The following is a 56136-nucleotide window of genomic DNA, read 5'->3' as shown; positions in this document are numbered from 1 at the left end:
CGACCGGGATGGCACCCCGCTGGAACGTCAACTGGACATGTCGGGCGGGCTGCGCTGGCGGTTCGAGGACCGCATCCCCTACGAACGGCGACGCATCGACCGCATCGGCCTGTTCAAGACCCGCAAAGGGTTGACGCTTCTGCCAGACCACAGCTTCAACGAGCCCGAGTACAACACCTATGCCTGCCCCTGGCACCACAACCTGACCGCGGCCATCTGTTCGTTCCGCGCGGCCAAGGCGCTGTGCAGCACGGCCGGGCCGGGCGGCCCGATCACCAGCTTTCGCTGGCCCAACTCGGTTCCGTTCCAGTGGAATTCCAACCAACTGCTCGAACTGGGCCTGATCGAGCCGGGCCAGTGGTTCTGAAGCCGCGCCTTCAGCGCCTCAGCAGTATCGGAAACCAGTCCTCGCGCAGACGCTGACCCGGCCGCATGTCATGGCCCGGAAAAGGCGGCGAGGTCCGCCCCGGACGCTCGACATAGCGCGCGTCGTCACCCACCAGACGCACCGAAAACGCCCGCCGACGCCGGTCCGAGCGGTTGCCCCGGGCGCCGTGCAGGGTGCGGAAATGAAAGGCGACCGCGTCGCCCGGCTCCATCTCGAATTCGACGATCCGCATCCCTTCGGCCTCGGGGTCGGGCACCGGGATGTACTGGCCTTCGTTGGGAAAGAACCCCTCCTCCGAGACCCAGCGCGTCGGCAGAACCTCTTTTTCCCACAGATGCGAGCCGGCGACGCACCGCAGCGTGGCCTCGCGCACCGGATCCAGCGGCGACCAGAAACTGATCGTCTGCCGCCCCTCGACGAAATAGTAGGGCCCATCCTGATGCCACGGCGTGGCCATCGAGGTGCCCGGCTCTTTTACCAGCACATGGTCGTGGAACATCTGCACGGTTTCGGACTGCATCAGGTCGGCGGCGACCTCGGCCAGAGGCGAAGACTGGATGACCTCCTGAAACTGCGGAATGCGCGACCAGTTGCAGTAATCGTCGAAGAACCGGCCCGTCTCGCCCTTTTTCCTGTTTTCCGAGGCATAGGGGCCGGGCTGTTCAATGTTCAGGGCCACCCCGTCACGCAGGGATTGAACGTGGTCGGCGAACAGGCCTTTGACAAGAACCACGCCGTCCTTCTGAAAGGCATCGATCATCTGTGGAGTGACAAGGGGGTGTGGCATGATGAACTCCGACTGACGTGCCCGGAGATCTGTGCACGATCGACGACTAAGTTCAACCGGAAGTTCCGACGTGAAATGCCGCAGACACCAAGGGGGAAAAGGCCGCGCCTGTCAGGCCTTCTTGCGCAGGCGGATGACCACATCGACGGATGCGATCTCGACCCCGTCGGGCGCCTGGGGCAGACGCTGGATCACCAGCTGATCCGAAGGCGCATCACTCAGCCGGCCCTCGTCTTCCCAGAAGAAATGGGGGTGGTCATGGGTGTTGGTGTCGAAATAGCTTCTGGACCCGTCCACCGTGATCTCTTGCAGTACACCCGCATCGCAAAAGGCGCGCAGCGTGTTGTAGACGGTGGCCAGCGAAACGGCATCACCTCTCTTTTTGGCCGACTCGAACAGGCTTTCGGCGGTGACATGGCGGTGCCGCCCGTCTCCGACAAGCAGTTCGGCCAAGGCAACCCGTTGACGCGTCGGGCGCAGCCCGGCGTGCACCAACCAGTTCGTCGCAATGTCCCGTCTTTGATCCGTCATGAATTCGCAATCCGATTGTCTGATCCAATATATAAGTGCCGTCCGCCGGCAATTTCAATTGAAATTCATTCGCAATCCGATCGGCCCCATCCGCCCGATGTGTTCGGCTGCTCTTGCAGGACCTTGCAAACGGGTGCTAGACGAGGCCAGATTGAACCAACAGACCCCAGGCAGGAGACGCGGCAGAATGGCCCAATTCCCTAGCAGCTTTGACAAGGACGATCTGCTGAAATGCGCCCGCGGCGAATTGTTCGGCCCCGGCAACGCCCAGCTGCCCGCGCCGCCGATGCTGATGATGGACCGGATCACCGAGATCTCGGCCGACGGGGGCGCGCACGGCAAGGGCCATGTGGTTGCCGAGTTCGACATCACCCCGGACTTGTGGTTCTTTGAATGCCACTTCCCCGGCAATCCGATCATGCCCGGCTGCCTGGGCCTGGATGGCCTGTGGCAGCTGACCGGGTTCAACCTGGGCTGGCGGGGCTGGCAGGGTCGTGGCTATGCGCTGGGTGTGGGCGAAGTCAAGCTGACCGGCATGGTGCGCCCCGACCGCAAGATGCTGACCTATTACGTCGATTTCACCAAGGCCGTGCAAACCCGCCGTCTGACCATGGGAGTGGCAGATGGCCGGGTCGAGGCGGATGGCGAAGTCATCTATCAGGTCAAGGACATGAAGGTTGCATTGTCAGAAAGCTGACCTCAGCTGATCGGCAACAAGCACAGAACGGAATACAGGAGTACGCTTATGCGTCGCGTCGTCGTAACCGGATTGGGGGTCGTTTCCTCCATTGGGAACAATGCCGAAGAGGTTCTGGCCTCGCTCAAGGCAGGTAAATCCGGCATCGAGGCCAACGAACAGATGGTCGAACACGGCTTTCGCAGCCAGGTGGCCGGTTCACTCAAGATCGACGTGGCCGAGCACGTGGACAAACGCGCACTGCGGTTCATGGGCCCCGGCGCCGCCTATGCGCATATCGCGATGAGCCAGGCGATCGCCGATGCCGGCCTGACCGAAGATCAGGTCGTGAACCCGCGCACCGGCCTGGTGGCGGGTTCGGGCGGGCCGTCGACCAGCGCCATGCTGACGGCGCATCAGACCGTTCTGAAAACCGGCGCGACCAAGCGGATCGGCCCGTTTGCCGTTCCGAAGTGCATGTGCTCGACCATTTCGGCCAACCTGGCCACCGCCTTCAAGATCAAGGGCATCAACTATTCGATCACCTCGGCCTGCTCGACCTCGCTGCACTGCATCGGCAATGCGGCCGAGCAAATCATGATGGGCAAGCAGGACGTGATGTTCGCCGGCGGCGGCGAGGAACTGGACTGGACCCTATCGTGCCTGTTCGACGCGATGGGCGCGATGTCGTCCAAGTACAACGACGCGCCCGAGAAAGCCTCGCGCGCGTTCGATCAGGATCGTGACGGCTTTGTCATTTCCGGCGGCGGGGGCATCGTCGTGCTGGAAGATCTGGACCACGCGCTGGCGCGGGGCGCCAAGATTTATGCCGAGGTGACCGGCTTTGCCGCGACGTCCGACGGCCATGACATGGTCGCCCCGTCGGGCGAAGGTGGCGAGCGGGCCATGCGCCTGGCGCTGCAGACCCTCCCCGAGGGCCGGAAGGTCTCTTATATCAACGCGCACGGTACCTCGACCCCGGTCGGAGACGTGGGCGAAGTCGAGGCTGTGCGCCGCATTTTCGGCGAGGGCAGCGTGCCGCCGATTTCTTCGACCAAGTCGATGACCGGCCATGCGCAGGGCGCAGCGGGCGCGCTCGAGGCGATCTTCTGCCTGCTCATGCTCGAACATGATTTCATTGCACCGTCGATCAACGTCGACACATTGGCCGAAGGCATTCAGCCCGGCGAAATTGCCACGCAAGTGGTTGAAAACGCAGGCTTGGATAGTGTCATGACCAACAGCTTCGGCTTTGGCGGCACGAATGGCTCCATGGTTCTGTCCAAGTATAACGGGTGATCGAGATGTCAAACTGTCTGAAGGGAAAACGCGGTCTGATCATGGGCGTAGCCAATGACCGCTCGATCGCCTGGGGCATCGCCAAGGCCATGCACGAGGCCGGGGCCGAGCTGGCCTTCACCTATCAGGGCGAGGCCTTCGGCAAGCGGCTCGAGCCGCTGGCGCAAAGCTTGGGCAGCGACTTCATGGTCGATGCCGACGTGACCGACGACGCCTCGCTGGACCGGGCCTTTGGCGAATTGTCCGCGCGCTGGCCGACGATCGACTTTCTGGTCCACGCAATCGCATATTCAGACAAGACCGAACTGACCGGCCGGTTCTTGAACACGACGCGGGCCAACTTCAAGCACTCGCTGGATGTGTCGGCCTATTCCTTCATCGAAGTCGCGCGTCGCGCCTATCCGATGATGAAGGACAATGGCGGCACCCTGCTGACCCTGACCTATCAGGGGTCGAACCGCGTGGTTCCGAACTACAACGTGATGGGCGTGGCCAAGGCGGCGCTGGAATCGGCGACCCGCTATCTGGCCAACGACCTGGGGCCCGACGGCATCCGGGTCAACGCGATTTCGCCGGGCCCGATGAAGACGCTGGCAGGTGCGGCCATCGGCGGTGCGCGCAAGACATACAAGTTCTGCGACCAGAACGCGCCGCTGCGCGCGAACGCAACGCTCGAAGCGGTGGGCGGCACCGCCGTTTATCTGGCTTCGGATGCCGGCGCCTGCACCAGCGGTGAAATCATCCGGGTCGATGGCGGGTTCCACGTTCTGGGCATGCCTCAGCCCGATTTCATGTGACTCGATCTTTCCCTGTCGCCGCCAAGATTTGACCAATTTTCGGCGGCAGGTTGCGGCACATGAGCAAACTTGACCGAATAATCGCCAGCAGCCCGCGCGCGCAACAGGCCCGTCGAAAGGAAAGGTTCCTCAGCGAGCGTGCGCGCAAACTGCTGCTGACCCTCACGACACTGTTGATCTTGTGGGTGTTCTATACCCAACCGCAGCTGCGGTCCGCGGTTGGGTCGTTGTTGGATCTGGTGCCCGGGCTATAGGCCCGGACCGGTCAGTTGACCGAAACGACCTCGATATCAAAGGTCAGATCCTGCCCGGCCAGCGGATGGTTGGCATCCAGCGTAACAGTGGTGTCGGTGGCCTCGACCACGGTGACCGGCAAGGCTTGCCCGTCCGGGGTCTGCATCTGCAACTGGGTGCCGGGGTCCAGCGGAATGTCGGCCGGAATGCCTTCGCGCGGGATGTCCTGACGCATCGCAGGATTCACCGGGCCATAGGCGTCTTCGCACGCCACTTCGACCCGTTTCTTGTCGCCGACTTCCATCCCCGGCAGGGCCGAATCCAGCCCTGGAATGATCTGGCCGGATCCGACCGCGAATTCCAGCGGCTCGCGCCCTTCCGAGCTGTCGAAGACTTTGCCGTCCTGCAAAGTGCCGGTGTAGTGAATGCGAACGGTGTCGCCTTGTTTGATTGCGGTCATGGTGGCCTCCGGCCTTGAAGTAGAAAGAGCCGCCCAACCTAGAGCCTGCCGCGCCGTTGTAAACCCTTTTGCGCTTTTCCCACTGGGGCAGTTGTGCAAACCTGCGCGCAATCACGGCGGAGGATCACATGGCAATCACGACCTGCGTTTTCGACGCATATGGCACCCTGTTCGACGTGACCGCCGCGGCGCGGCAGGCGGCAGCCCAGCCCGGCTTTGAAGCGTTGCAGGCAAAATGGCCCGAGCTTGCCAATCACTGGCGCCTGAAGCAGTTGCAATACACATGGCTGCGCGCCGTGGCCGACGCACATGCCGATTTCTGGGACGTTACGCAGGACGGGCTTGACTGGGCGCTCGACGCGACCGGCCTTCAGGGCGACCCAAACCTGCGCCAGCGTCTGCTGGATCTGTATTGGGAGCTTCAGGCCTATCCCGAAGTACCCGCGATGCTGAAGGCCTTGAAATCCGGCGGTCTGCAGACCGCGATCCTGTCGAACGGCTCGCCACCGATGCTTGACGCCGCCGTCAGGTCGGCGGGCATCGGCGCGTTGCTGGACGATGTACTGTCGGTCGAAAGCGTCGGCGTGTTCAAACCCCATGCCAAGGTCTATGATCTTGTTCCCGCCCGGTTCGGTTGCGACCGGTCCGAAGTGCTGTTCGTCAGCTCGAACGGCTGGGACGCGGCCGGCGCCAGCGGATACGGCTTCGTCACGACCTGGGTGAACCGAGCGGGTGAGCCGATGGACCGGCTGCCTTGGACACCCGCCCATGTGCTGTCCGACCTGACGCGCATCCCCGAACTGGCGGGCCTGTGATGCCGCGTTTCACGACCACCGATGGACTGAACCTTTACTACGCGGACACCGGCAAGGGGCAGCCGCTTCTGTGCCTGGCCGGGCTGACCCGCAACAGTCTCGATTTCTCGTTCCTGGCACCGCATGTCGCCGATCTGCGCATGATCGCGCTGGATTATCGCGGCCGGGGGCAATCGGCCCACGACCCCGACTACCGCAACTATACCGTCGCGCACGAGGCGCAGGACGTAATCGCGTTGATGGACCATCTGGCCCTGGACCGGGCCAGCATCCTGGGTACCTCGCGCGGCGGGCTGATCGCCATGACGCTGGCAACCACCCATCCCGACCGTCTGGCCGCCGTGATTCTCAACGATGTCGGCCCGGTGATCGAGCCGCAGGGCATCGCCCGGATCATCGACTATGTGGGCCGCAAACCGGTGTCGAAAACGCTTGATCAGGCGGCTGCGATCTTGAAACAGATGATGGAGCCGCAATTCCCCGGCGTTCCGCTTGCGGTCTGGCGCAAACAGGCCGCGTTCCAGTACGAGGAAACGGCCGATGGTTTGGCCCTGCGCTATGACCCGGCCCTGCGCACCGCCTTGCTGGAACAGATCGAAGCCGGCGAAACCCCGGACCTGTGGCCCCTGTTCGATGCCTTGCGCGCCGTGCCAACAGGCGTGATCCGCGGCGCCAACTCGGACCTTCTGAGCCGCGACACGGTCGATGCCATGCGCGCGCGCCATCCCGGCCTGATCACGGGCGACGTGCCCGATCGCGGCCATGTCCCGTTTTTGGACGAGCCACAATCCCTCGACATCATCCGCAAGACATTGGAACTGGCATGAGCACCATTGACCTGATCGAAGCCGCCGCCGACCGTCTGGCTGACCATGTGCGCAAAACGCCGCTGCTGACCTCGCCCTTTCTGGACCAGATCGCGGGGCGCCGGGTGCTGGTGAAACCAGAATGCCTGCAGCACACTGGCAGCTTCAAGTTCCGCGGGGCCTGGTCGGCCATTTCCGCGCTGGACGACGCGGCCCGCAAACGCGGGGTTATTGCCTATTCCTCGGGTAATCATGCGCAAGGGGTAGCCCATGCCGCAACTCTGCATGGCACCAGGTCGGTCATCGTGATGCCCTCGGACGCGCCCCGGCTGAAGATCGAGAACACCCGCGCTCTGGGGGCCGAGGTCGTGCTGTATGACCGCGCCTCCGAAAGCCGCGAGGATATCGGCGAGGCGCTGGCGGCCGAGCGCGGCCTGACCCTGATCCGCCCCTATGACGAACCGCAGGTGATCGCCGGGCAAGGTACCGTCGGCCTGGAACTGGCGCAGCAAGCCCGCGATCTGGGCGTCGAGACCGCCGATGTGCTGGTGTGCTGCGGCGGCGGAGGGCTGACGGCCGGCGTCGCCCTGGCGCTGGACCGCCACGCGCCCGGCCTGCGCGCCCGCCCCTGCGAGCCCGAGGGGTTCGACGATGTGAGACGCTCGCTGGCCGCAGGCAGCATCCAGGCGAATGCGGCTACCTCCGGCAATATCTGCGACGCGATCCTGACTCCGCAACCCGGAGAGATCACCTTTCCCATCCTCAACCGCCTGTGCGGGCCCGGTCTGGCGGTCTCCGAGGCCGAGGCGCTGCAGGCGATGGCCCAGGCCTTTCTGCGCCTGAAGATCGTGCTGGAACCCGGCGGTGCGGTTTCGCTGGCGGCGGCGCTGTTCCGAAAGGACGAGATCGCGGGCGATGCGGTGATCGTCGTGGCCTCGGGCGGGAATGTCGATCCGCAGGTCTTTGCCGGGGCATTGGAATTCCTGACCTGACAAGCGGTCGGGCTAGGTGCCATAAGGTGCGGCAAACGCTGCAGAAACCCAATAAAAGAAAAAGGTCGCCCAGATGCACATCGCGGATTTCGGAGAAGTCAAGCTGCACTATCGTGAGGACGGAACCCCTGACGGGGCACCCGTCGTCTTTGCAAACTCGCTGGGGACCGATATGCGCCTGTGGGACCCGATCCTGCCGTTGCTGCCCGACGGTCTGCGCATCATCCGCTATGACAAGCGCGGGCATGGATTGTCTTCGCAGCCGCCCGGCCCCTATTCGATGGGCGCTTTGGTGCGCGATGCCGAGCGATTGCTGGATCACCTTCAGGTCCGCGACTGTGTCTTTGTCGGACTGTCCATCGGTGGTATGATTGCACAGGGTCTGGCCGTGAAACGACTGGACCAGATCAGGGCGATGGTGCTGTCGAACACGGCAGCCAAGATCGGCACTCCGGCGATATGGGCCGACCGGATCGCGGCTGCGCGCAAAGGCGGGATCGAAGCCCTGGCCGACGCGACGATGGAGCGATGGTTTTCCAAGGCGTTCCGGTCCTCGCCGGACGTCCACCTGTGGCGCAACATGATGGTGCGGCAGCCGTTGGAAGGGTACCTGGGCTGCAGCGCCGCGATATCGGGAACCGATTTCTTCACGCCGACCAGCGGATTGCGCCTGCCGACGCTGGGCATCGCCGGGTCCGAGGATGGATCAACACCCCCGGACCTTGTGCGCGAAACGGTCGATCTGATCCCCGGCTCGCGGTTCGAGTTGATCCGCAAGGCCGGACACCTGCCCTGCGTCGAACGGCCCGGCGACTACGCGGCGCTGCTGTCGGATTTTCTGGCCGAAACCGGGCACGTCTGAGAAGGAGGAACCGGTGGCGAAGTTTCTGTTGATCCACGGGTCGTGCCATGGCGCCTGGTGCTGGCGCGACCTGATCCCCGAACTCAGATCGCTGGGGCACAGCGCGCGCGCCATCGACCTGCCCAGCCACGGCGCGGACCCGACGCCGGTGTCGGCCGTCACCCTTGACGATTGCCGTGACGCGATACTTGCGGCGTCCACACCCGACACCATCCTGGTCGGGCATTCCTGGGGCGGCTATCCGATCAGTGCCGCGGCCGACCATGCGCCCGACCGGATGCGGGCGCTGATATACCTTTGTGCCTACGTGCCCCGGCCCGGCCTTTCGATGATCGACATGCGCCGGCAGTCTCCGCGACAACTCATTGCGGATGCCGTTGAAAAATCGGCCGACGGCCTGTCCTACACTGTCCTGCCGGAACGGGTGGAGGGCCTATTCTATCATGACTGCGCGCCTGAAACGGTGCGCTATGCCCTTGCGCGGTTGTGCCCCCAGGCCATCCGCCCCCAGGACACGCCTTTGGACCTGAGCGGCGGTTTTGCCCGCGTTCCCAAGGCCTATATCCGCGCCACAGACGATCGGACCATTCCCCCGGAATACCAAGAGGACATGAGCCAGATCGCACCACCGGATCTGCGCCTATCCATCGACAGTTCGCACTCACCCTTCTTTTCGCAACCCGGACATCTTGCACAGCAACTGAGCGGATTGGCCGCCCGGCTCTAGCGGTTGGGAAGTGACCGCACGTCACAAGCCGTTTGCCGCCGCAAACCACCCCGAGCGGGTTCATAGACCGGCATAGCCTCGCTAGGCTCGGCCCGAAAAATAACAGTTGGCACAGGCATGCGGCTTCCTTTTATTTTTGCGTTCGGAACCGTGATGATCGATGCAATGGGCATCGGTTTGATCATGCCGATCATGCCGCAGCTGATCGTCGAGGTGCAGGGCGGGTCTCTGGCCTCGGCCGCTATCTGGGGCGGCATTCTCAGCACCGCCTTCGCGGCCATGCAATTCCTGTTCGGGCCGGTTCTGGGAAATCTGTCCGATGCCTATGGGCGCCGGGTCGTTCTGCTGGTGTCGCTGCTGATGATGGCGCTGGACTATGTCGTGATGGCGATTGCGGGCAGCATTTGGCTGCTGCTGGCCGGGCGCCTTCTGGGCGGCATCACGGCGGCCACGCATTCCACCGCCGCGGCTTTTATCGCCGACGTGTCGAAACCCCATGACAAGGCAGCCAATTTCGGGCTTTTGGGCGCGGCATTCGGGGTCGGATTCGTGCTGGGGCCGTTGATGGGCGGGCTGCTGGGCGAATATGGCACACGCGCGCCGTTCTGGGCCGCCGCGGGGCTGTCGGTGCTGAATTTCTGCCTTGGGTTGCTGGTCATGCCGGAAACGGTGACCGACAGAAACCGCCGCCCGTTCCAGTGGCGGCGCGCCCGGCCCGACAGCGCCCTGCGCGCAATCGCCGGCCTGCCCGGTATCCGGCCGCTGCTGTGGGTCTATTTCCTGTATTCGGTGTCGATCTATGTCTACCCGGCCATCTGGTCCTATTTCACGGTCGAGCGGTTCGGATGGTCGACCCAGATGATCGGGCTGTCTCTGGCCGTTTACGGGCTGGGCATGGCTGCCGTTCAGGGCGGGCTGATCCGCCCGGCCACCCGGCATCTGGGCGAGCGCAGAACGATCCTGCTGGGCATGGTGTTCGAGATCGTCAGCTTTCTGCTGTTGGGCTTTCTGACCAATGGCACCATCGCCCTGATGCTGATCCCGATCACCGCCTTGGGCGCGATGGTCACCCCGGCGCTGCAGGCGCAGATGTCGCGCGCCACGCCGGATTCGCAGCAGGGCGAGCTGCAAGGTGTGCTGGCCGCCCTGCACGCCTTGTCCATGATCCTTTCCCCACTGGTCATGACGGCAGTGTTTGCGCAGTTCGCCCGGCCCGATGCCGCGATCTATCTGCCGGGGGCGCCTTTCCTGCTGGCGATGGGCCTGATGCTGGCGGGCTTCGCGTTGTTTTTACGGGTCCGGGCTTCCGATATGTAACAACGACATGGGAATGACGTTTTCCGTCTTGCAGCCCAAGGTTTCAAACGCCACCGTGACCCAAACCAAAAGAGGGATCCATGCAGACCATCAAAGCCGCCGTATGCCGCGCCTTCAACCAACCGCTTGTCATCGAAGACATCCAGATCGCGCCGCCCGGCATGGGCGAGGTCGAGGTCACGCTGGATGCGGTGGCGATCTGCCACTCCGACATCACCTATGCCAGCGGCGCGTGGGGCGGGTTTCTGCCCGCCGTCTACGGGCACGAGGCCGCAGGTGTGGTCTCGGCCGTCGGAGAAGCCAGCGGCGGATTCAAGGTTGGCGATTCGGTCGTGGTGACCCTGATCCGCGCTTGCGGGTCCTGCCCGTCCTGCACCAGCGGCAAGCCGGTGATCTGCGAAACGCCCTATGACACGGTCAACGGGCCGCTGCGCACGGCGAACGGTGGGGCGCTGGAACAGGCGATGGCCTGTGGTGCCTTTGCCGAAAAAGTCGTGGTCAGCCATCGCCAGATCGTAAAGATCCCCGACGCGATGCCCAAGGACGTGGCCAGCCTGCTGTCCTGCGGGGTGATCACCGGCGTGGGGGCGGCGGTCAACGCCGCGCAGTTGCGCCCGGGTCAGGATGTCGTGGTCATCGGCGCGGGCGGGGTGGGCCTGAATGCCATCCAGGGCGCGCGGCTGGCCGGGGCCCGGCGGATCGTGGCCGTCGACATGACCGAAGAAAAGCTCGAGATCGCCAAGGAGTTCGGCGCCACGCACGGGGTTCTGGCCACGCTGAAAGAACCGTGGAAAGCGGCGTACAAGGCCCTGGGCGGTCGGGGGGCCGATGCGGTTCTGATCACCGTTGGGGCCATCCCCGCCTATGATCAGGCGCCCCGCTATTTGGGTCGTGGTGGCAAGGCGGTGATGATCGGCATGCCGCATTCCGGCGCGCAATCCAGCTATGAGCCGGTCATTCTGGCAGCACTGGGTCAGGGCATGGTCGGGTCGAAGATGGGCGACGTGGTGATCCAACGAGACATTCCGTGGATGATCGATCTGTATGAACAGGGGCGGCTGAAGCTGGACGAGCTGATCTCGGGTCGCTGGACGCTGGAACAGATCAACGAGGCCATCGAGGACACCAAGACCGGGTCGGCCAAGCGCAACGTCATCGTATTTGACCGGGGCTGACGGCCCCGGACCACCGGCGGGAGGAGACCGGATGAAACTACAGGATCTCGACATCATCGTGACCGCTCCGCCCGCGCCGGGCTGGGGCGGGCGCTATTGGATTCTGGTGAAGGTCACCACCGACACCGGCATCACGGGCTGGGGAGAATGTTATGCCTCCTCGGTCGGCCCCGAGGCGATGAAACACGTCATCCGTGACGTGTTCGACCGCCACATGGCCGGCGAAAACCCCGAGAATATCGAGCTGATGTTCCGCCGCGCCTATTCCAGCGGCTTCACCCAGCGCCCCGACCTGACTGTGATGGGGGCATTCTCGGGGCTGGAAATCGCGTGTTGGGACATTCTGGGCAAGGACCGGGACCGCCCGGTATACGCTCTGATCGGCGGCCGGATGAACGATCGCATCCGCGCCTACACCTATCTGTACCCGCTGCCGCAGCACAATCTGACCGATTTCTGGACCTCGCCCGAACAGGCCGGGGAAAGCGCCGCCGAAATGGTCCGGCGCGGCTTCACCGCGGTCAAGTTCGACCCGGCCGGTCCGTACACGATGCGCGGCGGGCATATGCCGGCCATGTCCGACATCTCGATGTCGGTGGCCTTCTGCAAGGCGATCCGCCAGGCCGTGGGCGACAAGGCCGACCTGCTGTTCGGCACCCATGGCCAGTTCAACACCGCGGGCGCCATCCGCCTTGGGCAGGCAATCGAACCTTACTCGCCGCTGTGGTTCGAAGAGCCCACCCCCCCGGACATGATCGAGGACATGGCCCGCGTCGCGCGCAATGTCCGCATTCCCGTGGCCACAGGCGAGCGGATGACCACCAAGGCCGAATTTGGCGCGGTCCTGCGCTCCGGTGCGGCCGAGATCCTGCAACCCGCTTTGGGGCGGGCTGGTGGCATCTGGGAGATGAAGAAGGTCGCCGCCATGGCCGAGGTCTTCAACGCGCAGATGGCGCCGCATCTCTATGCCGGGCCGGTGGAATGGGCCGCAAACATCCATCTCGCGGCCTCGATCCCGAACCTGCTGCTGTTGGAGACCATCGAAACGCCGTTTCATGACCGGCTGATCAAGGGCTCGATCCGGGTCGAGAACGGCTTTGTCGAACCGCCTTCGGCCCCTGGTCTGGGTATTGAGGTCGATGAGGATCTGGCCCGCGCCCATCCCTATTCCGGCGACGGTCTGCACCTGCAGATGCAGGAAGACCCCTGCGATTATGTCAACGGCAATGCCTTCCAAGGCGGCGCCCCTGCCACCGAGGGGTGACAAGGCCGGGCGGCTTGGTGCATACAGGCCCGGCCCGATCTTCAGCTCTGCAAGGTGTATCTTGACCCGTCCAGACACTGACCGAACATTTCAGCCCGCCAAACCAACGTTGGACATGGCCGCAAGCGCGACCCAAGCCGCCGCGTTCCTCAAGACCCTCGCCCATGAAGGGCGGCTGATGATCCTGTGCCACCTGAGCGCCGGCGAAAAGTCGGTGAGAGAGCTGGAGAAACTGCTGAATCTGCGCCAGGCCGCAGTCAGCCAGATGTTGGCGCGGCTGCGGGCTGAAGGGCTGGTTTCGACCAGACGCGAGGGCAAGGCGGTCTTTTATTCGCTTGCGGACGGGAACACGGCGCAGGTCATCGATCTGCTGTATTCGCTGTACTGCAAGCCGCAAAGCTGACCCGGATCAGCGCGAGACATACCCCGCGATCACCTGCATCAACTTGAACGCCGTCGCCGCGTCGTTTTCGACTACGGCCAGGAACTCTTCTTCGCCGATGCGCAGACAGGTCAAATCGGTTTCGGCCACCATGCTCAGCGCGCGGGGCTCCTTGCGGATCAGCCCCAATTCGCCGACCAGGGTGCCCGGCCCGACGCGGGTCACCAATTGGTCGGGGCCGCTCTCTTGCGGCAGGTACAATCCCGCCTCGCCCTCGATGATCATATAGGCGCCGTCGGTGGGCTGATCGTCTTTCAGGAAAACGACCTCTCCGGCGCTGGCGCGATACCATTGCGCCCCGAAGGCCAGCAGGCGCAACTGCCGCCGGTCCAACCCCGAAAACAACGGCGTCTGTTCAAGTGCGCGCAGTTTGCGGACCAGATCCGCCGAGGCTGCGCCTTCGCCTTCGGATTCGGATGCGATTTGATCTGACACGACCCGACCTTGCCGGATTTCGACATACATGTCGAACACGCCCGGAGTCTGGAACTGATCGTTCAGATAGATGATCGTGGTGTCGGGCAGCAGCGCCCGCAGGTTCCGGAACACCGCGATCTGGGTTTCCATGCCATAGCTGGCAAGCGCGTTTTCCAGGATCAGAATGTCGGGCTTCTTGATCGTGGCGCGGGTGAAGGCCAGCGGCTCGGACAGGGCCGCCGGCAGGTTCTGCCCGCCCAGCGCGACCGGGATGTCGTAGATCAGTTCGATCACCATCGGGCGCGCGCCGTTCTCGGCCAGCACATCGGCGACCAGTTTGCGCACCTCGTCCGAGCGGGCGCCGCCGATCTGGCTGACCTTGCCGAACAGCGCGTTCTCCAACACCGTCAGGCCCGGGGCGAATTGGTTGGGATCCAGCGGCGCGAATACGTCGTTCAGCCGCTCCATCAGCTTGTGCGAATGGCTGTGGCGCAATTCCAGAATGCGGTTCTTCAACTCGTCGGAAAAGGCCGGCCCGATCTGCTCGGCCGAGATCACGAACGGCACCGCCAGCAAGCTGGCCAGTTGCTCGTCATCCAGCCCGGCAGCCCCGGTCTCGCGCGTCCGCTCGACCAGTTCGACCGCCGCCTCGTAGGTTGCGGCCTCGAGCCCCAGTTTCCGGAACAGCGGGTGGTCGGTTCCATCCAGCCCGAAGATCTGCCGCAACATTTCGATCACGTCGCGCGTCAACGCCACCAGCGTCTCGTCCAGCCCCAGCTCTCGCAACTGACCTAGAAAAACGGTCTGCCGCGCCAGCAACTGCTGGGTCACCGGAACGCGCGGAACCGCAAACAACAGATTTTCGGCCACAGGCAGCGCCGGATTGTAGGACGCACGGTCAAACAGCAGCGCCTGCTGTTCAAGACCGGCCGTCCGAATGGCATCCTGCACCACCGGCCGCAGTTCGATCAATCGGGCGGCCAGTTCGGGGTGCAGGTCCTGATCGAACACCTGCTCGGCCCCGCGCTGAAACAGGGTCGGTCCCGAACCCATCCCCTCGATCAGCTTCAGCCACCAGTCCCGCAGGTCCTGGGTGGTTTCAAACCCGGCCAGCGACGGTTCCAGCCATTCGGCGTCGAGCGGATCGGCGCTGTTGCCAGCGCGCAGCGTTTCCTGAAAGTCCGGATCGTCGGGCGGTGGGGTCAACGGGCGCTGCCGCAGCGGCATCATCACGTTGTCGCCGATGGTTCCCTGAAACATCACCGGGCGCGAGGTCGCATGCCCGATCCGGGCGGCGATCACCGCCTGATGCAGGCCCGACAGATCCTGCCCGGCGACCTCGACCTTGCCCGATCCGGGCAGGATCTCGCGCGTGAGCAGATCGGCTAGCGCGCGGCGGTCTTCCTCGCTGGGGGCGGCGATGCCGATGGTGCGGCCGGCACCGAAGGTCAGGTTCAGATCGTCCAGAATCTGGTTCCCGTCCAGATCGCGCACCGTCACCTGATCCAGCACGATGTCGCCCTTCAGGTGCGGAACGTCCTCGGGCGTGCCCTCGAACAGCCTTTCATCCAACATTCCTTGGGGGGCAAAGCGTTCGATCACCACCTCCCACCGCAGCGACATGTCCTGGGTCTGGTTGTAGTAGGTCAACAGTTCCTTCCAGGGCGAGCTGAGATCCTTGTACGCGGCCAGGGCGGCCACCAGCGCCCCCAATGACACCGACCCCTGCAGCACCAACAGACCGCCCACCAGGTAGAACATGAACGGCGTCAATTGGGTGATGAAGTTGTTGATGAACTTCATGAAGAATTTCTTCTGGTAGATCTCGAACCGGATGCCGAACAATCGGCCCAGCTGCGCCGAGATCAACGCCAGACGATAGCGCCATCCGCCGTTCTGGCGCAGGGTGGCTGCGCCGGCCGCGTTTTCGCCGATCTGGGCGGCCAGAACGCGGACCTCTTGAATGCGATGCTTGTTGAGCAGGTTGATCTGCCGTTGCAGCCGCGGAATCAGCCAGGCCTGCACCGGTATCAGCGCCACAGCGGCCAGGCCGAACCAGACGCTTTGCAGGAACAGGAAGGACAGGATGGTCAGCATCTGCCCGGCCTGCAGAACCGGCTGGCTGATCGCGTCGCCCATCAGGCCGCCCATCGGCTCGCTTTCGGCGGTGATCATCGAAACCAGCTCGCCTTGGCTGACCCGTTCGAAATAGGGCTGCGGGAACCGCACCGCCCGCCGGATCAGCTGATAGCGGAACCGACGCAGCATGCGTTCGCTCAGAACGCCCTTCATGGTGTTGATGCGCATTTTCATCAAGCCATGCGCCAGGACGGCGGCCAAAAACGCAAAACAAAGAATGATTAGGAATGTCGTTTGTTCCAGGGCAAAGCCCCAGACATCGACCACCTCGCTCGAGGCGCCGATCGCATCGTTGATGATGCGCTTGGGCAGTTCCAGCGTCAGATACAGCAGTGGGAAAAGGGTCGCCGTCACGGCCAACAGGATCAGCTGATCGCGTTTTGAGTACTTCCAGATAAACCCGAAAATCGAACGTTCTATGGCGCCTGCCCCTGCTGATGAACCAAATCTCAAAACTGGCAACGTTCGAATGAACAAAGCAGGCCGACGGTACAGCATTCGCAATCGGCGACGCAAACGGATTCAGGTGGCGGGAAACTAATTCGGCTTGTGTGAACTAGTTCATTTGCGAACGCGGGAATTTGCACCTAATCTGTGCTGGGGATGATATCGGGAGGGTTCATTTGCCTGCCACACTGGGCACAGTGCTGCTTTTGGTTGCGTTGCTTCAAGTCAAGCACATGTTTGCCGACTTCTATCTCCAGACCCCCAAGATGTTGTCGGGGCGCGGGGTGTATTTCCATGCTGGGCGCGCCCAGCATGCGCTGGTGCATGTCATCGGCTCGGTCATCGTATTCGTGATCTTCGGCGCCCCATTGTCCTTCATTCTGGTGATCGTGGCGCTGGAGTGGATCATCCACTTCAACATCGACTTCGCCAAGGCCAGCTATTCCGACAAAAAGCAGTTGCAACCGAACCAGGCGGCGTATTGGCGCGCGGCGGGGCTGGATCAGTTTTTACACAACCTGACCTATGTCGGTATGGCCTGGGCATGGGTCGAGTTCGTGCCCAGATGATCACAGCTCGACCGGCCGGTTGCGCTTGACCGGGCGCAGGACGACATTCGTCTGCGCGCTGGCAACTGCCGGCAATCGAAACAAGAAATTCTCGAGAAACTCATTGTAGGCAGCCAGATCCCGGCACAGGACCCGCAGGTGGTAATCGGCCTGGCCGGTGGTGGAATAGCACTCCTGCACTTCTTTGCATGTCTCGATCGCGCGGATGAATTCCACGATCCGGTCCGGGTCGTGGCGGGTCAGATGCACATGCACGATCGCCTCGAACGCCAACCCCATCGCGGCCGGGTTCACGACCGCGCCATAGCGTTCGATGACACCGGCCTCTTCCAGCGCGCGCACGCGCCGCCAAAGGGCCGAGGCCGACATACCCACCGCATCCGCCAGATCGGCATTCGACATGCGACTGTTCTTCTGCAAAAGCGCCAGGATGCGGCGATCTCTGTCGTCCAGCTCCAACATGCGCCCAGATTATTTCAAAAATCGCATATTTGTGAACAAATTTTTCGTATAATACCTATTTTCTCGGAGAAATTGGAACGATTTTTCACACAGATCGGTCCAGAATTCTCGGGTTCAAAACTACGCGCGGACCCCAGCCATGAGCCACCACGACAGCGCACTTCGGACCTATCAACTTGCAGACCGCTATGAACAGACCACCGGCCGGGTATTCCTGACCGGCACGCAGGCGCTGGCACGCATCCTGATGGATCAGGCACGGCGCGACCGCGATGCCGGGCTGAACACGGGCGGGTTCGTCTCGGGCTATCGCGGCTCGCCCTTGGGCGGGCTGGATCTGGAACTGTGGCGCGCGCGCGAACGGCTGAAATCCGACAACATCACCTTCATGCCCGCCGTGAACGAAGATCTGGGCGCAACCGCCGTTCTGGGCGCGCAGCAGGCGACCCTGGACCCGCAGTGCGAATTCGAAGGCATCTTCTCGATGTGGTACGGCAAGGGGCCGGGCGTCGACCGCTCAGGCGACGCATTGAAACACGGCAACGCCTATGGCTCGGCCCCCAAGGGCGGCGTGCTGGTCGTGGCCGGCGACGACCATGGCTGCGTCAGCTCATCCATGCCACACCAGTCCGACGTGGCCTTCATGGCATGGTTCATGCCCACGCTGAACCCGGCCTCGGTCGAGGAGTATCTGGTATTCGGCGAATACGGCTTTGCTCTGTCGCGGTACTCCGGCACTTGGGTCGGGTTTAAGGCGATTTCGGAAACCGTCGAAAGCGCCCGTTCGGTCGAGCTGCGCCCCGACCGACAGTTCATCCTGCCCGAGATCGACCTGCCCCCCGGCGGGTTGCATGTGCGCGCCGCCGACCTGCCCTCCCCCGAGATCGAGACCCGCATCCAGCACAAGCTGCGCGCCGTGCGCGCCTTTGCCGAGGCCAACCCGATCGACCGGCGCGTCTATGACATCGACAACGCCAAGTTCGGCTTTGTCACCACTGGCAAGGCGCATTTGGACCTGATGGAGGCCTTGCGCCTGCTGGGACTGGACGAGGCCGCCTGCCGCCGTCTGGGCATCGACATCTACAAGGTCGGCATGGTCTGGCCGCTGGCGCGGCGCAACGCGCTGCGCTTCGTGAAGGGCAAGGCCGAGGTGCTGGTCGTCGAAGAAAAGCGCGGCATCATCGAAAGCCAGTTCAAGGAATACTTCTACGATTGGCCAGGCGACAAGCCGCACAAGATGGTGGGCAAATACGACAGCCATGGCGAGCCGCTGATCCCGTGGACGGGCGAGTTGAACCCGCTGATGCTGGTCCCGATCGTGGCGGCCCGGCTGGACAAGTTCTTCCCCGAAGAAGGCCTGCCCGCCAAAGCCAAGGCGCTGACCGAACGGCCGCCGCAACTGATCAACGTGCCCGGAGCGACCCGCACGCCCTATTTCTGCTCGGGCTGTCCGCACAACACCTCGACCAAGGTGCCCGAGGGCTCGATGGCGGCCAGCGGCATCGGCTGCCACGTCATGGCCTCGTGGATGGATCGCCACACCGTCGGCTATGCCCAGATGGGCGGCGAAGGTGTGCCGCATGTGGTGGCGTCCAAGTTCAACGGCGGTAAGCACATCTTCCAAAACCTCGGTGAGGGCACCTGGTATCACTCGGGCTCGCTGGCGATCCGGCAGGCGGTCGCGGCCGGGACCAACATCACCTACAAGATCCTCTACAACGACGCCGTGGCCATGACCGGTGGCCAGCCGGTGGACGGGCCGGTCAGCGTGGCCGGCATCGCCCAGACCTGCCGCGCCGAGGGCGTCGAGCGGATCGCTATCGTTTCGGACGACATCTCTAAATTCCACCACGCCGATTTCCCGGCGCAAACAACCTTCCACGACCGCGCCGAACTGGACACCTTGCAACGCGAGCTGCGCGAGACGCCGGGCGTGACCGTCCTGATCTACGAACAGACCTGCGCCACCGAAAAGCGCCGCCGCCGCAAGCGCGGCACGATGGAGGACCCCAAGCGGTTCGTCTGGATCAACGACCTAGTCTGCGAAGGCTGTGGCGACTGCTCGGTCGAATCCAACTGCCTGAGCGTCGAGCCGCGCGAAACCCCGCTCGGCCGCAAGCGCAAGATCAATTTGAGCTCGTGCAACAAGGACTTCTCGTGTCTCAACGGATTCTGCCCCAGCTTCGTGACCATCGAAGGCGGCGAACGCCGCAAACGCATGGCAAAGCTGGATCTGGCAAAACTCGAGGACGGGCTCCCCGACCCTACCCTGCCCCGCCTGGACAAACCGTTCGAGCTGCTGGTCACCGGCGTGGGCGGCACAGGCGTGGTGACGGTTGGTGCGCTGATCACGATGGCGGCCCATCTCGAGGGGAAAGGAGCCTCGGTCCTGGATTTCACAGGCTTTGCTCAGAAATTCGGAACCGTTCTCAGCTATATCCGTTTGGGAGACACTCCAAATGCGCTGAACCAGGTCCGCATTGATCAGGGCGCGGCCGATGCGGTGATTGGTTGCGACGTCGTCGTCAGTTCGGCCCCCAAAGCCTCGGCGCACTACCGCAAGGGTACGCGCGTGGTCCTGAACCGGGCGGAAATGCCGACCGGCGATATCGTTCTGCGCCGCGACGCTCAGTTGCAGGTAAAAGCCCGTGAACAGGCAATTCAGAACGTGGTTGGGGCGAAAAACCTGTTCGGTTTCGACGCCAATGCGGTGGCGGAAAACCTGCTGGGTGATGCCGTGTTTGCCAATGTGATCATGCTGGGTTTTGCGTGGCAGCACGGTCTTGTGCCGGTATCGCATGTCGCGCTGGGTCAGGCGATCCTGCTGAACGGTGTCGCTGTCGAGAAGAACCGTCTGGCTTTTGCAATCGGGCGCAACATGGCGGTTCGTTCGGACGTTCTGGCGCTGCCTTCCGACGACGTTGGTTCGGACGAAACACTGGATCAGATAATTGCGCGCCGCACTGCCTACCTGACCGAGTATCAAAACGCAAAATACGCGCAGGCCTATGCCGATCGTATCGCCGCCCTCCGCTCGGCGCTGCCGCAGGCTGACGAGACCCTGTTGCGTAGCGTCGCCCGCAACCTGTTCCGCTTCATGGCCTACAAGGATGAGTTCGAAGTCGCGCGGCTGATGACTTCGGACCATTTCGCCCAGGACCTGGCCAACCAGTTCGAGGGCGATTTTGCGGTCCGCTTTCACATGGCTCCGCCCCTGCTGAGCCGCAAAACGGACGCACGGGGCCGACCGCTAAAAAAGGCGTTCGGACCTTGGATGCAGCCGGTTCTGCGGGGCCTGTCAAAGATGCGGGCGCTGCGCGGAACAGCTCTCAATCCGTTTGGCTATCACGCCGAAGCGCGCCTCCACCGCGATCTGCTGAATTGGTATCAGGGGCTGTTGGACCGCGTTGTGGCCGAGTACGGCGATCGGGATGCCGAAACGTGGCAAAGCATCCTGGCGTGCGCTGACGAGATCCGCGGTTATGGCCCGGTTCGGATACAAGCGGCCGAGACTGCCAGACGAAAGGTCGAAGACTTGTTGCGCGCGCCGCGCGCTCAGGCCGCCTGATCCAGCACCGAGGCCTTGTAAGCTGCGAGCCAAGCCGCATCCAGCCGGTCGACAACGGCTGGATCGAACCGGTCTTCGACCTCCCAATACCGGCCGGATGGCACCACGTAACCGACCTCACACTCGGCCTGCAGCAGAGCATCGACGTGTTCGGTGCTCGGCAGGGCCTCGGGGATCACTTCTGTATGCGAAACGGATGGATAGACCAGCCGGCTGGGTCCGGAGGACAACCGCACCACATTGCAATCCTGACGCGCCGCCAGCAGCGCCAGCCGTGCCGATTTCGCCTCGAGCGAGCGCAAGGTGACGTCGGCGCGCAAGGGATCGGCCGTTCCCTGGCCGTAGAAATGGGTATTGCCCGAGCGCGGATAGACCATGTCGCAGCCAAAGTAGGCCAGTACCGATGGTTTGAGATCGCCCAGCGCCCAGTACCCGGCGGTAAAGGCCATGGTTCCACCGGCATAGACGAAGCCGCCGTAAGCGTTCTGGATCGGGACATAATCCTGCGCCGTCACGATGCGCTGCGTCGCTGTCAGACAGTCGGGGCGGTTCTCGGCCGGAAAATCCTCGGGATGGATCAGGAAATCCCAGTCTTCGCGGATGCGCCAGGCGTTGTTGATGGCCACGATATGAGTGAACGCCCCGCGCGCCCAATCCCGCGCCGCCAGCGCTGCGGGCGCACTTCCCAAGATAAGAACTCTGGTGTCATTCTCCGCCATCGAACACGCCCTCTCTCAGTGTTTCCCGAGAGCTAGCGCATTTGTCCGGCATGGCTAGCCAAGGACCGAAAAGCTGCTTTCCTCGTTGATGGGCCGCTTGCGGGAATAGAAACCCACGTCGATGGTACGTTTGATATAGGGCAGCTCGAATTGCAGGGGCTGGGCGTCGTGATCCGCACCGCCCTCACAATACTCCACCAGCGCGGCCATCATCTTGCCTGCGATCGGCGCGTTCTTGTACTGGTTCCCGCTGGTGCCGCAGGCCATGTAAAAGCCCGGCAGGCTGGATTTGTCATAGATCGGGATCCAGTCGGTCGAGGCGTCATAAAGATCCACGACCCCCCGCATCCGCGAGGGGATGCCCAAGCTCGGCACCCGCTGCGCATAGCGCATCGCCTGCGTCGTCCACTGGTTGGTGAAATCGCGGTTGTAATGAATGTCATCCTCGCACCACTGATGCGGGTCGCAGTCCGGGTCCTCGGATCCGATCAGGATGTGGTTGCCGTGTTCCGGCCTACAGTAGCAGGCGATATCGCTGTCCGAGACGATGGTTCCCTGACGCTCGAAATCGAACCCTTCGGGCGCCGGAACATGTACCACCTCCTGCCGCAGCGGGCGGGTTTCGATGGTCATGTCGTCCAGCACCCCGGCCATGCGGTTGATGATCGACGACCCCGGGCCGGCTACGTTGATCACCACGGGCGCGTGAATCTCTTCGCCCGAGGCCAGCCGGACGCCTTTGACTCTGCCACCTTCCTGCAAGATTTCCACGACCTCGACCCCGGTCCGTACCTGTGCGCCGTGTTGCTTGGCAGCATCCAGAAGGTTCTGCGCCGACAAGGCCGGGTCGGTTACATAACCCGCCTTAGGCCAAAATACCCCGCCGCCCATCCGCGCCCCGTTCGGCTGGCCGAATTCCGGGTCGTCCATCCGCTTGGCCGGGGCAAAACTTTCAAGAGAGTAGATCGGCAGGCGGTCGAGAATCTGTTCGGCTGACCATTCTTCGAAGGGGCAATCCAACTCGGCGCTGTATTTCTTGTGTTTTTCCAAGTGGCCGTTGGCCTCGGTCTTCATGACCAGGCACCCGGTCTCGCGGAACTGCGCCAGATCGGCCCCGTCGGGCAGGCCCAGATAGTCGGCCCAGTCGCGCCAGTAGTGATAGCCCTCCCACGCAAAGGCTGTGCCGTCGAAGGTGGAATAGTGCATCCGGATGATCGCGCAGGACCCGGCGGTCGAGCCATGCCCCACCTGCGCGTTGCGGTCCAGCGAGAGGGTCTTCCACCCGGCCTTGGCCATCTCGAACGCGATGGCCGCGCCGATCACGCCGGTTCCGATGATGATTGCGTCAGGCTGGCTCATGGCTTGATCCTCCCTCCCAGCAGCGCTTGGCATAGGCGCTGAATTCCTCGATTTCCTCGGGCCGCGGTTCGACCCCGGTAAAGACGTACAGGTAATGCGGCACCAACGACAGGCGCGTCGCCAATGGCTCGTTCAACTGCGCCAGATCATAGCCGATCTGCATGTAGTACAGCACCCGCGCGCGGGTCTCGGCCTCGACCGCCTCATAGCCATAGCGGGCAAACATGGCGCGCAGCGCGGCCAGGCGGCGCGCATCGGACTGGTCCAGCATCCGCCGCACCTTGCCCGACCGCCGAGCCCAGTCGCGCACGGCAAAGTCCAGCGCCGTGTCGAACAGGGCGGTGTTGACCACGCAGCGATGCACGTTGCAGACGGCGGCGGTGATGGTCTTTGCCGGGGCCTCGGCCTGCGCGATCAGGGCGGCGGTGTTGGTGGCCTGCCAGCGATCCAGCAGCGCATCCAGCAGGTGCTGCCGGGACTTGAAGTACCAGTAGAACGAGGACCGCGACACCGCCATGCGGTCAGCCAGGTTCAGCACCTTGACCTGCTCTACCCCGTCCGAGATCAAGACATCCATCGCCACGTTCAACCAGTCATCGCGCGTGACCTTGACGTTGCCGACAAGCGGCTCGGCCTTGGGGTCGTCACGATGCAGGATGGGTTTGCTGTTCATCTCAACTCTCCGGCGGCGCGCCGCCCTCGGCGGTTCGGCGCGCGATGAAGTCGCGCATGGCGTCCAGCCCCGGCTGATCCTGCGCGGGTGGTTCGAAATTTTTCAGAATGTCGCGCCAAACCGCAGTGGCCCGGTGGTTCGCATCGACCGATCCGCGTTCGGTCCAGGTGCCGAAATTGGCATAATCATGCAGGCGCGGTTCATAGAATTCGGTGGTGTAGCGCTCCATAGTCTGACTTGTGGCAAAGAAATGGCTTCCGGGCTCGACCTCGCGCAAGGCAGTGTCGAACCCGATCTCGGCCGAACCCGCCTGAGCCCCTGCGCACAGCTCGGCCACCATGTTCAGCACCTCGGCATCACAGACCAGCTTTTCGAAGGACACGGTCAGCCCCCCTTCCAGCCAGCCGGCCGAATGGATGATCACCGTGGCCCCCGCCATCAGGCAACCCCACAGCCCGAACTGGTTTTCATTGGCGGCCTGCACGTCATTGGCGTTAGAGGCCGATCCGGCCGCCGACCGCCACGGCAGGCCCAGATGCCGCGCCAGTTGCCCCGCCGCCAGCGAGGCCTGGAAATGCGAGGGCGTGCCAAAGGCCGGGGCGCCTGATTTCATGTCCACGTTACTGGTGAAGGTGCCATAGCAGACCGGCGCGCCGGGATTGGCCAGTTGGGTAAGGGTCAGGGCGGCCAGCGCCTCGGCATGGGACAGGGTGATCGCGCCCGCAACAGTGATCGGCGCCATCGCTCCCATCAGCGTGAACGGCGTGATGATCGACATCTGCCCGTGACGGGCAAAGTCGATCAGCCCCTGCGCCATTGGAATGTCCAGCGTGCGCGGGCTGTTGGTGTTGATGATGGTGTAGCAATGCGGCCGGGCGCGAAACTCGTCATCCGACAGGCCCCGCGCGACGGCCAGCATCTGGAAACAATCCATCACCTGCGGCGTCCCGCGCGAGAAGAAGAACGGAAACTTGTCGGTCAACTCCATCTGCGCCTGCGTCGTGAAATAGTGGCGCAGGTGAGTCGGCACGTCCTGCGGCTCGACCTGCGGCGAAATCATCTGGAACACGTCGAAATGATGGGTGAGCTTCAGGAACTCGAGGTAATCCTGCCCGCTGGCCGGGCGGCGGCCGCGTTCCAGATCGGTGGCATTGGGCGCGCCTGCGCCGGGTTGAAACACCAGGCTGCCCAGCTCCAGCGTGAAGTCGCGATGCCGCGCCCCTGCCCGGCAGGCGATGGATTTCGGGGCCGAGTCTACCGCAGCCTCGACCAGATCGCGACCGATGAACACCATTTCGCTGTCTTCATCCACCCGCGCCCCCGCGGCGGCGAACAGGCGCCGCGCCTCGGGCAGCAGGACCTTGACGCCCAGTTCCTCCAGCGTGCGGAGAGCGGTTTCGTGCATGTCGGCGATCTGGTCGGCGGGAAAGACCTCCATCACCGGAAACGGGTTGCGCAACTGGCGATAGTTAACATCCCGATGGGTCGCGGGTGCGGCCTCAGCGCCCCGGCCCCGCCGACGGCGATCCCTGCCCCGCGCCGCCACGATCAGCCCCGCATCGCCTTGCCCTCGGGGTCATAAGGCGACGGCGCGATCACCCGCGCGGGACGCTCGACCCCGACCACGTGCACCGACAGTTCGGTTCCCGGCTGTGCCTTGTCGCGGTCCACCAGCGCCATCGCCAGCGACTTGCCGATGTAATGGCCATACCCGCCCGAGGTCACGAAACCCACGCGCTGGTCGCCCGCCCAGACCGGCTCGTACCCGCTGGCATCCGCTTCCAGCGCGTCCACCTCGAGCGTCACCTGAACCTGCGCCGGGCCGTTGCCCTCACGCTCGGCCAGTGCCGCGTCCTTGCCCACGAAGTCCTTGTCCCAGTCAATCCAACGGTCCAAGCCGGTCATGCCGGGGGTGTAGGCCTGGGTGAACTCGGCCGACCAGATGCCAAAGCTTTTCTCAAGCCGCGTGGACAGCATCGCGTTGAAGCCGCATTCGCGGATGCCTTCGCTGGCTCCGGCCTCAAGCAGCGCGCGGCGCAGGGCGATGTGGTCGCCACAGCGGCAGTTGATCTCGTATCCCTTTTCGCCGGTGACCGACATGCGGGCGACGCGGGCGCGCACGAGGCCGATGTCGTAGTCACCGCAGCCCATGAATTTCAGGGTTGAGATATCCTGCTCGGCCAGTTTCTCGACCACCGCCTGCGATTTCGGGCCAACCACGGCAAAGCCGCAGACCTCCTCGCCCAGGTCGCGCACGGTGACCCCGTCGATCATGTGATCGTCGAACCAGCGCATGTGCCAGGCCCGCAGGTAATAGCTGCCCATGATCCACCAGGTGCCGTCGCCCCAGTTCAGAACCGTCAGGTCGCCCTTGAGCCGCCCGTTCTCGCCCAGCATCGGTGCCAGTTTCGCGCGGCCCGGTCCCGGCAGTTTCGAGGCCATCACCTTGTTTAGCCAGATTTCCGCATTCGGCCCCGAAACCTCGAACCGTGAAAACCCGGTGATGTCCATCAGGCCTACGCCTTCGCGGATGGTGCGGCATTCCTCGGCCACGATGTCGAAGGCATTCGAGCGTTTGAGCGTCGGCGTTTCCTCGAACCCCTTGGGCGCGAAATAAAGCGGCACCTCGAGATCCCAGCTGACCCCCCATTTGCAACCCGCCTCGGTCATTGCGTCATGGGCCGGCGACATCTTCAACGGGCGTCCGGCGGGCAGTTGCTCGTTCGGATAGGTCATCACGAAGCGGCGGGAATAGAATTGGCCGGTGGTTTCGCGGATGTAGCGCTTGTTCTGGGCAAAGTCGCCATAGCGCGCCACATCCATCGGCCAGGCGTCGGCCTCGGGCTCGCCATGGATCATCCATTCGGCCAGCGTCTTGCCGACGCCGCCGCCCTGCAGGAACCCGGCCATCACCGCGCAGGCAGTCCAATAGCCGCGCTTGCCCGGCACCGGACCGACCAGAGGGTTGCCGTCCGGCGAGAAGGTGAAGGCGCCGTTCACCCATGTCTTGATGCCCACATTCTGGATCGCCGGGTAGCGCTGAAAGCCTAGCATCAGTTCGTTCTCGATGCGGTCCAGCTGCTCCTGGAACAGCTCCTCGCCATAGTTCCATGGCGCGCCGTCCATGGCCCAGTGCTCGTGATCGACCTCGTAGATGCCAACCAGAACGCCCTTCTGGTCCTGCCGCATGTAGGTGAAGCCCTCCAGATCCACGGTCATCGGCATCTCGAAATCGGCCGCAGCGACCTCGGGCACCGTGTCGGTGATCAGATAGTGGTGTTTCAGCGGAGAGACCGGCAGCTCGACCCCGGCCATGCGCCCCACCTGCTTTGCCCACAGGCCGGCAGCGTTGACCACATGTTCGCAGGTGATCGTGCCCCGGTCGGTCACCACCTGCCAGCCATCGGCGGTCTGGATCAGTTCCTCAACCTTGGTTTCCTCATAGTATTCTGCCCCGCGCTTTTTGGCTGCGGTAGCATAGGCCTGAACGGTGCCCGTGGTATCAATATAGCCTTCGCGGTCGGCCCACATCGCGCCCAGAATGCCGTCGGTGGACATGATCGGGCAGCGTTTCTGCGCCTCTTCCGGGCTCAGCAATTCGCAATCGTCTATGCCGATGGACTGGAAGATGCGGTAATTCGCCTGCAACCACTCCCACCGTTCGGGGGTTCCGGCCAACGTCAGACCACCGGTCATGTGCAGGCCGATATTCTGACCCGATTCCTTCTCGATCTCGCTCAGAAGGTCGATCGTATAGGCCTGCAGCGCCGCCATGTTCGGATCGGCGTTCAGCGCGTGGATACCCCCCGCCGCATGCCATGACGACCCCGACGCCAGACGCCGTCGTTCCAGCATGACCACATCCGACCAACCGAACTTGGCCAGATGATACAGAACCGAGGCGCCGACGACGCCACCCCCGATGACCACAACGCGATACTGCGATTTCATCCCGACCTCCCCTGGACGATTCCCAAAGGACGCTAGGGGCACTGTTCACTTCTGTCTAGACATTTCTGTACAGTGCTGTCAGGCACTGGCGCTGGGCCGCGCCTGCACGCTGTCGAACCAGGCTCGGGTTGCCGTGTTGCCCTCGGGGATGCGCATCTTGATGACACGGGCGAAATCCACGAAAACGAAGGTCGAGATATCGGCCAGCGAGAACGCCTCGCCCGCGATGAAGGGGCTGTCTTGCAAGCGTTCTTCGAGCAGGTCGAAGAACGCCCCGACGCGCGCGATGCCGCGTTCGGCCAGTTCAGGGATCTGCGCGTGGTTCTGCGGGCCGGGAATGGCGCGGTCCTTGAAGGCCGGATGCGTGTTGCGCAGCGCGTCGGCGATGGGCGCCCCGCCCTGTTGTTCGACGATCGCGTTCCACATCAGCACCAGCCCTTTCTCGTCCGGCGTCCGCCCCATCAAAGGGGGCTCGGGGAAACGCGCCTCGAGATAGGCGGCGATACCGAGGTTCTCGGTCAGAACGGCGCCCTCGTCGGTAACCAGCACCGGAATGGTGGCGCGGGGGTTCACCTTGCGAAACGCCTCGCTCAGTTGCTCGCCCTTGGCGATCGAGATGTCGCGGGTTTCGATCTGCAGCCCTTTTTCGGCGATGAACATGCGGGCGCGGCGCGGGTTCGGAGCGGTAGAGCAATCGTAAAACAGCATGGGCGGTCCTTTGCGTGAACGTCACGCGAAGGTTAGACCGCCCGCCGTGCCGGGATCGAGTCCCTGCGCAAAGTGACCCTGCGGAACGCTGCTCAGCGCCGGTAGATGAAGCAGCGACCCGGAACCGCGCCTTCGGGGAGGGGCTGTTCCGCCAGCGTTTCGAAATACATCCGGTCGCTCGAGACCATCAAACCGCCTTCGGCCAGTAGTGGTTCTATCAGCGGCGACACGAAGCGGGCGAAGGCATCGTTCTTTTCCCTGTTGTGGCCGCCCAGATCGGCGTGAATCAGGCTGGCGGTTGCGCCGAACCGATCCAGCGCGGCGGGCAGCGTCTCGCGCACGTCGCCCAGGATCAGACGATCTTCGGACGGGGTTGAATCCGGGTGCGAGGCCACCGCGCGCTCGAACACATAGACCGGACGATCCTGGATGCGCTGGATCATGTGATGATAGGTCCGCCCGTTGCCCAGCCCCAGTTCGAACACCGGACCGGCCATGCCGGACGTCTGGGCGATGGCGGCATCCAAGCAGGCCCGCTGCGAAACCATGCGGTCGATGAACAGGTCCAAGCGGCTTTGTTGATGTGGCACGATCTGATCTCTCCGTGATACCTTTGCAGGCCCGTTGGCGCGGACCGGTCGGGCCTTGGATGACAAAAACTCAAGGCTTTGTGTAGGGACAATGCGCCAAGGGACGCGAGTCCGCGACGTTTTCCCCCAAGAAGGTGTTTGACTAGTTGCCCCCGGGCGCGCGAAACTGCGTCCAAAAAACAGGGAGTTGATCAAAGCCATGCCCACCGGCGGCCAAACGGGCGGAACCTCCGCATGACGGCCTTGCTGTCTGTCCGAGACCTAAGCATTGGTTTCGGGGACGGAGACTCCGTCGTCAAAGATGTGAGCTTCGATGTCGAGGCCGGACAAACGCTGGCTTTGGTCGGAGAGTCCGGGTCGGGCAAGACCATATCATGCCGGGCGGTGCTGCGTATCCTGCCCCGCGCGGCGCAGATACGGAAGGGCACGATCACCTTCGGCACCGGGCAGGATCAGCTTGATCTTGCCACGCTCGGCGAGCGCAGGATGCGCGACATCCGGGGGAACCGGATCTCGATGATCTTTCAAGAGCCGATGCGGTCGCTGTCGCCGCTGCACAAGATCGGCAACCAGGTCAGCGAAGTCTTGTGGCTGCATCGCGGGGCCTCGGAATCCGAGGCCCGCAAGGAAGTGCTGAAACAGTTCGAACGTGTCGGCTTTCCCGATCCCGTGCGGGCCTATGACTCGTATCCTTTTGAAATGTCGGGCGGGATGCGACAGCGGGCGATGATTGCCATGGCCATGGTGGCCAAGCCCGACCTGCTGATCGCCGACGAGCCCACCACCGCGCTGGACGTGACGACGCAGGCGCAGGTTTTGGGGCTGATCAAGGACCTGCAGCAGGAAACCGGGATGGCGCTGATCCTTGTGACGCATGACCTGGGCGTGGTGGCCAACATGGCCGAACAGGTGGTCGTGATGCACAAGGGCCGCGTGATGGAGGCGGGTCCCGCCGCGCTGATCCTGAGCGAACCGGCGCATCCCTATACGCAGCAATTGTTCGAGGCCGCGCCGGAAATCCCAGACGAGGACGCCGTGGGCATCCCCATGCCGGACGAGGATCTGATCCTCGAGATGAAGGGCGTTTCCAAGACCTACACGATGCGGGCGGGCCGCGGGTGGAAGGCCGACAAGCTGATCCACGCCTGTCGTGGCATCGACCTGAAGCTGGCAAGGGGCAAAACGCTGGCCGTGGTCGGCGAAAGCGGGTCGGGCAAGACCACAGCCGCGCGCATCGCGTTGGGCGCAGAACTGCCCGATCCCGGCGGCGAGGTTCTGTTTCGCGCTACGCCGCAGGACGATCCGATCCTGGTGCATCAGATGACGCGCGCCGAACGTACCGTGTTCCAGCGCAAAGCGCAGATGGTGTTTCAGGACCCTTACAGCTCGCTCAGCCCGCGGATGCGCATTCAAGACGCGATGACCGAACCGCTCGAGATTCACGGGATCGGCACCTCGGCGGAGCAACGCGAAAAGGCGGCCGAGATGCTCAAGCGCGTCGGGCTGAACGCCGACATGTTGAAACGCTATCCGCATGCCTTTTCCGGTGGCCAGCGCCAGCGACTGTCGATTGCCCGCGCGATGATGTTGGACCCCACGCTGATCATCTGCGACGAACCGACCTCGGCGCTGGATGTTTCGGTGCAGGAACAGATCCTGACACTACTTGAGGAACTGCAGGACAGCCTGAACCTGTCCTATTTCTTCATCTCGCACGACCTAGCAGTGGTGGCCCGAATCGCGGACGAGGTCGCCGTGATGCGGCAGGGGCTGGTGGTCGAACAGGCCCCGCCCGAGACGCTGTTCTACAATCCCCGCCACCCCTACACAAAGGCGCTGATCGCGGCCCAGCCCGAGCCCGACATCAACCGCCCTATCGACCTGAAGCTCGTCGCCCTAGGCGCCGGATCACCGGACAGTTGGGATGACGCCTTTCGTTTCTCGGACACCGTGATACCTTCACTGGTAGAGATGGAGCCCGGCCATAAGGTACGTTGCCATGTTTAAGACCCCTCGATTACTGACGCTGGCCACCGTTCTGGCCTCTGCCTTCGGGCTTGCCGCACAGGCGGACACCCCGCCCGATCTGCAGGAAAGCACATTCTGGAAAACCGAGGTCGATGCCGGGAACCTGCCACCGATACAGGACCGTATCCCGCAAGAGCCGCTGATCGTGGATCTGGAGGCCAAGGGCCGCGCCTTTGGCAAACAGGGGGGCACCCTGCGCACCATGGTCACCCGGTCCAAGGACATCCGCCAGATGGTCGTCTATGGCTATGCGCGGCTGGTGGGCTATGATGCCGATTACAACCTGGTTCCCGACCTGTTGGCCAGCTACGAGAACGAGGATAACCGCAAGTTCACGCTGCATCTGCGCAAAGGCCACAAATGGTCCAATGGCGAGCCCTTCACGTCGGAAGATTTCCGGTACTGGTGGGAGGACGTCGCCAACAACGAATTGCTCAGCCCCTCGGGCCCACCCGATTTCCTGCGGATCGAGGGCAAGTTTCCCAAGGTCTCGTTTCCCGATGAAACGACCGTGATCTATGAATGGGAAGATCCCAACCCGAACTTCCTTCAGTCGCTGGCGCAGGCGCGCCCGCCCTTCATCTATCGGCCGGCCGAATTCCTAAAACGCTATCACGAGAAATACGCCGACAAGGAAGAGCTTGCATTCCAGGTTGACGATGCCCGCGTCAAAAGCTGGGCCGCGCTGCACAACAAGCTGGACAACCTCTACAAGTACGACAACCACGAACTGCCGACTCTTCAGCCTTGGTTGAATGCCAGCTCGGGCAAGAAGATCCGGCACAATTTCGTACGCAATCCCTACTACCACCGCATCGACGCCAAGGGCGTGCAACTGCCTTATATCGACGTGGTCGAGATGGAGATCGTCGCGCCCGGCCTGGTCGCCGCCAAGGCAAATGCCGGCGAGACCGATCTGCAGGGCCGCGGGCTTGACTTCCGCGATGCCTCGATCCTGAAAAAGGGCGAGGCGCAGGGCAACTACAAGACCTTGCTGTGGAAGACCGGTGTCGCCTCGCAAATCGCGATCTATCCCAATCTGAACTATGAAGACGCGGTCTGGCGCGATGTGCTGCGCGATGTACGCGTCCGCCGGGCGCTGTCGCTGGCGATCGACCGGCAGACCATCAATCAGGCCCTGTATTTCAAACTGGCGCATCCGGCGGCCATGTCGGTCCTGCCGGCCTCGCCCTTCTACAGTGAGGAGAACGCGCAGGCCTGGGCGCAGTTCGATGTCGACCAGGCCAATGCCCTGCTGGACGAAGCCGGCTTGGACAAGCGGGACAGGAACGGCATCCGTCTGCTGCCCGACGGCCGCTCGATGGAGTTGGTGATCGAAACCGCCGGCGAAAGGCAAGAAGTCGAGAACGCGCTGCAGATCGTCACCGACACTTGGCGCGAGATTGGCGTCAAGCTGGTGATGCGCCCGCTGGACCGGGACATTCTACGCAACCGGGTGTTTGCCGGAAACACGATGGCCTCGGTCTGGTACGGATGGGACAACGGGATCCCGCAGGTCTATACTTCGCCGCTGTATGTGGCGCCCACCGACCAGGTGTTTCTGTCCTGGCCGAAATGGGGTCAGCACTATCAAACCGGCGGCGGTTCCGGCGAGCCGCCCGATCTGCCCGAGGCGCAGCGCCTTCTGGAACTGGCCCATGACTGGCAGGTCGCCACCGACGACGACCAGCGCCGCGCGGCTTGGGAAGCCATGCTCAAAATCCACGCCGAACAGGTCTATGCCATCGGCATCCTGAACGGAGCGCCGCAACCGATCGTGTTATCCAACCGCCTGCGCAACGTGCCGGAACAAGCCATGTGGGCATGGGAACCCGGCGCACATTTCGGAGTGCACCGGCCCGACGAATTCTTCTTGGCGGACTGACGAGGGCTGACCGATGATCATGCTCCGCTATGCGGTGTATCGCTTTTTCACGATGCTGCTGACGCTTCTGGTGGTGTCGGTGATGATCTTCGTGATCATCAACCTGCCGCCCGGCGACTATCTCAGCAACCAGATCGCGGAATTGCAGGCCTCGGGGCAGTCGGCGGGCGTGGCCAAGGCCGAGTTCCTGCGCAAGGAATATGCGCTGGACCGGCCGATGTGGCAACAATACCTGATTTGGATGGGGTTTATCCCCGGCCCCCACGGGTTCGAGGGGCTGCTGCAAGGCAACTATGGCTGGTCTTTCGAATTCGACCGCCCCGTGGCCGAGATCGTGGGCGATACGCTGTGGCTGACGGTCGTGGTCAACCTGGCGGCCATCCTGTTCGTCTATGCCGTGGCCCTGCCGTTGGGCGTGATGGCGGCGGCCAAATCCCGGACCTGGGTCGATTACACGACCGCTTTCGTGGGCTATCTGGGGCTGGCCACACCCAACTTTCTGCTGGCGCTGATCCTGTTCTACTACGGCCACCGCTATTTCAACCTGCCCATCGGCGGGTTGATGGACCCGATCTACGAAGGCCAGCCGATGAGCTGGGACAAGATGAAGTCGATCCTGGTGCATCTGATCGTACCCACCTTCGTGATCGGTACCTCGGGCGCCTCGGCGATGATGCAGCGCCTGCGTGCCAACATGCTGGACGAATTGGGCAAGCCCTATGTCGAAACCGCCATCGCCAAGGGGATGGCGCCGTCGCGGATGCTGACGAAATACCCGCTGCGCGTGGCATTCAACCCCTTCGTGGCCGATATCGGCAACCTGCTGCCCTCGATGGTGTCGGGCTCGGTTCTGGTGTCGGTGGTGCTGGGTTTGCAGACCATCGGCCCCACTCTGCTGACGGCGCTTAAAACACAGGATCAGTTCCTGTCGGCCTTCATCCTGATGTTCGTGGCCCTGCTGACCCTGATCGGCACCATGATTTCCGACATCCTGCTGGTCATGCTTGACCCGCGCATCCGCTACGAGGGGCGTGAGGCATGAGTAGACTTCCCGATGGCCGCTATGTCGATGACGCCCCGTTCGACCCGCAGGCCGCCCTGCAGGAGCTGGAGCGCAAGGACCTAGACGCTCCCAACTGGGTGCTGGTCTGGCGCAAGTTCAAGACACACAGGCTGGGCCTGATCTCGGGCATCTTCCTGCTGTTGTGCTACCTGATGCTGCCCTTTGCCGGGTTCATTGCGCCCTACGGGCCGAATGACCGCAACGGAGAGCACCTGTACGCCCCGCCTCAATCGGTGAACTGGTTTCACGACGGAGAGTTCATCGGGCCCTTCGTCTATCCGACCGTGGCCGAGGCCGATCTTGAGACCTTCCAGTGGAAATTCGTGACCGACACGGACGACCCGCGCAAGATCCGGTTCTTCTGCGAGGGTTCGGAATACAAACTGGCTGGGTTGATCCCTTCCAACACGCACCTGTTCTGCCCGCCCGAGGGCACGACCCTGTTCCTGTGGGGGTCCGACCGGCTGGGCCGCGACGTGTTCAGCCGCATCCTCTACGGCGCGCAGCTGTCGCTGACGGTGGGCCTGATCGGCATTTCGGTCTCGTTCTTCCTGGGTATCCTGTTCGGATCACTGGCCGGCTATTTCGGCGGGCGGATCGACTGGGTCATCAACCGCGTGATCGAGATCCTGCGGTCGCTGCCCGAACTGCCCCTGTGGCTGGCGCTGTCGGCGGCAGTGCCGTCGAACTGGTCACCGGTGGCTGTGTTCTTCATCATCTCGATCATCCTCGGCATCCTCGACTGGCCCGGCCTGGCCCGTTCCGTGCGCGCCAAATTCCTGTCGCTGCGCGAAGAGGAATATGTCCGCGCTGCCGAGATGATGGGCGCCAGTTCCGGCCGGGTGATCCGCAAGCATCTGCTGCCCAACTTCATGTCGCATCTGATTGCCTCGGCCACGCTGTCGATACCGGCCATGATCCTGGGGGAAACGGCGCTCAGCTTCCTGGGCCTCGGCCTGCGGGCACCGGCGGTCAGCTGGGGCGTGATGCTGAACGACGCGCAGAACCTCGCCTCGATCGAGATCTACCCTTGGACCGCCATCCCGATGCTGCCGATCATCGTGGTGGTGTTGGCTTTCAATTTCCTGGGTGACGGGCTGCGCGACAGTCTAGACCCCTATCAGCAATGAGCCTGCTGGCGGCGCTTCCGCCGGCCGGGGCCTATCGGGTCAGCGGGTCCGGTGCGCTGCCAAGCGCCTTTGCCGTCTCGGACCTGGCCACCGCCAGTTTCGCCGCCGTCGGGTTCGAACTTGCCCGGTTCATGCAGGCGGCCAACCTTGCCGCAGCGACGCCGGCCGTGTCGGTCGATCGTCGTCTGGCGTCCCTCTGGTTCGGGTATTCCTTAAAGCCCGACGGGTGGGAAATGCCGAACCTCTGGGATCCGATCGCCGGCGACTATCAGGCTGCCGACGGCTGGATCCGGTTGCACACCAACCTGCCCCACCATCGGGCGGCCGCGCTCAGGGTGCTGGACACCCTGGCCGACCGCACTGCGGTGACGCAGGCCATCCGCAACTGGTCGATCTCGGATCTGGAGACCCGGATCGTGGCCGAAGGCGGCGTTGCGGCAGCCATGCGCAGCCGCACCGAGTGGCTCGACCACCCGCAAGGCCGCGCCGTCGCCCGCGACCCCTTGATCGGCTGGCACGGTCCGCGCCGGATCACGCTGCGCGACCGGCCCCGGGCAACCGCCGCCCGCCCCTTGTCGGGGCTGCGGGTGCTGGACCTGACCCGCGTTCTGGCCGGGCCAGTCTCGACCCGGACACTGGCGGGTTTCGGGGCGCAGGTGTTGCGAATCGACCCTCCGGACTGGGACGAGCCCGGGGTGATCCCCGACATTTCACTGGGCAAGCGCTGTGCCTATCTGGATTTGAAATCGCCGGCAGGAATGGACCGACTGCAGGAGCTGTTGGCCCAAGCCGATGTGTTCGTGCACGGCTATCGCCCAGGGGCGCTGGACGCACTGGGCCTCGACAAGGCCAAACGCGACGAGATTGCACCCAACCGCATCGAGGTCACGCTGGACGCCTATGGCTGGCAGGGGCCTTGGGCGGCTCGGCGCGGATTCGACAGCTTGGTACAGATGAGCGCAGGCATCGCCGATGCCGGCCGTCTGTGGGCCAAGGCCGAAAAGCCGACCCCGCTGCCGGTTCAGGCTTTGGACCACGCGACCGGCTACCTGATGGCCGCCGCCGTCCTCTCGGCCCTGACCGAGGCCACCTTGGGCCGTTCTGTCATGGATGCCCGGCTGTCGCTGGCCCGCACGGCCGAGCTTCTGGCCAGCCTCGCCAAGACCGAGACCACCGAAGACATCACCAAGCCGACCCCTGCGGACTATGCCCACGACACCGAGCAATCGGGGTGGGGGCCGGGTCATCGTCTGAAGCCCGCACTGAACGTCGGGCCGGCCGGCATGCACTGGCCCCTGCACGCGTCCCAGCTGGGCACCTCCTCCCCCGTGTGGGAGCCGTCCTGACCCCACGCGCCACCGCCGCTCGGTCAGCGGTCATCGCCGCCCGGCCCGATATCGTCCAGATAGTCTTCGTCGATCGCGGCCTGAACCGCACCGGTCACCGCCTCGCGCTGCTGCGGCGTCAGGTCGCCGGCCTCCTTGCCGTCGGCCAGTCGCACAGTCACTTCACGGTGGGCGAACTGGATGCCTTCGCGCGCGAACAGTTCCCTGATCTCCTGATAGACCCGCTTGCGCACCAGCCATTGGTCGCCCGGCTTGGTCATAAACTTGACCCGGATGATCATCGCGGAATCCTGCATCTCGATCACGCCCTGCGATTTGAGAGGCTGGATGAAATTGTCGCCGATCACCGGATCGCTCAGCAATTCCTGCCCCAGCTTCTTGATCAGCTTGCGCACCTTTTCGACATCGGTGTCATAGGTCACCCGCAGAGGAAGCTTCATGATGACCCAGTCGCGGGAATAGTTGGTCAGCACCTTGATCTCGCCGAAGGGTATGGTGTTCAGCGCCCCCAGATGGTGGCGCAGCTGCATCGACCGGACCGAGATCTTTTCGACCGTCCCCTTCACGTCGCCGATATCGACATATTCGCCCTTGCGGAACGCATCGTCCAACAGAAAGAACGCGCCCGAAAAGATATCCCGCACCAGCGTCTGCGCCCCAAAGCCCACCGCCAGGCCGACGACACCGGCGCCGGCAAACAACGGGCTGACATTGATGCCAACCTCCATCAGGGCGATCAACCCGATCGAGACCACCACGATGGCCAGAATGGCGCCGCGGAACAGCGGAAGCAGTGTTGCCAACCGGCTCTGGCTGGCTTCGCCGCCCTCGTCGCCCAATTCGGCCTGACCGCCACCATCCTCGACTTCTTCGGCGATTTTCATATCGATCCAGATCCGGAAGAAATGGAACAGGATATACCCGATGAACAGGATCACCATCACGTCCAGCGCGCGCCCGACGGGCAGATCCTCGCTCCAACTGGCTTCGGGATTCCAGATGACCACCAGCGCATAGATGCCGACCACGAAGGCCAGAATGCCGGCCACCCGCCGGGCCAGATCCTCGTAGGTGACCATCGTGTGGCGCCGCTGCTCGGCCTCGGGCGTTTCCGAAGTCTCGCGCGCCTCGTCATCCGTGTCTGCCTCGGCGTTTATCGCCTCGATCTGGCGATTGCGGTCGAAATACCGTTCCAGAACATAGTTCATGGCCCCGTAGGCGATGACCACGGACATGAAGATCAGATAGCTGCTGGCCACGATCGGAATCGAATCCTCGGTTTCGAGAACCAGATCCACCGCCAACTTGAACCAACTGAACACCAGGTAGACGATCAGCACCGGAGCCCAGCCGAAGGATACGAAGCGCAGCAGCCACGACACCTGATCCGGCCTGCGCCCGCCCCGGATCGCGTTCGAGATCGCCCGCGCGTTGAACAGGATCATCAGGATGTTTCCGACCAGCCCGATCAGGGTCAGGCTGCCATATACCATGGCATAAACGTTGTAGTTGAGGCCAAAATCCGCCACCCAAGTCGAAAACAGAACCGCGGTGATGTCGTAAGTCGCCAGCGCTGAGGCCCAGATGTAAAGCCGCTTGGCGTCCCGGTCCGAAAACGGCGGCAGGCGATATTGACTGAGATACGGTGACAGCACCATGCGCCACAGGTCCGAAACCGTACGCGACAGGAAAAAGGCCGTGAAGATGGCGGTCACCGTGAACTGGATCGAGACGTCCTCAGACTGGCCGAAGAACAGATAGCCCACCAACAGCGCCATCAGCATGGCAAAGACGGTGGCCCCGATTCCCATCAGGAACCGGAACACGAGAAATGGCATCTTTTCTCGATACCCTTGCGGGTTTTCCTTGATCCGGGCGACGACCCACCGTCGGGCAAAACGCTTGCCGTACAGCTCGATCGACAGCCACCGACCCAGCAGCAGGAACAGGATGTTCCAGCCCAGAACCTCGACATAGGTCATGATCCGACCATCGGGGCTGGTCTGTTCCAGAATGTAACGAACCTCGAAGATCGAATAGGGCAACGCCTCGAGCCGCGACCGGACGGCCTCGCTAAATTTGGCAACGCGCTCCTGCGCCTTCATCAACTGCGAGCTTTCCGACATCGGATCATGCGGCGCGTCCTCAGCCAGAGCGGTGGACCCGGCACCCGAGGGCACCACCTTTCCGGCACTGTCAATCACGATGACGCTGGCCCCTGCCTCGGTTGCCGCGCGTATGGCGGCGGCAATATCCGAGTCGCTGCTCGTCCCGACCTGGTCGTCCGACCCCGTCGGATACCCCGGAATCAGCGAGGTCTGGGCCGGCGCCTGCATCGCACCTGCGACCATCATCGCCCAACACAGGCACATCACGCGGACAAGAATTGTCAGATTCATAAGGCTTGGCACCCAATTTCATATCGGCTGTCCGCCAGCCTACAAGCGCGCGCGGCCCTGTTCAAACCGTCCGGCCGAGATTTCCCGACAACGTGTAGTGGCGTGTTTTTTTCCAACATTCCTGACGGCCGGCATATTTTCAAATGCCTGATTTCCGAGTAACACATCCGAGACCGGCCATCCCGCGCCAGCAAACCCGTTTCGGGTCCACGTCGGCAAATGCCCTAGGGCTGTTGCCGAATCGCAATGCCTGACGCATTTGCGGCGCTGAAACAGCGCCTTTGGCAAGCGGACCCGGAAAAGATACGCTATCAGGTGCGAACGCGCGGAAAATGCACCGAGACCAATGAAACGGGCGAAGGCATGGGCCTAGGCACAAAAGACCAAATCACCGGCCGCGCGCCGCGCATCCTGTTCTACAGCCACGACACGTTCGGTCTGGGCCACCTCAGACGATCACGCGCGCTGGCGTCCGCGATCACGCAGGCCAACGCGCAGGCCTCGGCGCTGATCCTGACCGGATCCCCGGTCGCCGGTCGGTTCACCTTTCCACGACGCGTCGACCATGTGCGCCTGCCCGGCGTGACCAAACGCGCGGATGGCTCCTATGCGGCGCAGACCATCGGCATGGGGATCGACGAAGTGACCGAATTGCGGTCAGGCCTGATCCAGACCGCCGTGCGCCAGTTCGCCCCCGATGTTCTGATCGTCGACAAAGAGCCCACTGGGTTCCGTGGCGAACTGCTGCCGACGCTCGAGCAGTTGCACGAAACCGGCCATGCCAAGCTGGTTCTGGGCCTGCGCGACGTGCTCGATGAACCCGAAGTTCTGGCCGCCGAATGGGCCCGCAAGGATGCGGTTACCGCCACCGAAAAATTCTACCACGAAATCTGGGTCTATGGTCTGCGTTCGGTCTATGACCCGACCCGGGGCCTGCCGCTCAGCCCCGCGACCCAGGCCCGCATTCACTGGACCGGCTATCTGCGCCGCGACCTGGGCCCGGTCGGCACTCCGCCGGAACAGCCGTACATCCTGATCACGCCCGGTGGCGGCGGGGATGGCAAGGCCATGGTCAACCTTGTGCTGTCGGCTTACGAGCAGGACCCGGACCTGTCGCCGCGCGCCGTTCTGGTCTATGGCCCCTTCCTGTCGGGCGAATTGCGCGACGAGTTCGAAGCCCGTGTCGCGGCCCTGAACGGGCGGGTGACCGCGGTGGGGTTCGAATCGCAGATCGAGACCCTGTTCGCGGGTGCGGCGGGAGTTGTGTGCATGGGCGGCTACAACACCTTCTGTGAGGTGTTGTCGTTTGACAAACGTGCCGTGATCGTGCCGCGCACCACGCCGCGACTGGAACAATGGATCCGCGCCTCGCGCGCCGAAGACCTGGGCCTCGTCCGCATGCTGGACGAAACCCGCGATGGGTTGACGCCACAGGCGATGATTGCTGCCATCCGCAACCTGCCGAACCAGCCACTGCCGTCGCAGGCGATCCGCGCCGGCCTGCTGGATGGGCTCGACTATGTTACCGGCCGCGTCGATGCCCTGCTGTCGCAGGAACGGGAGCGCGCCACCGGATGAGCAGAACCGCGCCTAGGCTGGCGGTGTTGGTCAAGGGCTGGCCACGCCTGTCCGAGACGTTCATCGCCCAGGAACTGGTTGCCCTGCAAGAGGCGGGCCACGACTTCGACATCTGGTCGCTGCGCCACCCGACAGACACCAAGCGCCACCCGCTGCACGACCGGTTCGCCGGCACGGTCCATTACCTGCCGGAATACCTGTTCGAAGAACCCGAACGGGTCTGGGCGGGGCGCCGGGCCGCGCAAGCCTTGCCGGGATACGACCGCGCCTATCGGCAGTGGCGGCAGGATCTGCGGCGCGACCCCACGCACAACCGCATCCGCCGGTTCGGTCAGGCCTGCGTTCTGGCCGCCGAACTGCCCGCCGAAACCCGCGCACTGTATGCGCATTTCTTGCATACGCCGTCCTCGGTCGCGCGCTATGCCGCGATTATGCGGGGTCTGCCGTGGAGCTTTTCGGCCCATGCCAAGGACATCTGGACCTCGCCCGACTGGGAAAAGCGCGAAAAGCTGCAGGCCGGCACCCATGGCGCGGCCTTCGGCGCCACCTGTACTGCGGTCGGCGCGCGCCACCTGCGCGAGCTGGCCGACGATCCGGCCCGGGTCGAGCTGATCTATCACGGGCTGGACCTGTCCAGATTCCCGCACGCGCCAGACCGCCCATTGCGAAAGGTCGGCGCGCCGTTCCGCATGCTCTCGGTGGGCCGGCTGGTCGAAAAGAAAGGCTTTGACCGTCTGTTGAAGGCGCTGGCGCTTTTGCCCGCGCAGCTCGACTGGCACTGGACCCATATCGGCGGCGGTGCCTTGTCGGACGGCCTGCGAGACCTGGCCACAACCCTGGGTCTGTCGGGCCGCATCACCTGGCGGGGTGCCTGCGACCAGCCCGAGGTGATCGCGGCCATGCGCGCGGCCGACCTGTTCGTTCTGCCCAGCCGCATCGCGGCGGATGGCGACCGGGATGGTTTGCCCAATGTGTTGATGGAGGCCGCTTCTCAGAAGCTGCCGATCCTGTCCACGCCGGTTTCGGCCATCCCCGAATTCATCGAAAATGGGGTGCACGGGGTTCTGTCCGCCGACAAGCCTGACGCACTGGCGGGTGCGATCTCGGCCCTGGCGGCAGAACCCGCGAAAGCCGCGGCTATGGCCGACGCGGCCCATGACCGGTTGATTTCCGAATTCCGCATGGAACCCGGCATCGCACGGTTGTCGGCCCGGCTGCGGGCCTTGTGCGCGGATCAGGGGTGATGACGCGGGTGGCCTTCTACGCGCCGATGAAAGCGCCGGACAGTCCGATACCGTCGGGCGACCGGCAGATGGCTCGTAACCTGATGGCCGCAATCGGGGCCAATGGAACCCCGGTCGATCTGGTCTCGCGCCTGCGCATCTATGACAAGACGGGGGACGCATCGGTCCAGGCCGCGTTGCGTCGGGCCGCCCGGTCCGAGGCCGAACGGCTGATCGCCGACCTTCCCGGCGATACCGGGCTTTGGGTAACCTACCACAACTATTACAAGGCGCCCGATCTGCTGGGGCCGGTTGTGGCCAAGGCCCGCGGCCTTCCTTACGTGCAACTTGAAAGCACCCGAGCCCTGTCGCGCCTGACCGGGCCATGGGCCGGGTTCGCCCGCGCTGCCCATGACGCGTGCGATGCGGCCCGGGTGATCTTCTATCACACGGCGAATGACCTTATCACGCTGAAGCGGGAACGGTATGGCGATCAGGCGCTGATCGAGCTGCCGCCGTTCCTGCCGCGTACGGATCTGCCGCCCCGGTCGCGCTGCGACGGACCGATGCTGGCCGTGGGCATGATGCGGCCCGGCGACAAACTGGCGTCGTATACGATACTGGCCGAGACGCTGGCCCTGCTGCAAGGGGACTGGTCGCTGGACATCGCCGGCGACGGCCCGGCCCGGGCGCAGGTTCAGGCCCTGATGGCCCCTTTCGGCGCGCGGGTGCGCTTTCTTGGGCAATTGGACGCCCCCGCGATGCAGGATGCCTATACGCGCGCCGCGCTCTTGGTCTGGCCGGGCGTGAACGAGGCTTATGGCATGACCTATCTCGAGGCGCAGGCCGCCGGAGTGCCGGTGGTGGCGCAGGATCGCCCCGGTGTGCGGGACGTGCTGGCGCCCTCGTGCTATCCCAAGCCGGAGGAAGGGCCGCAGGCGCTGGCCGCCCGTATCGACAACTTTCTGGCCGATACCGACCTGCGACGAACCGAAGGCGGGAAGGCTCGCGTTCATATCGCCGAACGCCACCTGATGCCTGCGGCCTCGGACCAGTTCTGGGCTGGCGTCGCACCCCTGCTGGAGGACCGCACATGACACGTCTGGCCCTGCTGCGACACGGTCATACTACCTGGAACCGCGCCGGACGCATTCAGGGCCGCAGCGACATTCCTCTGGACGACGAAGCCCGCGCCCAGTTGTCCGGCCTGCGCCTGCCGCCCCCTTGGAACGAGGCGGAGTTGTGGTCCAGCCCGCTGAGCCGCGCGACCGAAACGGCACAATTGGTCACCGGGCGCGCGCCGCGCACCGATCCGGCCCTGACCGAGATGGACTGGGGCGACTGGGAAGGAAAGCGCGGTCTGGACCTGATCGCCGACCCCGACAGCGGCTACCGCCATATTGAGGATTGGGCCTGGGATTACCGCCCCCCCGGCGGCGAAAGCCCGGCTGAGCTCTGGGCCCGGCTCGAGCCCTGGCTGGCCGGTCTGCAAACCGATGCGGTCGCCGTTTGCCATATCGGGATCATGCGCGTCATTCTGGCCCGGGCCTGGGGGTGGGGGTTTGCCGGCCCTGCGCCATTCCGTATCAAACGCAACCGCCTGTATGTTGTCGATCTGGACCGGATGCAGCCCGAACCCGAACCGGTCCGCCTAATCCCGTGCGAGGACATGTCATGAAGGTCATGATCGCCGTCACCCATCTGTTGGGAACCGGACATCTCAGCCGGGCCCTGACGCTGGGGCGGGCTTTTGCCCAGGCCGAGCACGCGGTCACGGTCGTCTCGGGCGGGATGCCGGCGCCGCAACTGGATCGTGCCGGCCTGAGCCTCGTTCAACTGCCGCCGCTGCGCTCGGACGGCACCGATTTCACGCGGTTGCTGACCGAAAGCGGCCAGCCCGCCGACCCCGACTATCTGGCGAAACGGACCGCAATGCTGGCGCACGCGGTGCAAACCGGTCAGCCCGATATTCTGATTACCGAGTTGTTCCCCTTCGGCCGCCGCAGCCTGAGCGCCGAATTTCTTGCCCTGCTGTCGGCGGCAAAGGACCTACCGGCGCGACCGGTTGTGCTGAGTTCGATCCGCGACATCCTGGCACCCCCTTCCAAGCCCGCGAAGGCCGAACGGGCCGACGAGATCGTGGCCGAATTCTTCGACGGCGTGCTGGTGCATTCCGACCCACAAGTCACACCCCTTAGCGTCAGCTGGCCGGTGTCTGAGCGGTTGGAAAGCCGCCTGCACTACACCGGTTTCGTCGCACCGCCGGCGCCGCTGCCCCATTGCGACGGCATCGGGACAGGCGAGGTTCTGGTGAGCGCTGGCGGCGGTTCGGTGGGGCAGCCGATCTTTCGCGCGGCCATCGAGGCCGCCCGAAAGATGCCAGACAGCCGCTGGCGGCTGCTGGTCGGCGGCGGCGACGCCCAAACCCGCATGGATGAACTGCGCACACTGGCCCAAGGCTGGCCGATCACGATCGAGCCGGTCCGCCCGGATTTTCGCAACATGCTGCCTCTGGCGGGGGCGTCCGTCAGCATGTGCGGGTACAACACCGCAATGGACCTGTTGCAAGCGGGTACACCGGGCGTCCTGATCCCGTTTGATGACGGCAAGGAGGTGGAGCAGACCCTGCGAGCCCGTAGCCTCGCCCATTTGCCGGCGATGCGCGTTTTGTCCTCGGCGGAGCTGACCGGAGACGCTTTGGCCCGTTCGGTCGCAGCAGTCATGGAACAGGGCCCCCGCATTCCGGCCACGCAAGGCTTTGACGGTGCGCATCGGACGGTCGAAATCGCCCTGCAGCTGCGGGAGGCGCGCGGATGACCTGGGACTGGACCCCGTTGGCGGACGAACTGCGTATCTGGTCCCAGGCCGGGCATACATTGCCGCTGTGGTGGCGCGATGATGATGCCGTGGCGGCGACGCCGCAACTCGAACGCCTGACGGACCTGTCGCGGCGGCTGGGCCTGCCGGTTCATCTGGCCGTCATTCCGCAGGCGGCCCAGCCGGATCTTGCCACCCTGATCGCCCGGACGCCCGAGCTGATTCCGGTGGTTCATGGCTGGGCCCACCACAACCACGCACCCGCCGGTGAGAAGAAGGCCGAATTCCGCCTGCATCGGCCACTTGAGGCCATCAAGGACGATGCCCGCCGCGGCCTTGCGCAATTGCGCGACCAGTTCCGAGACCGGCTGCGCCCGATGTTCGTGCCGCCCTGGAACCGGATCGCGCCCGAAGTCGCAGCGACGCTGCCCGAACTGGGCTATCGGTTCCTGTCGACGGCAACCCCGCGCACTCAAAGGCTGGCGGCGCCGGGGCTTGAGCAGGTGAATACCCATCTGGACCCGATTGATTGGCGTGGCACGCGCGGGCTGGCCGACCCCGATGGGCTGATCGCCCGAACCACGGCGTTGCTGCGCGACCGCCGGCTGGGCCGCGCGGACCCCCAGGAGCCTTTTGGCGTGTTGACCCACCATCTGGTCCATGATCAACAGATCTGGGATTTCACCGAAGCACTGCTGACGCACCTGCTGCAGGGTCCGGTCCGCATCTGGACAGTACCCGCGCACTGAACGACCAAGGGAGACCCCGATGAGCCGACTGGATTCCATGCTGCGCCGTCTGACCGCCCAGCGCGACGGACTGAACTGGGCTGCGGCGCAGATCGCGGGCCTGGACGGCGACGTGCTGGACATGGGTCTGGGAAACGGCCGCACCTATGATCATCTGCGCGAAATCCTGCCCCAAAGGCGCATCTGGGTGATGGACCGGGTGCTGCAATGCCACCCCGATAGCACACCCCCCGCCGAGGATTTCCTGCAGGGCGAGGCCGAGCCGATGCTGGCCAGACTGGCCGATCGCGGCCCGTGCGTGGCGCTGGCGCATTACGATTTTGGACGCGGCATCAAGCACGAAGACGTGGCCGAAGCCGCCCGGCTCAGCCCGTTGATCGCCCGGGTCATGGTACCCGGCGGCTTTCTGATCTCGGGTCAGCCGCTGGTGGGGTTCGAACAGATACGCGGCCCCGACAGCATCGCGCCCGACCGCTATCTTTTCTATCGCGCCTGATCAAGCCACGCGGCGCCCGCGTGACCACACCGCGCGTAGGGCCGGCACCGCGTCCCGCATCCGGAACCGGATCAGATCGCCGCGCATTCCGGCTTCAATCGCGCCCCGATCCATCAGTCCGGCGGCCCGCGCCGGGGCCAAGGTCACGGTCTTCAATCCGCGCGCCATGTCCCCCCACATTCGGCCCAGTTGTACGGCAGACAACAGCAAGGCCGAAGGCACATAGTCGGACGACAGGATGTCCAGGTATCCGTGTCGGGCCAGGTCGCGCGCCGCCACGTTGCCGGAATGCGATCCGCCTCGGATCACGTTGGGCGCCCCCATCATCACTTGTATGCCGAGGTCATGGCAGGCCCGGGCGGCCTCGACGGTGGTGGGAAACTCGGCCAGGCGAATGCCGTGACCCGCCGACACCCGCACCTGCTCGGGCGTGGTGTCGTCATGGCTGGCCAGAACCGCCCCAAACCGACGCGCGGCCCGCACGGCTTCGTGTTCGTGCCGGTCTCCGTTGCGGTCCCGCAAGGCCTTCAATTGGGCAACATGTTGCAGAAACATGTCGTCGTTCATCGCGTATTTGCCCTTCAGATAGGCCTCTAACTTGGACAGGTCGCGGAACTGGCGCTGCCCCGGCGTGTGATCCATCAGCGAAACGATGCCGACCCGGTCCTCGGGGCCGAAGTCGGCCAACTCCTTGATCAGGGTTTCCGAGCAGAGCTCGGCCCGCAAATGCAGGAAGTGGCTGATCTTCAGCGCGTCCTGCGCCCGCAAGTCCCACAGTTCGCGCGAGAGCCCGCGCGCGTAGGGCAGATACCGCCGCGCACCCGACGGGATCGACCCGACCCGCATCGCATCGAACACCGTGGTGATGCCGGTACCGGCCAGTTCCGCGTCATGCGCGATGATCGCGGCGGCGTGGGGCCAGTCAACACCCGGCCGCGGCTGGATGTGACGCTCGAGATTGTCGGTGTGCAGTTCGACCAGACCGGGGCCGACAAAATCTCCCTCGCAATCGATCGCGCCCCTGGGAACCCGAGGGCCGGGATCGACCGCGGCGATGGTTCCGCCGGCGACCCGGACACAGCCGCGTACGATCTCGTCGGGCAGAACCAGTGCGGCATTGGCAAGGATCAGTTCATCTGTCATCGGAATTTCACACGGTTTGTTCTAACAAGAGGCCACGCAACAGGAGGCCAAGGTGACATACAGGCGCTACGCGATCTATTTCGTTCCCCCCCGCAGCGCGGATTGGGCCGCATTCGCAACGGCTTGGCTGGGCTGGGACGCCGAGACCGGGACCGAGGTTGGGCATCCTGCGGTCGATGGCCTCGATATTGCCAGCATCACCGAGGTTCCGCGCAAATACGGCCTGCACGCGACGTTGAAGCCGCCCTTTCGCCTGCGCGCCGGGCAGACACTGCCTGCACTCGAGGCGGCCTGTGCGCGCCTCGCGGCGGTACAGCGCGCGCTGACACTGGACGGGTTGGAAATCGCCCGGCTGGGCCGGTTCCTGGCCCTGCGCCCCTTGGGTGATACCGACGCGCTGAACGCGCTGGCCGCGGCCTGCGTCCGCGAGCTGGACGGGTTTCGGGCACCCTTGACCGATGCGGATCTGGCCCGCCGGCGCGCGGCCCGCCTGACGCCCGCGCAAGAGGCCAACCTGGCGGCCTGGGGTTATCCTTACGTGCTGGACGCCTTTCGATTTCACATCACCCTGTCGGGCAAGCTGGACAAAGACACCCTCGGCCGAACCCAGGCGGTTCTGGAGTATCACCTTGCCCCCTTGTTGCCTGCCCCGTTCCACATTGCGGATCTGGCGCTGGTCGGCGAGGCCGAGGACGGGCGGTTTCACGTGATCCATCGCTATGCCCTTTCGCCCTGAAGCTGCCGCAGGATCTGATCGACGGTCCGCGCGAGCGGGCCAGAATTGTCCACGGTGATCACCCGCCGCAAACCGTCCGGCAGCGGGGTCGTGGCCCGCCCCAACCGATTGGCCTGCGCGGACGTACTTTCCCGCCCGCGATCTCTGAGCCGTTGCGCCAGAACCTCGGGGGTGGCCGTCAACGAGACGACCACCAGATCCTGGAACACGTCCTGCGCCTGCGGCAGGACCGAACGGGACAGGTTGACCAGAACGCCACGGGCCGCGCGCCGCTGGTCCAGGATCGAGGCCGGGATTCCGTAGAGCAACCCATGCGCGGGCCAGTGCAGCGCAAAGGCACCATTGGACGCCAGCAGATGGAACTGCGCCTCGGTCACGCGTTCGAAATCCTCGCCTTGTTCGCCCATGGGTCGGGTGATCACCCGCCGAACGCGGCAATATCCCGGTTCCCGGTCCAGAAGCGCCTGGATCACGCTGTCCTTGCCCACGCCAGACGGCCCCACCACGGCAATGACCGGCGCCAGACTCATATCATCCGCTCCGGCGCGAAGCCCGAAACATCCACCGCCCTGTCACAGACCCGATCGCGCGCCTCGGCGTCGTGGAATATGCCGACGATGGCGGCGCCACGCGCCTTGGCCTCGCCGATCAGCGACAACACGGTTTCGCGGTTCTCGGCATCCAGGCTGGCGGTCGGCTCGTCCAGCAACAGCGCCGGATAGTCATGCACGAAACCACGGGCGATGTTCACGCGCTGTTGCTCGCCGCCCGAAAAGGTCGTCGGGCTCAGGCCCCAAAGGCGTTCCGGGATGTTGAGCCGGCGCAGCAGTGCGCTGGCCCTCCCGCGTGCGGCCTGCCGATCCACGCCCAGCGCCAGCAACGGCTCGGCCACGACGTCCAGCGTCGGCACCCGCGGCACCACGCGCAGAAACTGACTGACATAGCCCAGAGTTTCGCGGCGCAGCTGCAGGATCTCGCGCGGTTGGGCCCGTGCGACGTCCAGGCCACCCACCCGCACCTGACCCGAGGCCGCCATGTAATTGCCGTAGATCACCCGCATCAGCGTGGACTTCCCGGCCCCGCTGGCCCCGGTCAGGGCCACGCATTCTCCGGCCTCGACCCGCAGCGACGCGCCAGCCATCACCGGGATCACGGCGTCGCCCTGATTGTGGAGGACGAAACTCTTGCTCACATCTGTCAGTTCGATCATCGCGGTTCACCCTTTCGCACGGTGTCAGAACTGCAGAACGCTGGACACAAGCAGTTGCGTATAGGCATGCTGCGGGTCGTCCAGCACCTGATCGGTCAGCCCCGCCTCGACCACCTCGCCATCCTTCATCACCATCAACCGGTCCGCCAGCAGCCGGACCACGGCGAGATCATGGGTGACGATGATGGCACTCAGCCCCATCTCGCGCACCAGACCGCGCAGCAGGTCCAGCAGCCGCGCCTGCACCGAGACATCCAGCCCGCCGGTCGGTTCATCCATGAAGACCAGCCGCGGACCGGTCACCAGGTTGCGCGCGATCTGCAACCGTTGCTGCATGCCGCCCGAAAACGCGCTGGGTCGGTCGTCCACACGAGATTCTGCAATCTCGACCCGGCCCAGCCAATCCAGCGCCTGCCCGCGGATCTGACCATAATGCCGGCTCCCCACGGCCATCAGCCGCTCGCCGATATTGCCACCGGCGCTGACCGACATGCGCAGCCCGTCGCGGGCATGCTGATGCACAAAGGCCCAGTCGGTGCGCCCCAGCATCCGGCGGGCCGGTTCCGACATCGTGACCGTGTCCACCGGCCCATCGGTGCGGGTGTCGAAGATTACCTGCCCGGCATCCGGTTTCAGATGCCCGGCCAGACAGTTCAGCAGGGTCGACTTGCCCGACCCGCTTTCGCCGACGATCCCCATCACCTCGCCGGGGTAGAGGTCGAAACTGACATCCCGGCACCCGATCCGCGCGCCATAGCGTTTCTCGATGCCTTTGACCTGCAACAGCGGGGTCATGCCGCGCCCTCCTGCGTCAAACGCCCTTGGTGTCCGGCGTCGCGGCGGGACCGGCAGTAATCGGTGTCCGAGCACACGAACATCCGGTTGCCTGCATCGTCCGTGATCACCTCGTCCAGATAGCTGTCTTCGGCCCCACACAGATCGCAGGCATGATCGGCCTTGGCGGCCTCGAACGGGTAGTCCTCGAAATCGAGGCTGACCACCCGCGTATGCGGCGGCACCGCATAGATCCGCTGCTCGCGCCCGGCACCGAACAGCTGGATCGCGTCCATTTCCAGTTTCGGATTGTCGAATTTCGGGATCGGAGACGGGTCCATCACATAGCGCTCAGCCACCCGGACCGGATAGGCATAGGCCGTGGAAATCGCGCCGTGCTGGCTGATGTCTTCGTAGAGTTTCACATGCATCAACCCGTATTCCTGCAGGCTGTGCATCTTGCGTGTCTCGGTTTCGCGCGGTTCCAGAAACCGCAGTGGTTCGGGGATCGGGACCTGATAGACCAGGATCTGATCGGCGCGCAGCCGGGCCTCGGGGATACGGTGGCGGGTCTGGATGATGGTCGCCTTCCCGGTCTCTTCGGTCGTGACCACGCCCGCCGTCCTTTCAAAGAACTTTCGGATCGACACGGCATTGGTCGTGTCATCGGCACCCTGATCGATGGCCTTGAACGTATCGTCGGGGGTCAGCGTCGCGGCCGAGACCTGAACCCCGCCCGTGCCCCAGCCATAGGGCATGGGCATCTCGCGGCTTGCAAAAGGCACCTGATAGCCGGGCACCGCCAAAGCCTTGAGAATGGCCCGACGGATCATCCGCTTGGTTTGTTCGTCCAAATATGCGAAGTTATACTCATTCATTTGATGTATCACTTTCGGTTTTCGGTGTTGTTGTGGACGGTTATCTGGTTGCCTCGGCCTTCGCGGTCGTCATGGTGTACTTTCTCTGGCGCAGGATACACTCCCGGCGACGGCGCCGGGCCATGCGACGCGACCAACATGGCGAATGGGCCGCGATCGGCTCGGAAACCGCCACACGGCCGTTTGCTGCCGACAAGACAACCCATCAAGCGGACAGGATGCAGGCAGGTCACGGAAGTCATTCTGCCGCCTCCGGTGATGCCACTCGTTCTTGGGCCTCGCGGCGCAATTTGCGCACCAGTTCCAGTTCGGACTGGAAATCGACGTAATGCGGCAGCTTGATATGCTCCAGAAAGCCGGTCGCCTGAATGTTATCGGCATGGCTTAGGACGAATTCCTGATCCTGCGCCGGGGCACCCAGATCGTCTTCGCCCAATTCCTCCCAGCGCAAGGCGCGGTCCACCAGCGCCATGGCGATGGCTTTGCGCTCGGACTGGCCGAAGACCAGCCCATAGCCGCGCGTAAACTGCGGCGGCTCGGTTTTTGATCCCTTGAACTGGTTCACCGTTTCGCATTCGGTCAGGGCGATCTCGCCGATCTCGATCGCGAAACCCAGTTCGGGGATTTCCATCTCGACCGCGACGGTGCCGATGCGCAACTCGCCCACGAAAGCGTGGTTGCGGGCATAGCCGCGCTGGGTCGAATAGGCCATCCCCAACACGAACCCCTCGTCCCCACGCGTCAGCGATTGCAGGCGCAGGGGGCGGTCGGCCGGGAACTCCATCGGTTCGCGCGTCAGGTCGCCCGGCGGTTCATCGCTGGCGAGTTCATCTTGAATTAGGCCTTCGTCCTTGAGGAATTCGGTGATGCGCGGGGTCGGCTCATGGCGCGGCGCGGCGGTGGGGGCTGCAGGCACCGCGCCATCGGCGGCCAGTTTGAAATCCAGCAGACGGTGCGTGTAGTCGAAGGTCGGGCCCAGAACCTGCCCGCCCGGTGCGTCCTTGAACGTGGCCGAGATCCGGCGATCGCAGGCCATGCCGCCGGTATCGACCGGGGTCGAATAACCGAACCGCGGCAGGGTGGTACGGTAGGCGCGGATCAGGAAGATCGCCTCGATCAGATCACCGCGCGCCTGCTTGATCGCAAGTGCGGCCAGATCGGGGTCGTACAGAGAGCCCTCGGCCATCACGCGGTTCACCGCAAGGCTTAGTTGTTCGCGGATCTGCGCCAAGGACAATTCAGCCACGCTGGGATCGCCCCGGCGTTCCTCGGCCAGCCAGGCATGGGCGTTTTCGATCGCCTTTTCGCCCCCTTTGACGGCTACGTACATGGCCTAACCCTCGGGCTGGATGCGGGTGCTGCGCGGCAAGGCCGCGACCGTATCCCCGCAGGTGAAGAAGAAATCGCACCCCAACGGATACAGGTCCGAATTGGCCTGCAGCGCCGCAACGTCGGGCACGGAAAGGCGTGCGGCGTCGCGGATGCCCGGACCTCGCAGGACTGCACCGGAAAGGTCCAGCGCGTCGCACTCCACGATCAGGGTGGCGGATCGGTCCGGATATTCCGGTGTGCCGATCCGGTATTGGTCCAACGGCACCAGGTCCGGCCAGCAGCCTACGGCGAAATCCGCCTGCTCGGCGGGCACGAGGGGCGCACCGGTATGGAAGGTCAGCCATTGGCGAATGGCCGAACTATCGGCCCCGCCCGCCAGATAAACGCCTGTATCCGGGTCGCATAGCGTCAGCAGAAGCGTTCCCGCGGCGACCGACAGGCCGTCGGGCGGGGTCGCGCCGACCAGCTGCCGCAACTCGCCCGGCCGGGCCATCACGGTCATGACCGCACGAAAGGCGTGGGCCGCCTGAACCGGCGCGTCGGTGAAACCGCCTGAAAAACGGGTCTGTGGGGTCATTGATCCTCTCCCCGAACCATCGTGAAAAACTCGACCTTGGTGGCCGCGGCCTTCGCGGCCCGGGCCGATCTGGCCGCCTGGACCTGGCGGGTCAGCGGCTCCAGAATTTTCGCACGCACCTCGTCCGCGTCCCCGGTCTGCATCAGCGCGTCGATCAGAGCGGCGGTTTCGGCATGGGTCTTGTCGCGCCCCTGCACATATCCGTGGCCCTCGGTTCCATCGGCCAAGACCAGAGCGCAGCGCGTGACCGTCATCTCGCCCAGGTTGAACGGCGCGCCCGTGCCGCCTGCCCGCCCCCGCACCATGACGCCGCCAATCTCGGGCGTGCGCAGCCACTGGAACTCGGGACGCGCGCCATAGCCGGACCACAAGGCCGCCAGCGACTCGGCCGGCGCACGTGCCAGAAGGCCCAGCCAGGCCCGTCGATCACCTGTCGCAATTTTTGTCTGTTCCGCCATCAAAGCCTCTTGGCCAAGTTGTCTACAACTACTATACAACTAGACAAATCATAACGAGGCAATGGGTGACTCGCAACGAATATGCTGTGAAGTTTTGATGACATGAGCCAAACACCGATCTGGAAGACCATTGCGCTGGCGCTGACCGCCGACATCGCCGAGGGCCGCTTTGCCACCGGCGACCGCCTGCCGACCGAGGCGCAGCTGGCCGCAACCCACGGCGTGAACCGCCACACGGTGCGCCGGGCCCTGGCCGAACTGGCCAAGCAAGGCCTGGTGCATCCACGCCGCGGGGCCGGCGTGTTCGTTTCGGCAGCAGCGACCGATTACCCGATCGGCAAACGGGTCCGGTACCACCAGAACATCTCGGCCAGCGGCAAGATTCCGGGCAAGCGGGTACTGTCGCTGATCACCCGCGCCGCCGACAAGACCGAGGCCGAGGCGCTGAAGCTGACCCCCGGCGACCCGGTGCATGTCTATGACGGGTTGTCGCTGGCCGATGGACAACCGATCGCGGTGTTCCAAAGCGTCTTTCCTGCCGCCCGCCTGCCGGACCTGCCCGAGGCGCTGGCCGAGAACGGCTCGGTCACGCGGGCGCTGCGGTACTGCGGCGTGGCGGATTATACCCGGATCTCGACCCGCCTGACTGCCCGCGCGGCCGACGCGGTTCAGGCCCGGCACCTGCAACTGATCGAGGGCGCGCCGGTTCTGCATTCGGTCGGCATCAATGCCGATCCGCAGGGGCATCCGGTTGAATACGGCAAGACCGTCTTTGCCGGTGAGCGGGTCACCCTGACGCTGGATGACGACCACGGGTGATGCCGGTCAATCTTCGTATTTTTCCAGGAACGCCTCGGCGGGCAACGCGCGGAAATCGGGCAGCGCCGCGCGCAGGCGGGCATTGTCCCAGTCCCACCAGGCCAGAGCCATCATCCGCTCGGCCACCCGCTCCGGGAACCGGCGTCGGATGGGTTGGGCAGTGACACCGCCGACGATGGTATAAGGCGGCACGTCCTTGGTCACGGTCGCCCCGGAGGCGACGACTGCCCCGTGCCCGATCGTCACCTCGGGCTTGATGATGGCCGCGTGGCCGATCCAGGTGTCGTGCCCGATATGCGCCAGCCGCCCCGCGCGCAGGGCGAACCAGTCCGCATCATCCTCGGCATCGTCCCAATAGTCGGCCGAGCGATAGTGGAAGTGATGCAGAGACGCTTTCTCGATCGGATGGTCGGTGGCCCCGATCCGGGTGAAACTGGCGATATTGGCGAATTTTCCAATCCTGGCATTGGCGATGTCGCAGGTCCGGTCGCAATAGGAGTAGTCCCCGATAACCGAATTCGTCACCCGCGTTCCCGCACCGATTTCGACAAAGGCGCCAAAGCTGCTGCCGGTTATCTGGCAATCCGGGTGGATGACGGGCTGGTCCGGTCGCAAGCGCGCCATGGTCTGCAAGTCCTCGTATGCGATTCAGGGCAACATCAGGGGCTTGGCCTGCGGGTCGCACGGTTTTCGCGCCTTGGGTGGCCCGCCCTGGATCAGCCGCCTGCGCAGCCAGCCCGAGAACCAGTCCATCAGCATGACCATCAGGATGACCAGCACGATGTAATAGGCCACCTCCTCCCAGTCTTTCTGGGTGATGATCGCCTGTGTCAGCAACAGACCGATTCCACCGCCGGTGATCGCCCCGATCACGGTCGCGCTGCGGGTGTTGGATTCCAGGAAGTACAGGACCTGGCTGAGCAGTACCGGCGTGATCTGCGGGATTACCCCGAAACGATATTTCTGCGGCGCATTGGCCCCGGTGAACTCTACGCCTTCGATCTGCTTTTGGTCGACGTTTTCCAGCGCCTCGGAAAAGATCTTGCCGAAGGTGCCGGTATCGGTGACCAGGATGGCCAGCGCCCCGGTCAGCGGCCCGGGCCCGAAGGCGCGCGCCAGCACCACCGTCCAGATCAGGCCATCCACCCCGCGCAGAAAATCGAAGACGCGCCGCACGATGAACCGGACAGACCGCAACGGGTTGAAGTTCCGCGTCGCCATGAAGGCCAGCGGCAGGGCGATCAGCGCTGCGCCAAATGTTCCCAGAAAGGCCATCAGGATGGTTTCGAAAATCGCCCAGGCCACGTCCTGATGGCGCCACATCTTGTTGGTCCAGAAATCGTTGAATATGGCCCCTGCCTGACCGCTGGCGGCCAGCCCGACCAACTGGGCAAAGGACTTGCCATGATAGGGGCTGTCCAGCGTGAACCAGAACAGCTCCCAGCCAGTGAAGTATCGGAACACCTCGGCCCGGTTGCGCGTCACGGTCAGGCGCCCGGCTTCGGTGGTGATCGCCAGCCGGTTTCGCGACAGGCTGATCCACTCGGGCACCGCGTCCGAAGGCAGCTGGGCCTGCACTCCCGCCGATCGGCTGGGCGTGGCGCGCACCGTTCCATAGCCGGGGATGTCATATTCGACGGTATCCGGCCCGAAACGAACGACATGGCCGCCCTCAAGTTCGATCACCGTGGTTTCGCCGAGGGTCACCCAGTCGGGCGCCTGACCCTCGGGATAGGCGCCCTTGCGCTCGCCCTCGATTGCGACCGAGACGTCGCCAGTGCGGTTGTCGCGGGTCACATGGGTCTTGTAGCTGAAGCTGTCCGAAATCAGAGTCCGGCCGTTTTCCCAGTTCGCCCGTCCGGCAAGACCGGGCATGTCGAAGGCAAAGAACACATAGATCAGGTAGACCAGAACCAGACCGGGCAGCGCGAGACTGGTCAGGCGTTTGCGCGCGAACAGGCGGTCGGCCCGGGCCTTCAGCGCCTCGCGGGGCAGATCGGTGGCAAAAGTCGTCATGCGGCGGTTCCTTTCTGCGTGCCCTCGGTCAGGCGGGTTCGCACCGATCCCGAAACCTGGTCGACGATCACGATCGTAACGAACAGCAGCAGAAAGATTGCCGCTGCGTCGTCATACCGCCCCTGCCCCCACGACATCGCATTGCGCAGCTCGTAGCCAAGGCCACCCGCGCCTACGAAACCCAGGATGGCCGAGGCGCGGATGTTGATCTCGAACCGCAGCAGGGCATAGCTGACATAGTTCGGGCCGACTTGTGGGATCACGCCCAGAACCATCCGCTGCGTCCAGGTGGCACCGACCGACTG

At 64.1% G+C, this 56136-nt stretch carries 54 protein-coding genes (2 of these 54 running past the window's edge); 30 read left to right on the top strand and 24 right to left on the bottom strand.

The genetic code is table 11. The features are described from left to right. Positions 1-367: the final stretch of a hypothetical protein gene (locus AC2FMN_RS05830; RefSeq protein WP_496682574.1), read on the top strand. It extends 497 nt beyond the left edge of the window; only the last 367 of its 864 coding nucleotides appear in the window; its start codon lies beyond the left edge, outside the window; the stop codon is at positions 365-367. A gap of 10 nt (positions 368-377) precedes the next feature. On the opposite strand, the gene AC2FMN_RS05825 is transcribed toward AC2FMN_RS05830, so the two are convergent. Beyond that, positions 378-1175, bottom strand: coding sequence for a phytanoyl-CoA dioxygenase family protein (locus AC2FMN_RS05825; protein ID WP_496686893.1), 798 nt, complete (start codon positions 1173-1175; stop codon positions 378-380). Between the two features lie 111 nt (positions 1176-1286). Beyond that, positions 1287-1706 (bottom strand): iron response transcriptional regulator IrrA, encoded by a 420-nt coding sequence (irrA, locus tag AC2FMN_RS05820; protein WP_496686892.1) that lies wholly within the window; start codon positions 1704-1706, stop codon positions 1287-1289. Between the two features lie 187 nt (positions 1707-1893). Between irrA and fabA the strand changes: the two genes are divergently transcribed. Genes fabA through AC2FMN_RS05800 form a run of 4 tightly spaced genes read left to right on the top strand, consistent with a single transcriptional unit; the run spans position 1894 to position 4732 of the window. Next, the gene (gene fabA / locus AC2FMN_RS05815) at positions 1894-2403 is read left to right on the top strand and encodes a bifunctional 3-hydroxydecanoyl-ACP dehydratase/trans-2-decenoyl-ACP isomerase (RefSeq protein WP_149775635.1); all 510 of its coding nucleotides are present in this window, start codon (positions 1894-1896) and stop codon (positions 2401-2403) included. Between the two features lie 48 nt (positions 2404-2451). Further along, positions 2452-3681: a beta-ketoacyl-ACP synthase I gene (gene fabB / locus AC2FMN_RS05810; protein ID WP_496686890.1), complete on the top strand. Its 1230-nt coding sequence runs from the start codon at positions 2452-2454 to the stop codon at positions 3679-3681. A gap of 5 nt (positions 3682-3686) precedes the next feature. After that, positions 3687-4478, top strand: coding sequence for an enoyl-ACP reductase FabI (locus AC2FMN_RS05805; RefSeq protein ID WP_496686889.1), 792 nt, complete (start codon positions 3687-3689; stop codon positions 4476-4478). A gap of 59 nt (positions 4479-4537) precedes the next feature. After that, positions 4538-4732 carry a hypothetical protein gene (locus tag AC2FMN_RS05800; protein WP_496686888.1) on the top strand — a complete coding sequence of 65 codons (195 nt, stop codon included), beginning with the start codon at positions 4538-4540 and terminating at the stop codon, positions 4730-4732. 11 nt (positions 4733-4743) lie between these two features. Here the strand turns inward: AC2FMN_RS05800 and AC2FMN_RS05795 are convergent, their stop codons facing one another. Continuing rightward, a complete protein-coding gene (locus AC2FMN_RS05795; RefSeq protein WP_149775631.1) occupies positions 4744-5172 on the bottom strand; it encodes an FKBP-type peptidyl-prolyl cis-trans isomerase in 429 nt (142 codons plus the stop codon). 128 nt (positions 5173-5300) lie between these two features. Between AC2FMN_RS05795 and AC2FMN_RS05790 the strand changes: the two genes are divergently transcribed. The 9 genes from AC2FMN_RS05790 (at position 5301) to AC2FMN_RS05750 (ending at position 13533) form a co-directional block, all read left to right on the top strand. Then, positions 5301-5987 (top strand): haloacid dehalogenase type II, encoded by a 687-nt coding sequence (locus AC2FMN_RS05790; protein ID WP_496686887.1) that lies wholly within the window; start codon positions 5301-5303, stop codon positions 5985-5987. Further along, positions 5987-6814: an alpha/beta fold hydrolase gene (locus AC2FMN_RS05785; protein WP_496686886.1), complete on the top strand. Its 828-nt coding sequence runs from the start codon at positions 5987-5989 to the stop codon at positions 6812-6814. The genes AC2FMN_RS05790 and AC2FMN_RS05785 overlap by 1 nt, the downstream gene beginning before the upstream one ends. Beyond that, the gene (locus AC2FMN_RS05780) at positions 6811-7785 is read left to right on the top strand and encodes a threonine ammonia-lyase (protein WP_496686885.1); all 975 of its coding nucleotides are present in this window, start codon (positions 6811-6813) and stop codon (positions 7783-7785) included. Before AC2FMN_RS05785 ends, AC2FMN_RS05780 begins: the two co-directional genes overlap by 4 nt. A gap of 73 nt (positions 7786-7858) precedes the next feature. Then, entirely contained in the window at positions 7859-8647 is a 789-nt protein-coding gene (gene pcaD / locus AC2FMN_RS05775; RefSeq protein ID WP_496682535.1) for a 3-oxoadipate enol-lactonase, read from the top strand. Between the two features lie 13 nt (positions 8648-8660). Beyond that, positions 8661-9374 carry an alpha/beta fold hydrolase gene (locus AC2FMN_RS05770; protein ID WP_496682533.1) on the top strand — a complete coding sequence of 238 codons (714 nt, stop codon included), beginning with the start codon at positions 8661-8663 and terminating at the stop codon, positions 9372-9374. A 117-nt stretch (positions 9375-9491) separates the two neighbouring features. Further along, positions 9492-10691 (top strand): TCR/Tet family MFS transporter, encoded by a 1200-nt coding sequence (locus tag AC2FMN_RS05765; RefSeq protein ID WP_496686883.1) that lies wholly within the window; start codon positions 9492-9494, stop codon positions 10689-10691. An 80-nt stretch (positions 10692-10771) separates the two neighbouring features. Continuing rightward, positions 10772-11866, top strand: coding sequence for a Zn-dependent alcohol dehydrogenase (locus tag AC2FMN_RS05760; RefSeq protein WP_496686881.1), 1095 nt, complete (start codon positions 10772-10774; stop codon positions 11864-11866). 31 nt (positions 11867-11897) lie between these two features. Beyond that, the gene (locus AC2FMN_RS05755; RefSeq protein ID WP_496686879.1) at positions 11898-13130 is read left to right on the top strand and encodes a mandelate racemase/muconate lactonizing enzyme family protein; all 1233 of its coding nucleotides are present in this window, start codon (positions 11898-11900) and stop codon (positions 13128-13130) included. Between the two features lie 115 nt (positions 13131-13245). Next, on the top strand, positions 13246-13533 hold the full coding sequence (locus tag AC2FMN_RS05750) for an ArsR/SmtB family transcription factor (protein WP_496682527.1): 288 nt from the start codon (positions 13246-13248) through the stop codon (positions 13531-13533). Positions 13534-13539: 6 nt separating this feature from the next. Here AC2FMN_RS05750 and AC2FMN_RS05745 read toward each other — a convergent pair whose 3' ends face one another. After that, positions 13540-16626 carry a cyclic nucleotide-binding domain-containing protein gene (locus tag AC2FMN_RS05745; RefSeq protein WP_496686877.1) on the bottom strand — a complete coding sequence of 1029 codons (3087 nt, stop codon included), beginning with the start codon at positions 16624-16626 and terminating at the stop codon, positions 13540-13542. Between the two features lie 125 nt (positions 16627-16751). Between AC2FMN_RS05745 and AC2FMN_RS05740 the strand changes: the two genes are divergently transcribed. After that, entirely contained in the window at positions 16752-17144 is a 393-nt protein-coding gene (locus tag AC2FMN_RS05740; RefSeq protein ID WP_496686876.1) for a DUF3307 domain-containing protein, read from the top strand. On the opposite strand, the gene AC2FMN_RS05735 is transcribed toward AC2FMN_RS05740, so the two are convergent. Then, positions 17145-17606, bottom strand: a complete 462-nt coding sequence (locus AC2FMN_RS05735; protein ID WP_496682521.1) for an Lrp/AsnC family transcriptional regulator — start codon at positions 17604-17606, stop codon at positions 17145-17147. Between the two features lie 139 nt (positions 17607-17745). On the opposite strand from AC2FMN_RS05735, the gene AC2FMN_RS05730 reads away from it, so the two are divergent. Then, positions 17746-21174 (top strand): indolepyruvate ferredoxin oxidoreductase family protein, encoded by a 3429-nt coding sequence (locus tag AC2FMN_RS05730; protein ID WP_496686875.1) that lies wholly within the window; start codon positions 17746-17748, stop codon positions 21172-21174. On the opposite strand, the gene AC2FMN_RS05725 is transcribed toward AC2FMN_RS05730, so the two are convergent. From AC2FMN_RS05725 to AC2FMN_RS05695, 7 genes are all read right to left on the bottom strand, one after another. After that, the gene (locus AC2FMN_RS05725) at positions 21162-21893 is read right to left on the bottom strand and encodes a hypothetical protein (protein WP_496686874.1); all 732 of its coding nucleotides are present in this window, start codon (positions 21891-21893) and stop codon (positions 21162-21164) included. The genes AC2FMN_RS05730 and AC2FMN_RS05725 overlap by 13 nt on opposite strands. A 54-nt stretch (positions 21894-21947) precedes the next feature. After that, positions 21948-23252: an NAD(P)/FAD-dependent oxidoreductase gene (locus tag AC2FMN_RS05720; protein WP_496686873.1), complete on the bottom strand. Its 1305-nt coding sequence runs from the start codon at positions 23250-23252 to the stop codon at positions 21948-21950. Next, positions 23239-23925 carry a TetR/AcrR family transcriptional regulator gene (locus AC2FMN_RS05715; RefSeq protein ID WP_496686872.1) on the bottom strand — a complete coding sequence of 229 codons (687 nt, stop codon included), beginning with the start codon at positions 23923-23925 and terminating at the stop codon, positions 23239-23241. Before AC2FMN_RS05715 ends, AC2FMN_RS05720 begins: the two co-directional genes overlap by 14 nt. Before the next feature lies 1 nt (position 23926). Then, positions 23927-25471 carry a trimethylamine methyltransferase family protein gene (locus tag AC2FMN_RS05710; RefSeq protein WP_496686870.1) on the bottom strand — a complete coding sequence of 515 codons (1545 nt, stop codon included), beginning with the start codon at positions 25469-25471 and terminating at the stop codon, positions 23927-23929. 2 nt (positions 25472-25473) lie between these two features. Then, entirely contained in the window at positions 25474-27876 is a 2403-nt protein-coding gene (locus AC2FMN_RS05705) for a GcvT family protein (RefSeq protein ID WP_496686869.1), read from the bottom strand. A 78-nt stretch (positions 27877-27954) separates the two neighbouring features. Next, positions 27955-28584 carry a glutathione S-transferase family protein gene (locus AC2FMN_RS05700; RefSeq protein ID WP_496686868.1) on the bottom strand — a complete coding sequence of 210 codons (630 nt, stop codon included), beginning with the start codon at positions 28582-28584 and terminating at the stop codon, positions 27955-27957. Positions 28585-28676: 92 nt separating this feature from the next. Continuing rightward, the gene (locus AC2FMN_RS05695) at positions 28677-29174 is read right to left on the bottom strand and encodes a class I SAM-dependent methyltransferase (protein WP_496686866.1); all 498 of its coding nucleotides are present in this window, start codon (positions 29172-29174) and stop codon (positions 28677-28679) included. Positions 29175-29408: 234 nt separating this feature from the next. On the opposite strand from AC2FMN_RS05695, the gene AC2FMN_RS05690 reads away from it, so the two are divergent. Genes AC2FMN_RS05690 through AC2FMN_RS05670 form a run of 5 tightly spaced genes read left to right on the top strand, consistent with a single transcriptional unit; the run spans position 29409 to position 36626 of the window. Further along, positions 29409-31181, top strand: a complete 1773-nt coding sequence (locus AC2FMN_RS05690) for an ABC transporter ATP-binding protein (RefSeq protein WP_496686865.1) — start codon at positions 29409-29411, stop codon at positions 31179-31181. Then, on the top strand, positions 31174-33087 hold the full coding sequence (locus AC2FMN_RS05685; RefSeq protein WP_496686863.1) for an ABC transporter substrate-binding protein: 1914 nt from the start codon (positions 31174-31176) through the stop codon (positions 33085-33087). Before AC2FMN_RS05690 ends, AC2FMN_RS05685 begins: the two co-directional genes overlap by 8 nt. Before the next feature lie 13 nt (positions 33088-33100). Beyond that, positions 33101-34129, top strand: coding sequence for an ABC transporter permease (locus AC2FMN_RS05680; protein WP_496678962.1), 1029 nt, complete (start codon positions 33101-33103; stop codon positions 34127-34129). Further along, positions 34126-35280 carry an ABC transporter permease gene (locus AC2FMN_RS05675; RefSeq protein WP_496678964.1) on the top strand — a complete coding sequence of 385 codons (1155 nt, stop codon included), beginning with the start codon at positions 34126-34128 and terminating at the stop codon, positions 35278-35280. Before AC2FMN_RS05680 ends, AC2FMN_RS05675 begins: the two co-directional genes overlap by 4 nt. Next, positions 35277-36626 (top strand): CoA transferase, encoded by a 1350-nt coding sequence (locus AC2FMN_RS05670; protein WP_496686862.1) that lies wholly within the window; start codon positions 35277-35279, stop codon positions 36624-36626. The genes AC2FMN_RS05675 and AC2FMN_RS05670 overlap by 4 nt, the downstream gene beginning before the upstream one ends. A gap of 23 nt (positions 36627-36649) precedes the next feature. Here the strand turns inward: AC2FMN_RS05670 and AC2FMN_RS05665 are convergent, their stop codons facing one another. Next, positions 36650-39025 carry a mechanosensitive ion channel domain-containing protein gene (locus AC2FMN_RS05665; protein WP_496686860.1) on the bottom strand — a complete coding sequence of 792 codons (2376 nt, stop codon included), beginning with the start codon at positions 39023-39025 and terminating at the stop codon, positions 36650-36652. A 363-nt stretch (positions 39026-39388) separates the two neighbouring features. Between AC2FMN_RS05665 and AC2FMN_RS05660 the strand changes: the two genes are divergently transcribed. From AC2FMN_RS05660 to AC2FMN_RS05630, 7 genes are read left to right on the top strand one after another with little or no spacing between them, the layout of a single operon-like run. Further along, a complete protein-coding gene (locus AC2FMN_RS05660; RefSeq protein WP_496686956.1) occupies positions 39389-40603 on the top strand; it encodes a glycosyltransferase family protein in 1215 nt (404 codons plus the stop codon). After that, positions 40600-41847 (top strand): glycosyltransferase, encoded by a 1248-nt coding sequence (locus tag AC2FMN_RS05655; RefSeq protein WP_496686858.1) that lies wholly within the window; start codon positions 40600-40602, stop codon positions 41845-41847. Before AC2FMN_RS05660 ends, AC2FMN_RS05655 begins: the two co-directional genes overlap by 4 nt. Next, positions 41847-42923, top strand: a complete 1077-nt coding sequence (locus AC2FMN_RS05650) for a glycosyltransferase family 4 protein (RefSeq protein ID WP_496686856.1) — start codon at positions 41847-41849, stop codon at positions 42921-42923. The genes AC2FMN_RS05655 and AC2FMN_RS05650 overlap by 1 nt, the downstream gene beginning before the upstream one ends. Continuing rightward, positions 42920-43504, top strand: coding sequence for a histidine phosphatase family protein (locus AC2FMN_RS05645; RefSeq protein WP_496686854.1), 585 nt, complete (start codon positions 42920-42922; stop codon positions 43502-43504). Before AC2FMN_RS05650 ends, AC2FMN_RS05645 begins: the two co-directional genes overlap by 4 nt. Continuing rightward, positions 43501-44643, top strand: a complete 1143-nt coding sequence (locus AC2FMN_RS05640; protein ID WP_496686852.1) for a glycosyltransferase family protein — start codon at positions 43501-43503, stop codon at positions 44641-44643. Before AC2FMN_RS05645 ends, AC2FMN_RS05640 begins: the two co-directional genes overlap by 4 nt. Next, positions 44640-45392 (top strand): polysaccharide deacetylase family protein, encoded by a 753-nt coding sequence (locus AC2FMN_RS05635; protein WP_496686851.1) that lies wholly within the window; start codon positions 44640-44642, stop codon positions 45390-45392. Before AC2FMN_RS05640 ends, AC2FMN_RS05635 begins: the two co-directional genes overlap by 4 nt. Before the next feature lie 19 nt (positions 45393-45411). Beyond that, on the top strand, positions 45412-45888 hold the full coding sequence (locus tag AC2FMN_RS05630; protein WP_496686850.1) for a class I SAM-dependent methyltransferase: 477 nt from the start codon (positions 45412-45414) through the stop codon (positions 45886-45888). On the opposite strand, the gene AC2FMN_RS05625 is transcribed toward AC2FMN_RS05630, so the two are convergent. Then, positions 45889-47031, bottom strand: a complete 1143-nt coding sequence (locus tag AC2FMN_RS05625) for an alpha-D-ribose 1-methylphosphonate 5-triphosphate diphosphatase (protein WP_490360373.1) — start codon at positions 47029-47031, stop codon at positions 45889-45891. It abuts the gene before it with no gap. Positions 47032-47083: 52 nt separating this feature from the next. Here AC2FMN_RS05625 and AC2FMN_RS05620 point away from each other — a divergent pair, with 52 nt between their 5' ends. Then, the gene (locus AC2FMN_RS05620) at positions 47084-47767 is read left to right on the top strand and encodes a DUF1045 domain-containing protein (protein WP_496686848.1); all 684 of its coding nucleotides are present in this window, start codon (positions 47084-47086) and stop codon (positions 47765-47767) included. On the opposite strand, the gene phnN is transcribed toward AC2FMN_RS05620, so the two are convergent. From phnN to phnG, 7 genes are all read right to left on the bottom strand, one after another. Beyond that, a complete protein-coding gene (gene phnN, locus AC2FMN_RS05615; protein WP_496686847.1) occupies positions 47749-48297 on the bottom strand; it encodes a phosphonate metabolism protein/1,5-bisphosphokinase (PRPP-forming) PhnN in 549 nt (182 codons plus the stop codon). The genes AC2FMN_RS05620 and phnN overlap by 19 nt on opposite strands. Continuing rightward, positions 48294-48977 carry a phosphonate C-P lyase system protein PhnL gene (gene phnL, locus AC2FMN_RS05610; protein WP_496686846.1) on the bottom strand — a complete coding sequence of 228 codons (684 nt, stop codon included), beginning with the start codon at positions 48975-48977 and terminating at the stop codon, positions 48294-48296. The genes phnN and phnL overlap by 4 nt, the downstream gene beginning before the upstream one ends. A gap of 24 nt (positions 48978-49001) precedes the next feature. Further along, positions 49002-49772, bottom strand: a complete 771-nt coding sequence (gene phnK, locus AC2FMN_RS05605; RefSeq protein ID WP_496686845.1) for a phosphonate C-P lyase system protein PhnK — start codon at positions 49770-49772, stop codon at positions 49002-49004. Continuing rightward, positions 49769-50629, bottom strand: a complete 861-nt coding sequence (locus AC2FMN_RS05600; protein ID WP_496686843.1) for an alpha-D-ribose 1-methylphosphonate 5-phosphate C-P-lyase PhnJ — start codon at positions 50627-50629, stop codon at positions 49769-49771. The genes phnK and AC2FMN_RS05600 overlap by 4 nt, the downstream gene beginning before the upstream one ends. A 238-nt stretch (positions 50630-50867) precedes the next feature. Continuing rightward, a complete protein-coding gene (locus tag AC2FMN_RS05595; RefSeq protein WP_496686842.1) occupies positions 50868-51959 on the bottom strand; it encodes a carbon-phosphorus lyase complex subunit in 1092 nt (363 codons plus the stop codon). A gap of 3 nt (positions 51960-51962) precedes the next feature. Further along, positions 51963-52538: a phosphonate C-P lyase system protein PhnH gene (phnH, locus tag AC2FMN_RS05590; protein WP_496686840.1), complete on the bottom strand. Its 576-nt coding sequence runs from the start codon at positions 52536-52538 to the stop codon at positions 51963-51965. Further along, positions 52535-52996: a phosphonate C-P lyase system protein PhnG gene (gene phnG, locus AC2FMN_RS05585; protein ID WP_496686838.1), complete on the bottom strand. Its 462-nt coding sequence runs from the start codon at positions 52994-52996 to the stop codon at positions 52535-52537. The genes phnH and phnG overlap by 4 nt, the downstream gene beginning before the upstream one ends. Before the next feature lie 102 nt (positions 52997-53098). Here phnG and phnF point away from each other — a divergent pair, with 102 nt between their 5' ends. Further along, positions 53099-53815: a phosphonate metabolism transcriptional regulator PhnF gene (gene phnF, locus AC2FMN_RS05580; RefSeq protein WP_496686836.1), complete on the top strand. Its 717-nt coding sequence runs from the start codon at positions 53099-53101 to the stop codon at positions 53813-53815. Positions 53816-53821: 6 nt separating this feature from the next. Here the strand turns inward: phnF and AC2FMN_RS05575 are convergent, their stop codons facing one another. The 3 genes in view from AC2FMN_RS05575 to phnE (AC2FMN_RS05565) are tightly spaced (at most 24 nt apart) and all read right to left on the bottom strand, a layout consistent with a single transcriptional unit that may run on beyond the window. After that, the gene (locus AC2FMN_RS05575) at positions 53822-54439 is read right to left on the bottom strand and encodes an LbetaH domain-containing protein (protein WP_496686835.1); all 618 of its coding nucleotides are present in this window, start codon (positions 54437-54439) and stop codon (positions 53822-53824) included. Between the two features lie 24 nt (positions 54440-54463). After that, positions 54464-55831, bottom strand: coding sequence for a phosphonate ABC transporter, permease protein PhnE (phnE, locus tag AC2FMN_RS05570; protein ID WP_496686833.1), 1368 nt, complete (start codon positions 55829-55831; stop codon positions 54464-54466). Then, positions 55828-56136: the end of a phosphonate ABC transporter, permease protein PhnE gene (phnE, locus tag AC2FMN_RS05565; RefSeq protein ID WP_496686831.1), read on the bottom strand. 573 nt of this gene lie beyond the right edge of the window; the window shows 309 of its 882 coding nt (coding positions 574-882); the start codon falls outside the window, past its right edge — the gene reads right to left on this strand; the stop codon is at positions 55828-55830. Before phnE (AC2FMN_RS05565) ends, phnE (AC2FMN_RS05570) begins: the two co-directional genes overlap by 4 nt.

Source organism: Ruegeria sp. BHSC037, from assembly GCF_059613045.1.
Note: the sequence above shows the minus strand (reverse complement) of the source record. Positions and strands in the feature narration are given on the sequence as shown.

What these genes read in the sequence shown, in the direction of transcription:
- AC2FMN_RS05825 (WP_496686893.1), bottom strand. Translation starts at nt 1,175, where the DNA reads ATGCCACACCCCCTTGTCACTCCACAGATGATCGATGCCTTTCAGAAG.
- irrA (WP_496686892.1), bottom strand. Translation starts at nt 1,706, where the DNA reads ATGACGGATCAAAGACGGGACATTGCGACGAACTGGTTGGTGCACGCC.
- fabA (WP_149775635.1), top strand. Translation starts at nt 1,894, where the DNA reads ATGGCCCAATTCCCTAGCAGCTTTGACAAGGACGATCTGCTGAAATGC.
- fabB (WP_496686890.1), top strand. Translation starts at nt 2,452, where the DNA reads ATGCGTCGCGTCGTCGTAACCGGATTGGGGGTCGTTTCCTCCATTGGG.
- AC2FMN_RS05805 (WP_496686889.1), top strand. Translation starts at nt 3,687, where the DNA reads ATGTCAAACTGTCTGAAGGGAAAACGCGGTCTGATCATGGGCGTAGCC.
- AC2FMN_RS05800 (WP_496686888.1), top strand. Translation starts at nt 4,538, where the DNA reads ATGAGCAAACTTGACCGAATAATCGCCAGCAGCCCGCGCGCGCAACAG.
- AC2FMN_RS05795 (WP_149775631.1), bottom strand. Translation starts at nt 5,172, where the DNA reads ATGACCGCAATCAAACAAGGCGACACCGTTCGCATTCACTACACCGGC.
- AC2FMN_RS05790 (WP_496686887.1), top strand. Translation starts at nt 5,301, where the DNA reads ATGGCAATCACGACCTGCGTTTTCGACGCATATGGCACCCTGTTCGAC.
- AC2FMN_RS05785 (WP_496686886.1), top strand. Translation starts at nt 5,987, where the DNA reads ATGCCGCGTTTCACGACCACCGATGGACTGAACCTTTACTACGCGGAC.
- AC2FMN_RS05780 (WP_496686885.1), top strand. Translation starts at nt 6,811, where the DNA reads ATGAGCACCATTGACCTGATCGAAGCCGCCGCCGACCGTCTGGCTGAC.
- pcaD (WP_496682535.1), top strand. Translation starts at nt 7,859, where the DNA reads ATGCACATCGCGGATTTCGGAGAAGTCAAGCTGCACTATCGTGAGGAC.
- AC2FMN_RS05765 (WP_496686883.1), top strand. Translation starts at nt 9,492, where the DNA reads ATGCGGCTTCCTTTTATTTTTGCGTTCGGAACCGTGATGATCGATGCA.
- AC2FMN_RS05760 (WP_496686881.1), top strand. Translation starts at nt 10,772, where the DNA reads ATGCAGACCATCAAAGCCGCCGTATGCCGCGCCTTCAACCAACCGCTT.
- AC2FMN_RS05755 (WP_496686879.1), top strand. Translation starts at nt 11,898, where the DNA reads ATGAAACTACAGGATCTCGACATCATCGTGACCGCTCCGCCCGCGCCG.
- AC2FMN_RS05750 (WP_496682527.1), top strand. Translation starts at nt 13,246, where the DNA reads ATGGCCGCAAGCGCGACCCAAGCCGCCGCGTTCCTCAAGACCCTCGCC.
- AC2FMN_RS05745 (WP_496686877.1), bottom strand. Translation starts at nt 16,626, where the DNA reads ATGCTGTACCGTCGGCCTGCTTTGTTCATTCGAACGTTGCCAGTTTTG.
- AC2FMN_RS05735 (WP_496682521.1), bottom strand. Translation starts at nt 17,606, where the DNA reads ATGTTGGAGCTGGACGACAGAGATCGCCGCATCCTGGCGCTTTTGCAG.
- AC2FMN_RS05730 (WP_496686875.1), top strand. Translation starts at nt 17,746, where the DNA reads ATGAGCCACCACGACAGCGCACTTCGGACCTATCAACTTGCAGACCGC.
- AC2FMN_RS05725 (WP_496686874.1), bottom strand. Translation starts at nt 21,893, where the DNA reads ATGGCGGAGAATGACACCAGAGTTCTTATCTTGGGAAGTGCGCCCGCA.
- AC2FMN_RS05720 (WP_496686873.1), bottom strand. Translation starts at nt 23,252, where the DNA reads ATGAGCCAGCCTGACGCAATCATCATCGGAACCGGCGTGATCGGCGCG.
- AC2FMN_RS05715 (WP_496686872.1), bottom strand. Translation starts at nt 23,925, where the DNA reads ATGAACAGCAAACCCATCCTGCATCGTGACGACCCCAAGGCCGAGCCG.
- AC2FMN_RS05705 (WP_496686869.1), bottom strand. Translation starts at nt 27,876, where the DNA reads ATGAAATCGCAGTATCGCGTTGTGGTCATCGGGGGTGGCGTCGTCGGC.
- AC2FMN_RS05700 (WP_496686868.1), bottom strand. Translation starts at nt 28,584, where the DNA reads ATGCTGTTTTACGATTGCTCTACCGCTCCGAACCCGCGCCGCGCCCGC.
- AC2FMN_RS05690 (WP_496686865.1), top strand. Translation starts at nt 29,409, where the DNA reads ATGACGGCCTTGCTGTCTGTCCGAGACCTAAGCATTGGTTTCGGGGAC.
- AC2FMN_RS05685 (WP_496686863.1), top strand. Translation starts at nt 31,174, where the DNA reads ATGTTTAAGACCCCTCGATTACTGACGCTGGCCACCGTTCTGGCCTCT.
- AC2FMN_RS05680 (WP_496678962.1), top strand. Translation starts at nt 33,101, where the DNA reads ATGATCATGCTCCGCTATGCGGTGTATCGCTTTTTCACGATGCTGCTG.
- AC2FMN_RS05675 (WP_496678964.1), top strand. Translation starts at nt 34,126, where the DNA reads ATGAGTAGACTTCCCGATGGCCGCTATGTCGATGACGCCCCGTTCGAC.
- AC2FMN_RS05670 (WP_496686862.1), top strand. Translation starts at nt 35,277, where the DNA reads ATGAGCCTGCTGGCGGCGCTTCCGCCGGCCGGGGCCTATCGGGTCAGC.
- AC2FMN_RS05665 (WP_496686860.1), bottom strand. Translation starts at nt 39,025, where the DNA reads ATGAATCTGACAATTCTTGTCCGCGTGATGTGCCTGTGTTGGGCGATG.
- AC2FMN_RS05660 (WP_496686956.1), top strand. Translation starts at nt 39,389, where the DNA reads ATGGGCCTAGGCACAAAAGACCAAATCACCGGCCGCGCGCCGCGCATC.
- AC2FMN_RS05655 (WP_496686858.1), top strand. Translation starts at nt 40,600, where the DNA reads ATGAGCAGAACCGCGCCTAGGCTGGCGGTGTTGGTCAAGGGCTGGCCA.
- AC2FMN_RS05650 (WP_496686856.1), top strand. Translation starts at nt 41,847, where the DNA reads ATGACGCGGGTGGCCTTCTACGCGCCGATGAAAGCGCCGGACAGTCCG.
- AC2FMN_RS05645 (WP_496686854.1), top strand. Translation starts at nt 42,920, where the DNA reads ATGACACGTCTGGCCCTGCTGCGACACGGTCATACTACCTGGAACCGC.
- AC2FMN_RS05640 (WP_496686852.1), top strand. Translation starts at nt 43,501, where the DNA reads ATGAAGGTCATGATCGCCGTCACCCATCTGTTGGGAACCGGACATCTC.
- AC2FMN_RS05635 (WP_496686851.1), top strand. Translation starts at nt 44,640, where the DNA reads ATGACCTGGGACTGGACCCCGTTGGCGGACGAACTGCGTATCTGGTCC.
- AC2FMN_RS05630 (WP_496686850.1), top strand. Translation starts at nt 45,412, where the DNA reads ATGAGCCGACTGGATTCCATGCTGCGCCGTCTGACCGCCCAGCGCGAC.
- AC2FMN_RS05625 (WP_490360373.1), bottom strand. Translation starts at nt 47,031, where the DNA reads ATGACAGATGAACTGATCCTTGCCAATGCCGCACTGGTTCTGCCCGAC.
- phnN (WP_496686847.1), bottom strand. Translation starts at nt 48,297, where the DNA reads ATGAGTCTGGCGCCGGTCATTGCCGTGGTGGGGCCGTCTGGCGTGGGC.
- phnL (WP_496686846.1), bottom strand. Translation starts at nt 48,977, where the DNA reads ATGATCGAACTGACAGATGTGAGCAAGAGTTTCGTCCTCCACAATCAG.
- phnK (WP_496686845.1), bottom strand. Translation starts at nt 49,772, where the DNA reads ATGACCCCGCTGTTGCAGGTCAAAGGCATCGAGAAACGCTATGGCGCG.
- AC2FMN_RS05600 (WP_496686843.1), bottom strand. Translation starts at nt 50,629, where the DNA reads ATGAATGAGTATAACTTCGCATATTTGGACGAACAAACCAAGCGGATG.
- AC2FMN_RS05595 (WP_496686842.1), bottom strand. Translation starts at nt 51,959, where the DNA reads ATGTACGTAGCCGTCAAAGGGGGCGAAAAGGCGATCGAAAACGCCCAT.
- phnH (WP_496686840.1), bottom strand. Translation starts at nt 52,538, where the DNA reads ATGACCCCACAGACCCGTTTTTCAGGCGGTTTCACCGACGCGCCGGTT.
- phnG (WP_496686838.1), bottom strand. Translation starts at nt 52,996, where the DNA reads ATGGCGGAACAGACAAAAATTGCGACAGGTGATCGACGGGCCTGGCTG.
- phnF (WP_496686836.1), top strand. Translation starts at nt 53,099, where the DNA reads ATGAGCCAAACACCGATCTGGAAGACCATTGCGCTGGCGCTGACCGCC.
- AC2FMN_RS05575 (WP_496686835.1), bottom strand. Translation starts at nt 54,439, where the DNA reads ATGGCGCGCTTGCGACCGGACCAGCCCGTCATCCACCCGGATTGCCAG.
- phnE (WP_496686833.1), bottom strand. Translation starts at nt 55,831, where the DNA reads ATGACGACTTTTGCCACCGATCTGCCCCGCGAGGCGCTGAAGGCCCGG.